This window comes from Veillonella sp. 3_1_44 (genome assembly GCF_000163715.1).
GTDB lineage: Bacteria > Bacillota > Negativicutes > Veillonellales > Veillonellaceae > Veillonella > Veillonella parvula_A.
The window spans coordinates 230,687-288,357 of record NZ_GG770200.1 but is presented as its reverse complement, the minus strand read 5'-3'; the positions used below and the strand labels follow the sequence as shown (position 1 = coordinate 288,357).

Annotated in this window: 58 protein-coding genes and 1 pseudogene (2 of these 59 running past the window's edge); 8 read left to right on the top strand and 51 right to left on the bottom strand. The window is 39.9% G+C overall.

Annotation, left to right across the window (positions count from 1 at the left end; all coding sequences use genetic code 11):
* The 28 genes and pseudogenes from HMPREF0873_RS05000 to HMPREF0873_RS04870 form a co-directional block, all read right to left on the bottom strand.
* Nucleotides 1–392, bottom strand: the 5' end (the start) of a protein-coding gene (locus HMPREF0873_RS05000; protein WP_038125667.1) for a glycine betaine ABC transporter substrate-binding protein. Its footprint begins 1,141 nt before the window's first position; 392 of the gene's 1,533 nt are visible here — the first part of the coding sequence; it begins with the start codon at nt 390–392; its stop codon lies off the left edge, out of view.
* Between the two features lie 173 nt (nt 393–565).
* Nucleotides 566–892 (bottom strand): YolD-like family protein, encoded by a 327-nt coding sequence (locus HMPREF0873_RS04995; protein ID WP_004694706.1) that lies wholly within the window; start codon nt 890–892, stop codon nt 566–568.
* 56 nt (nt 893–948) lie between these two features.
* Entirely contained in the window at nt 949–2,232 is a 1,284-nt protein-coding gene (locus HMPREF0873_RS04990; RefSeq protein WP_004694705.1) for a DNA repair protein, read from the bottom strand.
* A 253-nt stretch (nt 2,233–2,485) separates the two neighbouring features.
* Nucleotides 2,486–3,844: a replicative DNA helicase gene (gene dnaB, locus HMPREF0873_RS04985; RefSeq protein WP_008714774.1), complete on the bottom strand. Its 1,359-nt coding sequence runs from the start codon at nt 3,842–3,844 to the stop codon at nt 2,486–2,488.
* Nucleotides 3,845–3,913: 69 nt separating this feature from the next.
* Complete coding sequence (gene rplI / locus HMPREF0873_RS04980) at nt 3,914–4,360, bottom strand: 50S ribosomal protein L9 (protein WP_004694699.1); 447 nt, start codon at nt 4,358–4,360, stop codon at nt 3,914–3,916.
* 2 nt (nt 4,361–4,362) lie between these two features.
* Complete coding sequence (locus tag HMPREF0873_RS04975; protein ID WP_008714773.1) at nt 4,363–6,384, bottom strand: DHH family phosphoesterase; 2,022 nt, start codon at nt 6,382–6,384, stop codon at nt 4,363–4,365.
* Between the two features lie 16 nt (nt 6,385–6,400).
* The gene (locus HMPREF0873_RS04970; RefSeq protein WP_008714772.1) at nt 6,401–7,360 is read right to left on the bottom strand and encodes a DUF2232 domain-containing protein; all 960 of its coding nucleotides are present in this window, start codon (nt 7,358–7,360) and stop codon (nt 6,401–6,403) included.
* 193 nt (nt 7,361–7,553) lie between these two features.
* Complete coding sequence (locus tag HMPREF0873_RS04965) at nt 7,554–9,722, bottom strand: ribonuclease J (protein WP_083788810.1); 2,169 nt, start codon at nt 9,720–9,722, stop codon at nt 7,554–7,556.
* 435 nt (nt 9,723–10,157) lie between these two features.
* Nucleotides 10,158–10,283: pseudogene (locus HMPREF0873_RS10140) on the bottom strand (DUF805 domain-containing protein); the annotation flags it as partial.
* Nucleotides 10,267–11,064 (bottom strand): uracil-DNA glycosylase, encoded by a 798-nt coding sequence (locus HMPREF0873_RS04960; protein WP_038125666.1) that lies wholly within the window; start codon nt 11,062–11,064, stop codon nt 10,267–10,269. The gene HMPREF0873_RS04960 and the pseudogene HMPREF0873_RS10140, both read right to left, overlap by 17 nt.
* A 266-nt stretch (nt 11,065–11,330) precedes the next feature.
* A complete protein-coding gene (locus tag HMPREF0873_RS04955; RefSeq protein ID WP_038125665.1) occupies nt 11,331–12,104 on the bottom strand; it encodes an ABC transporter ATP-binding protein in 774 nt (257 codons plus the stop codon).
* Between the two features lie 11 nt (nt 12,105–12,115).
* Nucleotides 12,116–12,868 carry an ABC transporter permease gene (locus HMPREF0873_RS04950; protein ID WP_038125664.1) on the bottom strand — a complete coding sequence of 251 codons (753 nt, stop codon included), beginning with the start codon at nt 12,866–12,868 and terminating at the stop codon, nt 12,116–12,118.
* A 10-nt stretch (nt 12,869–12,878) separates the two neighbouring features.
* Nucleotides 12,879–13,832 (bottom strand): ABC transporter substrate-binding protein, encoded by a 954-nt coding sequence (locus tag HMPREF0873_RS04945; RefSeq protein ID WP_008714768.1) that lies wholly within the window; start codon nt 13,830–13,832, stop codon nt 12,879–12,881.
* Nucleotides 13,833–14,270: 438 nt separating this feature from the next.
* Nucleotides 14,271–15,902, bottom strand: coding sequence for a glycosyltransferase family 39 protein (locus HMPREF0873_RS04940; protein WP_008714767.1), 1,632 nt, complete (start codon nt 15,900–15,902; stop codon nt 14,271–14,273).
* A gap of 10 nt (nt 15,903–15,912) precedes the next feature.
* Complete coding sequence (locus HMPREF0873_RS04935; protein ID WP_008602158.1) at nt 15,913–16,500, bottom strand: DedA family protein; 588 nt, start codon at nt 16,498–16,500, stop codon at nt 15,913–15,915.
* A 251-nt stretch (nt 16,501–16,751) separates the two neighbouring features.
* Nucleotides 16,752–17,540: an ABC transporter ATP-binding protein gene (locus tag HMPREF0873_RS04930; RefSeq protein ID WP_008714766.1), complete on the bottom strand. Its 789-nt coding sequence runs from the start codon at nt 17,538–17,540 to the stop codon at nt 16,752–16,754.
* Nucleotides 17,537–18,538 carry an iron ABC transporter permease gene (locus HMPREF0873_RS04925; protein ID WP_008714765.1) on the bottom strand — a complete coding sequence of 334 codons (1,002 nt, stop codon included), beginning with the start codon at nt 18,536–18,538 and terminating at the stop codon, nt 17,537–17,539. Before HMPREF0873_RS04925 ends, HMPREF0873_RS04930 begins: the two co-directional genes overlap by 4 nt.
* Nucleotides 18,522–19,505 carry an ABC transporter substrate-binding protein gene (locus HMPREF0873_RS04920; protein WP_008714764.1) on the bottom strand — a complete coding sequence of 328 codons (984 nt, stop codon included), beginning with the start codon at nt 19,503–19,505 and terminating at the stop codon, nt 18,522–18,524. Before HMPREF0873_RS04920 ends, HMPREF0873_RS04925 begins: the two co-directional genes overlap by 17 nt.
* Before the next feature lie 123 nt (nt 19,506–19,628).
* Nucleotides 19,629–21,692, bottom strand: a complete 2,064-nt coding sequence (locus tag HMPREF0873_RS04915; protein WP_008714763.1) for a TonB-dependent siderophore receptor — start codon at nt 21,690–21,692, stop codon at nt 19,629–19,631.
* Nucleotides 21,693–21,858: 166 nt separating this feature from the next.
* On the bottom strand, nt 21,859–22,662 hold the full coding sequence (locus HMPREF0873_RS04910) for a TonB family protein (RefSeq protein WP_008714762.1): 804 nt from the start codon (nt 22,660–22,662) through the stop codon (nt 21,859–21,861).
* An 8-nt stretch (nt 22,663–22,670) separates the two neighbouring features.
* Entirely contained in the window at nt 22,671–23,075 is a 405-nt protein-coding gene (locus HMPREF0873_RS04905) for a biopolymer transporter ExbD (RefSeq protein WP_008714760.1), read from the bottom strand.
* Nucleotides 23,072–23,683 (bottom strand): MotA/TolQ/ExbB proton channel family protein, encoded by a 612-nt coding sequence (locus HMPREF0873_RS04900; RefSeq protein ID WP_008714758.1) that lies wholly within the window; start codon nt 23,681–23,683, stop codon nt 23,072–23,074. The genes HMPREF0873_RS04905 and HMPREF0873_RS04900 overlap by 4 nt, the downstream gene beginning before the upstream one ends.
* Nucleotides 23,684–23,996: 313 nt before the next feature.
* Nucleotides 23,997–24,218, bottom strand: coding sequence for a DUF2922 domain-containing protein (locus HMPREF0873_RS04895; protein WP_004694662.1), 222 nt, complete (start codon nt 24,216–24,218; stop codon nt 23,997–23,999).
* A 221-nt stretch (nt 24,219–24,439) separates the two neighbouring features.
* The gene (locus HMPREF0873_RS04890) at nt 24,440–24,646 is read right to left on the bottom strand and encodes a DUF1659 domain-containing protein (protein ID WP_009352393.1); all 207 of its coding nucleotides are present in this window, start codon (nt 24,644–24,646) and stop codon (nt 24,440–24,442) included.
* A 225-nt stretch (nt 24,647–24,871) separates the two neighbouring features.
* On the bottom strand, nt 24,872–25,618 hold the full coding sequence (locus tag HMPREF0873_RS04885) for a hypothetical protein (RefSeq protein WP_008714755.1): 747 nt from the start codon (nt 25,616–25,618) through the stop codon (nt 24,872–24,874).
* Between the two features lie 461 nt (nt 25,619–26,079).
* Nucleotides 26,080–26,955 carry a CoB--CoM heterodisulfide reductase iron-sulfur subunit B family protein gene (locus HMPREF0873_RS04880; RefSeq protein ID WP_004698224.1) on the bottom strand — a complete coding sequence of 292 codons (876 nt, stop codon included), beginning with the start codon at nt 26,953–26,955 and terminating at the stop codon, nt 26,080–26,082.
* Nucleotides 26,955–27,917 (bottom strand): succinate dehydrogenase/fumarate reductase iron-sulfur subunit, encoded by a 963-nt coding sequence (locus HMPREF0873_RS04875; protein WP_008714753.1) that lies wholly within the window; start codon nt 27,915–27,917, stop codon nt 26,955–26,957. The genes HMPREF0873_RS04880 and HMPREF0873_RS04875 overlap by 1 nt, the downstream gene beginning before the upstream one ends.
* A gap of 1 nt (nt 27,918) precedes the next feature.
* Nucleotides 27,919–29,637 carry an FAD-binding protein gene (locus tag HMPREF0873_RS04870; RefSeq protein ID WP_008714751.1) on the bottom strand — a complete coding sequence of 573 codons (1,719 nt, stop codon included), beginning with the start codon at nt 29,635–29,637 and terminating at the stop codon, nt 27,919–27,921.
* A gap of 884 nt (nt 29,638–30,521) precedes the next feature.
* Here HMPREF0873_RS04870 and HMPREF0873_RS04865 point away from each other — a divergent pair.
* Nucleotides 30,522–31,196, top strand: coding sequence for a response regulator transcription factor (locus HMPREF0873_RS04865; protein WP_004698139.1), 675 nt, complete (start codon nt 30,522–30,524; stop codon nt 31,194–31,196).
* The gene (locus HMPREF0873_RS04860; RefSeq protein ID WP_038125663.1) at nt 31,174–32,589 is read left to right on the top strand and encodes a HAMP domain-containing sensor histidine kinase; all 1,416 of its coding nucleotides are present in this window, start codon (nt 31,174–31,176) and stop codon (nt 32,587–32,589) included. The genes HMPREF0873_RS04865 and HMPREF0873_RS04860 overlap by 23 nt, the downstream gene beginning before the upstream one ends.
* A 168-nt stretch (nt 32,590–32,757) precedes the next feature.
* On the opposite strand, the gene HMPREF0873_RS04855 is transcribed toward HMPREF0873_RS04860, so the two are convergent.
* The 4 genes from HMPREF0873_RS04855 to HMPREF0873_RS04840 all read right to left on the bottom strand — a co-directional run bounded on the left by HMPREF0873_RS04855 (nt 32,758) and on the right by HMPREF0873_RS04840 (nt 36,712).
* On the bottom strand, nt 32,758–34,071 hold the full coding sequence (locus HMPREF0873_RS04855; RefSeq protein WP_008714748.1) for a DUF445 domain-containing protein: 1,314 nt from the start codon (nt 34,069–34,071) through the stop codon (nt 32,758–32,760).
* Nucleotides 34,068–35,303, bottom strand: a complete 1,236-nt coding sequence (locus HMPREF0873_RS04850; protein WP_038125662.1) for a DUF445 family protein — start codon at nt 35,301–35,303, stop codon at nt 34,068–34,070. Before HMPREF0873_RS04850 ends, HMPREF0873_RS04855 begins: the two co-directional genes overlap by 4 nt.
* A 95-nt stretch (nt 35,304–35,398) precedes the next feature.
* Complete coding sequence (locus HMPREF0873_RS04845; RefSeq protein ID WP_038125661.1) at nt 35,399–36,100, bottom strand: MBL fold metallo-hydrolase; 702 nt, start codon at nt 36,098–36,100, stop codon at nt 35,399–35,401.
* A gap of 255 nt (nt 36,101–36,355) precedes the next feature.
* Complete coding sequence (locus HMPREF0873_RS04840; protein ID WP_008714741.1) at nt 36,356–36,712, bottom strand: helix-turn-helix domain-containing protein; 357 nt, start codon at nt 36,710–36,712, stop codon at nt 36,356–36,358.
* Nucleotides 36,713–37,152: 440 nt separating this feature from the next.
* Between HMPREF0873_RS04840 and ygiD the strand changes: the two genes are divergently transcribed.
* Nucleotides 37,153–37,947, top strand: a complete 795-nt coding sequence (ygiD, locus tag HMPREF0873_RS04835; RefSeq protein WP_008714740.1) for a 4,5-DOPA dioxygenase extradiol — start codon at nt 37,153–37,155, stop codon at nt 37,945–37,947.
* A gap of 183 nt (nt 37,948–38,130) precedes the next feature.
* On the opposite strand, the gene HMPREF0873_RS04830 is transcribed toward ygiD, so the two are convergent.
* From HMPREF0873_RS04830 to pta, 4 genes are all read right to left on the bottom strand, one after another.
* The gene (locus HMPREF0873_RS04830; protein WP_008714738.1) at nt 38,131–38,673 is read right to left on the bottom strand and encodes a glutathione peroxidase; all 543 of its coding nucleotides are present in this window, start codon (nt 38,671–38,673) and stop codon (nt 38,131–38,133) included.
* An 18-nt stretch (nt 38,674–38,691) separates the two neighbouring features.
* Nucleotides 38,692–39,495: a hypothetical protein gene (locus HMPREF0873_RS04825; RefSeq protein WP_008714736.1), complete on the bottom strand. Its 804-nt coding sequence runs from the start codon at nt 39,493–39,495 to the stop codon at nt 38,692–38,694.
* Nucleotides 39,496–39,771: 276 nt separating this feature from the next.
* Nucleotides 39,772–40,431: a DUF542 domain-containing protein gene (locus HMPREF0873_RS04820; protein ID WP_038125660.1), complete on the bottom strand. Its 660-nt coding sequence runs from the start codon at nt 40,429–40,431 to the stop codon at nt 39,772–39,774.
* 263 nt (nt 40,432–40,694) lie between these two features.
* Nucleotides 40,695–41,693: a phosphate acetyltransferase gene (gene pta / locus HMPREF0873_RS04815; protein ID WP_008714731.1), complete on the bottom strand. Its 999-nt coding sequence runs from the start codon at nt 41,691–41,693 to the stop codon at nt 40,695–40,697.
* A 390-nt stretch (nt 41,694–42,083) separates the two neighbouring features.
* Here pta and HMPREF0873_RS04810 point away from each other — a divergent pair, with 390 nt between their 5' ends.
* Nucleotides 42,084–42,761, top strand: coding sequence for a lactate utilization protein (locus HMPREF0873_RS04810; protein WP_008714729.1), 678 nt, complete (start codon nt 42,084–42,086; stop codon nt 42,759–42,761).
* On the opposite strand, the gene HMPREF0873_RS04805 is transcribed toward HMPREF0873_RS04810, so the two are convergent.
* Complete coding sequence (locus HMPREF0873_RS04805; RefSeq protein ID WP_004698196.1) at nt 42,739–43,014, bottom strand: helix-turn-helix domain-containing protein; 276 nt, start codon at nt 43,012–43,014, stop codon at nt 42,739–42,741. The two genes, HMPREF0873_RS04810 and HMPREF0873_RS04805, sit on opposite strands and share 23 nt — an antisense overlap.
* Before the next feature lie 469 nt (nt 43,015–43,483).
* Nucleotides 43,484–44,836 (bottom strand): NAD(P)-dependent oxidoreductase, encoded by a 1,353-nt coding sequence (locus HMPREF0873_RS04800; protein ID WP_008714727.1) that lies wholly within the window; start codon nt 44,834–44,836, stop codon nt 43,484–43,486.
* 619 nt (nt 44,837–45,455) lie between these two features.
* On the opposite strand from HMPREF0873_RS04800, the gene HMPREF0873_RS04795 reads away from it, so the two are divergent.
* Nucleotides 45,456–46,643, top strand: a complete 1,188-nt coding sequence (locus HMPREF0873_RS04795; protein WP_008714725.1) for a MalY/PatB family protein — start codon at nt 45,456–45,458, stop codon at nt 46,641–46,643.
* Nucleotides 46,644–46,978: 335 nt separating this feature from the next.
* Here HMPREF0873_RS04795 and HMPREF0873_RS04790 read toward each other — a convergent pair whose 3' ends face one another.
* From HMPREF0873_RS04790 to HMPREF0873_RS04760, 7 genes are all read right to left on the bottom strand, one after another.
* On the bottom strand, nt 46,979–48,622 hold the full coding sequence (locus tag HMPREF0873_RS04790) for a DUF438 domain-containing protein (protein WP_008714724.1): 1,644 nt from the start codon (nt 48,620–48,622) through the stop codon (nt 46,979–46,981).
* A gap of 428 nt (nt 48,623–49,050) precedes the next feature.
* Nucleotides 49,051–49,680, bottom strand: coding sequence for a superoxide dismutase (locus tag HMPREF0873_RS04785; RefSeq protein ID WP_008714722.1), 630 nt, complete (start codon nt 49,678–49,680; stop codon nt 49,051–49,053).
* 359 nt (nt 49,681–50,039) lie between these two features.
* Nucleotides 50,040–50,579: a cysteine hydrolase family protein gene (locus tag HMPREF0873_RS04780; RefSeq protein WP_004698113.1), complete on the bottom strand. Its 540-nt coding sequence runs from the start codon at nt 50,577–50,579 to the stop codon at nt 50,040–50,042.
* A gap of 214 nt (nt 50,580–50,793) precedes the next feature.
* A complete protein-coding gene (locus HMPREF0873_RS04775; RefSeq protein WP_008714720.1) occupies nt 50,794–51,306 on the bottom strand; it encodes a phosphatidylglycerophosphatase A in 513 nt (170 codons plus the stop codon).
* A 10-nt stretch (nt 51,307–51,316) separates the two neighbouring features.
* Entirely contained in the window at nt 51,317–51,712 is a 396-nt protein-coding gene (locus HMPREF0873_RS04770) for a hypothetical protein (protein ID WP_008714718.1), read from the bottom strand.
* A 100-nt stretch (nt 51,713–51,812) separates the two neighbouring features.
* The gene (locus tag HMPREF0873_RS04765) at nt 51,813–52,157 is read right to left on the bottom strand and encodes a zinc ribbon domain-containing protein YjdM (RefSeq protein ID WP_004698208.1); all 345 of its coding nucleotides are present in this window, start codon (nt 52,155–52,157) and stop codon (nt 51,813–51,815) included.
* A gap of 126 nt (nt 52,158–52,283) precedes the next feature.
* Nucleotides 52,284–52,646 carry a MerR family transcriptional regulator gene (locus HMPREF0873_RS04760; protein WP_008714715.1) on the bottom strand — a complete coding sequence of 121 codons (363 nt, stop codon included), beginning with the start codon at nt 52,644–52,646 and terminating at the stop codon, nt 52,284–52,286.
* A gap of 66 nt (nt 52,647–52,712) precedes the next feature.
* On the opposite strand from HMPREF0873_RS04760, the gene HMPREF0873_RS04755 reads away from it, so the two are divergent.
* Both HMPREF0873_RS04755 and HMPREF0873_RS10135 read left to right on the top strand, forming a co-directional pair.
* A complete protein-coding gene (locus tag HMPREF0873_RS04755; RefSeq protein WP_008714713.1) occupies nt 52,713–53,090 on the top strand; it encodes a carboxymuconolactone decarboxylase family protein in 378 nt (125 codons plus the stop codon).
* A gap of 612 nt (nt 53,091–53,702) precedes the next feature.
* The gene (locus tag HMPREF0873_RS10135; RefSeq protein WP_219565824.1) at nt 53,703–53,774 is read left to right on the top strand and encodes a putative holin-like toxin; all 72 of its coding nucleotides are present in this window, start codon (nt 53,703–53,705) and stop codon (nt 53,772–53,774) included.
* Nucleotides 53,775–53,869: 95 nt separating this feature from the next.
* Here the strand turns inward: HMPREF0873_RS10135 and HMPREF0873_RS04750 are convergent, their stop codons facing one another.
* Both HMPREF0873_RS04750 and HMPREF0873_RS04745 read right to left on the bottom strand, forming a co-directional pair.
* Nucleotides 53,870–54,256, bottom strand: coding sequence for a hypothetical protein (locus HMPREF0873_RS04750; protein ID WP_008714711.1), 387 nt, complete (start codon nt 54,254–54,256; stop codon nt 53,870–53,872).
* 238 nt (nt 54,257–54,494) lie between these two features.
* A complete protein-coding gene (locus HMPREF0873_RS04745; protein WP_008714709.1) occupies nt 54,495–54,992 on the bottom strand; it encodes an ECF transporter S component in 498 nt (165 codons plus the stop codon).
* Nucleotides 54,993–55,227: 235 nt separating this feature from the next.
* Between HMPREF0873_RS04745 and HMPREF0873_RS04740 the strand changes: the two genes are divergently transcribed.
* On the top strand, nt 55,228–55,794 hold the full coding sequence (locus HMPREF0873_RS04740; protein WP_008714707.1) for an NAD(P)H-dependent oxidoreductase: 567 nt from the start codon (nt 55,228–55,230) through the stop codon (nt 55,792–55,794).
* Between the two features lie 136 nt (nt 55,795–55,930).
* Here HMPREF0873_RS04740 and HMPREF0873_RS04735 read toward each other — a convergent pair whose 3' ends face one another.
* From HMPREF0873_RS04735 to HMPREF0873_RS04720, 4 genes are all read right to left on the bottom strand, one after another.
* Nucleotides 55,931–56,218 (bottom strand): DUF2695 domain-containing protein, encoded by a 288-nt coding sequence (locus HMPREF0873_RS04735; protein WP_004698173.1) that lies wholly within the window; start codon nt 56,216–56,218, stop codon nt 55,931–55,933.
* A 23-nt stretch (nt 56,219–56,241) separates the two neighbouring features.
* A complete protein-coding gene (locus HMPREF0873_RS04730; protein WP_008714705.1) occupies nt 56,242–56,748 on the bottom strand; it encodes a YfbM family protein in 507 nt (168 codons plus the stop codon).
* An 84-nt stretch (nt 56,749–56,832) separates the two neighbouring features.
* Nucleotides 56,833–57,426, bottom strand: a complete 594-nt coding sequence (locus HMPREF0873_RS04725; RefSeq protein ID WP_038125659.1) for a hypothetical protein — start codon at nt 57,424–57,426, stop codon at nt 56,833–56,835.
* 58 nt (nt 57,427–57,484) lie between these two features.
* Nucleotides 57,485–57,671, bottom strand: partial view of a hypothetical protein gene (locus HMPREF0873_RS04720; RefSeq protein WP_008714701.1) — the end only. Its footprint extends 620 nt past the window's final position; only the last 187 of its 807 coding nucleotides appear in the window; the start codon falls outside the window, past its right edge — the gene reads right to left on this strand; it ends in the stop codon at nt 57,485–57,487.

Here is a 57,671-nt window from a genome sequence, read left to right as displayed (position 1 = left end):
ATCTCTATATTCCACAAACGTTGAATCCGCGTGAGCCCTAATGCAATCCCCGCTTCACACATGGCTTGATCAATCTGGTTAAGACCAGTAAATGTATTTCGTACCATCGGTAATAAAGCATATATAACCAATGCAATGATAGCCGTCGTATTACCAACACCTGATACGTACAACAAAAGGCCTAACATCGATATAGATGGAATTGTATATAGGAAATTAACCACTACCATAACTGGCGCAGCTAGCCGTTTATATTCGTATATAAACACACCCAATAAGCCACCGATGATGGTAGCAATAACAGAAGCTAATACTGAAATTTCTATATGCTCCCATAATAGCTGGAGGAAAAAATCATAGCGATTTATAAGTAATGATATGACATCATGCATTACATACACCGCCTTTCTAAGTCAAAAAACACGAAAAATTATATAGGTATATTAGAGTCAACAAAACTAAAGAAATCTTTATAAAGCTATATTTACCCATGATACTATTGTATACCTAATTATTTCTTAACTCTAGTCTATTTACCATACACAGTAAAAGCCATCATTTATATTTATATATCATACAAGTTTAGCTCTTTAATATATCTGAAAGGAATAACAGTTCCTTGTACAGATAGAATTTGTAATTGCTCACTAATCATATCAACAGCTCCTATAAGTTCCGTATATTTTCGTTTGTTGTAGTAAACGATTCGTACCCACTCCCCACAACGTACAGATTGTAAAACTGTATTTAACTCGTCTATTTGATCCTCTGATAACTCTGCCCGATTTTCTTTTGGCTTTGCTACAGCGGCTAATAACGCTTCAAATCCCCTCAATGCCGCAAAGGGCATAAATTGTTTTGCTCGCTGTAACCGAGACATGCGATGTTTCATTAATGTATACCTCCCCTTACGCGACTAATGTATTTCCAATGTATCCATTATAATATCTATTCCCCATTATGACCGCCTACCAAGGTATTTCTAAAGCGCATGGTTCCTTCCTCTTGTAAGCTCGATGCACGCAAAATAGAATTCTTACCAAACTGTTTCTTAATGGATAGCATAGCCTCTTGTACCTGTCGCTCTTTTTCCTCTTCATTTGTAGTAAGAGTGCTAAATAGGTCCACCTCTTGAGGTATGGCGGATCGATTGACTAAATCCTCAAAGCTGATTCCTATGCGACGGATGAGCTCATTTTTACGGCAATGCTGCTCGTATAATTTAATAACTGCCGCCGTTAACACCTGCAAAGAGTCAGTGTACTGCTTAAGCTTTTTAGAACCTCCTGTAGAGCGCATCATTTCATCAGCATAGCCGATATGAACGTGAATATGGTTCGTAACCCCTTTGATTTGTAAAAGCTCTAATACCAAGGACTCTACCATTTCGCGCATAGGCACGTATGCCTCTTCATAGGTATAATTACGCAACAAAATCTGACTGTGCGAGATAGAGTGCTTAATAGGTCGATACGCATGGATATCCGCAATCGTACAAGGCTCACGGCCCCAAGCATGGTCAATGATGAGCTCTGCATTAATGCCAAACTCCTTGTACAACTTCGTCTCTGGAATCATAGTAATACCATGTAAGTCATAAGCACCATACTTATGCAAACGATTAGCTATGCCCTTACCAATCTGCCATATATCGGTCAAAGGCTGATGATACCAGATTGTCTCTTTAAAAAGGCTTTCATCAAGATAGCCTATAAAATCAGACGCATGTTTCGCCAAAATATCAAGGGCAATCTTAGCAAGAAACAAATTTGTTCCGATTCCAACGGTGGCATAAATCTTCGTTGCCACTAGCACCGCATCAAGCAACATCTGCGCCAACTGACGAGGCGTCTTTTTATATAGTGGTAAATAGGGCGTAATATCGATGAAATACTCGTCGATAGAGTACACATGCACATCTTCGGGCGCCACATACTTGAGCAAGGTTCCATAAATCTCAGCAGACACCTGCATATACCGCTTCATATGTGGCTTCACCGTCAAATACTCAATATACGGTGGAATCTGAAATAATCGGCTGCGATTTTTAACACCTAACTTTTTTAAGGCAGGAGAAATAGCCAACGTAATAGCCCCCTTGCCACGAGAACCATCGGCCACCACCAGAGGCGTCATAAACGGATCCAGTCCTAAATCGGCGCATTCTACAGACGCGTAAAAACACTTCAAATCAATACACATATACAGCCGATCCGTATCAGCTGAACCCATACAAACACCTCCCTAAACCGCTAAACAAGTAGCTTTTACAAAAATTAAGAACACAAGAATTTGTATGACTAGTATAACAAAAAAACAAAGTATTTTCAAACATATGTTTGTTTTTATATTTAAAAAGAAAGGACTATACTTATGCAGCGACATCAGGTCACGAGGAGCAAAGAAGTATAGTCCTTTCTTTTTAATTAAAATGTAGCTATGTCACGGGGCCCCATCAATATAGGCCCCCCCACAATAGCTTTCATTATTGTTCCGGCCCTAGGTCTCGGAATTCTACGTCTCTAAATTGTGTTAATTCCCCAACGAATTGGAGTTCCACGGTACCGATGGATCCATTACGGTGTTTACGAATGAGGACTTCTGCATTGTCCCCTTTTTCAGAGTTTTCATCGTAATATTTATCGCGGTACAAGAAGATAACAATATCCGCATCCTGCTCAAGGGAGCCAGATTCACGAAGGTCCGAAAGCACAGGCCGTTTATCTGGTCTGCTTTCAACACTACGAGACAACTGCGATAAAGCGATAACCGGCACGTTAAATTCACGAGCAATCAATTTAAGATTACGAGAGATTTCGGACACCTCTTGTTGACGGTTTTCGCTACCCTTACCAGCATTTCGACCTTGCATCAACTGAATATAATCGACGATAACGAGATCGAGGCCATGTTCAACCTTGAGACGGCGCAACTTAGAGCGCATATCTTGTACGGTAAGGCCCGGCGTATCATCGATAAATAGCTTGGATTTGCTCATGCGGTCCGCTGCGGCAATGACCTTTTCCCAGTCAGCAGGATCCATATTCGCACGGCGCAGTTTTTCAGAGCTCACACCTGCCACGGAGGACAAAATACGACCAACGAGCTGTTCCTTACCCATTTCCAAGGAGAAGAACGCCACCGTCTTGTCATACAACATCGTTACGTTTTGAGCAATGTTCAAGGTGAAAGCTGTTTTCCCCATCGCAGGACGAGCTGCTACGAGGATGAGGTCAGATTTTTGTAAGCCATTAAAAATATGGTCTACATCTTTAAAGCCTGTTGGCACGCCTGTAATAGCGCCATCATGCTGTTGCAATGCATTAAGTTTATCTAAATTAGATAAAACCACTTCCCCAATGGCAGCAAAGGATGATTCAGACTGGGTTTGACCGCTTACGTCTAATACCATTTGCTCTGCCTTGTTAAGGATAGCCGTCGGCTCATCTTCGCCAGCATACGTCATGCCAACGATTTTATTTCCTGCATCGATGAGGCGCCGCAACTGAGCTTTCTCGCTGATGATTTTCGCATGTTCCTCAACATTGTAGGAAACAGATTCATTCGCAAGAGATGTAATATAAGCAAGACCACCTACCGCATCGAGGCGCTTACGACGATCTAGCTCTTCACCAACGGTAATAAAGTCAGCTGTCTTATTGGCATGCACGATTTCTAAAATGGCATCGTAAATAATACGATGTGCATCGCGGTAAAAATCTTCAGATTTAAGAATACTTGTCACCGTATCTACAACGGCGCCCATATTGGATCCATTAGTTAATAAAGCCCCCAAAACGGCCTTTTCCGCATCTAGATTATGCGGTGGAATGCGTACATCCATGATAATCCCCTTCACACAACCACTATGGATAAAAGAATTCACCATACTCCAAGAGCATGGTGAATACTATTATTCGGCTACTACATTAACCTTGATAGTACTTGTAATTTCAGGATGAACACGAACTAGTACGTCATGTACGCCCAATGTTTTCAATGGTTCTTTGATTTCGATTTTCTTTTTATCGATATCTACTTTATATTGAGCTTTAGCAGCATCGGAAATATCTTTAGCAGTAACAGAGCCGAATACGCGGCCTTCTTCGCCCATGCGAACTTTTACAGTTACTTCAACCTTAGTCAATTGAGCTGCCAAGATCTTAGCTTCGTCATTTGCAACGGCTTTATTATGAGCAATGGATTCTTGTTTTTGTTTCGCATTATTTACGTTAGTTGCTGTACCTTCAAGGCCGAGACCTTTCTTGATCAACACGTTACGGCCATATGCGTCACTAACTTCAACGATTTCGCCTTTTTTACCAACTTTTTTAACGTCTTCTAACAATACTACTTTCATTGTTATTCCTCCTCTTGTTCTGCGGAATGAAGCGCCTCAAGAGCATGCTCCAAAATGGCCTGCTTCGCTTCCTCTATGGTCATACCTTGTAATTGAGCACCAGCCACAGTTCTGTGACCGCCACCACCCAAGGCTTCCATTACAACTTGTACGTTTACCTTACCTTTGGATCGAGCACTAACGCCGATACCGCCATCATTTAGGGAATATAATACAAAGGCAGCTTCAATATCTTCATTACTGATGAGCATGTCCGCACTTTGTGCAGCCAACGCCATCATATCCTTCAAGCCTTCAGGCGCTACGGAAATAGCAATCCCTTCAGTACGACTTGCTTCAAATACCATTTTAGCACGCAATTGGATAGAATCGAAAGTTTCAATAAACAATTGTTTGACTCTGTCGATATCCGCCCCTGCACGACGCAAAAATGCTGCAGCCTCAAAGGTTCGTGCCCCAGTTTGTTGAACAAAGTTCTTCGTATCTAATACGATACCTGCATAAATACCTGTAGCTTCCGCTTTTGAAAGCTTCACAGGAACGCCTGCATATTGTACAAGCTCTGTTACGAGTTCAGATGTGGACGATGCAGTTGGTTCCAAATAGGTAAGCAATGGATTTTCCACAAAGTCCGCTGCGCGACGGTGATGGTCGATAACGATGCGTCGTTCAGAAATTTCAAGCGCCTCTTGAGCCGCTACCATTTCCTGACGATGCGTATCACACACGACAGTGAGCGTATTCGCATCTACCCATACTCTTGCAGCTTCTGCAGTAATAATATTCTCTTTCCAGAACTCTGACTTGTTAAGAACATTCACCATTTTATCGATGGCGCTAGTTTCTTTTGAAAGCGCAATGCGCACGTCTTTACCAAGTGCTCGAGCAATGGCGGCTACACCGATAATGCCACCTAAGGCATCATAATCTTCGCGCTGATGCCCCATGATAAGAATCTTATCAGAATCAATCATAAGCTCATGTATTGCTTGAGATACAACACGAGCACGAACGCGCGTATTCTTCTCAACGCCTGCCGTATTGCCACCAAAGAAACGTGTACTTTCACCATCCATAATGCACACTTGGTCACCACCGCGACCTAAGGCGATATCTAAGGCTGCACGAGCACGACCAGATACATCTTTCACAGAACCTACATTTTCACTAATACCAATAGAAATCGTAGCTGGAACTTGACGCGGAGATGGTACTTTACGAATTCGTTCGAGCACTTTAAAACCATCTTCCTCCATTTCATGAAGCGCACCACGAGAAATGGCAAAGGTATACATATCATCTTGGAAGTTACGAATAAAACCTTCGTAGCGGTCGATTTCATCCATAATGATATTATTTATATCTGTCCAAATACTAGTATACTCACGATCACTAAGACCTTTTGTCAATTCTTCGAGATTATCGATTTGAATCATACCCCATACAGGCTGTCCCTCTTCGGCTTTAATACGGGCTTTTTCTAGGTCAGTAATGTCCTTAAAGTACAATGCCATCACTGCATGTTCCGCCAGTTCATCTTCACTATCAATATCTGATCGCGTATCCCGAGGATCGATAAATTTATAAATAATTTGGAAGTATCGATTTTCATATTTTTCCGTCATATATCCGGACTTACCCCAGATTTTATCGATACGGAAACCAGGCAACAAAGCAGACATTTTTTGGAGCTTATTCCAGTCCACCTTAACCCAATCAGCAAAAACACTATTATTCCACACCAATGTGCCTTGTTTATTAACAAGAACAATCCCCATTGGCAAATTTTGTAAAGCAAAGTTAGAAGCTTGTGTGACGTTTTTCATCATCGCACTAAACTGTTCTCTTGCTAACCGACGCCGGTTATGAAGGGTATTATAATTAACCAAATACGCCGCTACTACAATGATTAATGCTAAAATCGCAATAGCCCAATTTAAATAGGCCAGCAATAATAACAATAATACGAGAACGGCAACAATGGTAATTTCTAAACCTTTCCATCTCCGTTGAAAGGATTTCATAACGGCCTCCTTTCTATTATGAGCTACGTTTTTCGAAACGTGCTCTCATATCTAAAAACATATCAAAAACACCATATATAACGAGTGCCAATGGACTCATTACATATAAAAAAGCTATAATAGCAAATTTAAAAATACCTGCTAAATTATAGGATTTCATGATGGATAATAAGCATGTAATGCCATTAAGTCCACAAATCATAGCACCAAATAAAGCGAGGTTAAGGCCTACATCAGCAAGAATACTTTCAGTATAGCCAAGATATGGCCCAGCATAAGCAAGGATTATACCAACCGCTAGTACACCAGCCCCCCAAAGTGGCATGCGCCACGTATCCATTGTTGGTAACGTACGCATCACACTATTTGTGCGGCGACCGATATACGATACAAGCTTAGCCAAGATATAAATCACTATTGCATTCGCTGCAAACCAATAGGCTAGAAGCATTCGTTTCACTTGCTGAAATGCAAAATCTAAACGGTTAATATATGCATCCATCTGTTCTTGTGTCATAGATTGCTGCTTTACAGACTCAATTATAGCATTCTTAAGATCTACATCGATCATTCGACTAATCTGAGATAAGTCAAAAGATGTGAGGCCTGCAGAAATTAAAATTCCTATAAGGCTCGTTAAAGTAAGTGCAATAGCAGGTATAACGATGAGCTTACCAAAGGACCAATTCGCTCTGAAAGCTTCTCCGAGGAAAATACTCGGCAAAGAATATGCCAAAATAGTAGCCATTGCCATTAATGGTCCTACTAAAAGCGAAACGAGGACAAAAGCTACCACTGACGCGGCACAACTATATCGGCTACCCCAGCGAATGCCAATCAGTGCAATCCCAGAAGGTGCAACCAAGGTGGCAAGCAAACTAAGGAAGGGCACTGTCGATCCTACTATAGTTAACATAACAACAATGGTCGATACAAAGGCAGTTTCCACCATCGCTCTTGTATTTGTTTTATTCATAAATCACCATTCTTACATAAGAAGATATATTAATTGGTATCTTTTAATTATAACAGTTTAAAAAGGTAACTTCAAATACCCCATGTGGTAGATAATTGCGATAGTAGTGCTATTAATGGTAGTTTTTATTGCTCTTTTAAAATGTCAAAAGTACCACACCATGAGGTGCGGTACTTTTCTGTATTATATAAGATTATACGTCTTGAATAATCGGCAAGATCATAGGACGACGACGGGTTTTATCATAGAAGAATTTACCCAATGCGTCACGTACGTTTTGCTTAATGGTTGTCCAGTCTTTGATGCGTTGCATTTCGCAATCTTCAAGAACTTGTTCTACACGGCGCTCCGCAGTAAGCATGAGTTCTTCTGCGTCACGAACGTATACGAAACCACGAGATACGAGATCTGGACCAGCTACGATAGTACCGGAAGCTTTGTCCATCGCCATAACAACGATAACCATACCTTCTTGTGCCAATTGTTGACGGTCGCGGATAACGATATTACCTACGTCACCAACGCCAAGGCCATCAACGAAGATAGCGCCAGCTTGTACGCGGCCACCTTTACGACCACCATCTTTATCGAATTCAAAGATTTGACCATTATCGCCGATAAGAACTTTCTTAGGATCTACGCCCATGGCCACACCAAGTTCACCATGACGACGCAACATACGGTACTCACCATGAACTGGGATAAAGTATTCTGGACGAACAAGGTTAAGCATTGTTTTAAGCTCTTCTTGGCTCGCATGACCAGATACGTGGATACCACGGTCTTTACCATATACCACATTACAACCTAAACGAAGCAAGTTATCGATAGTTCTACCTACAGCACCTTCGTTGCCTGGAATTGGTGTAGCAGAAATGATAACAGTATCATTCGGTGCCAATTCTACAGTACGATGATTGCTTGTAGCCATACGGGACAAGCCTGCCATCGGTTCACCTTGAGAACCAGTCGTTAAGATCATGATTTGGTCATCTGTGTAGTTGTGCATTACATCTACGTCGATAATTGTATTTGGTGGAATATTCAAGTATCCGCGCTCTTGGGCAATCTCTGTAACATTGACCATGCTGCGGCCCATAACTACAACCTTACGGTTGAACATAACCGCCGCATCAATAGCTTGTTGGATACGGGATACGTTGGATGCGAATGTTGCCAAAACAACGCGACCTTTTGCTTCTCCAACAGCTTGTTTAATCGCAGGACCTACAGAACTTTCAGAACCAGTAGTACCTGGTTTTTCTACATTTGTAGAGTCCGATAATAGCGCTAATACGCCTTTGTTACCGAGCTCAGCAAATTTGTGCATATCCATCAAACGGCCATCAACTGGGGTTTGGTCAATTTTAAAGTCCCCTGTATGAAGAACCGTCCCGATTGGTGTATTAAAGTATACAGCGCAGGAGTCAGGAATGGAATGATTTGTTTGGATGAAACCAACAGTCACTTGACCAATTTGAACTTCATCGCCGGCAGCAATCGTACGCAGACATTTTGGAGATACCTTATGTTCTTTAAACTTGCCTTCGATTAATCCACAAACGAGGTTTGTTGCGTATACTGGGCAACTAATTTCTTTCATAAGGTACGCCAAAGAACCGATATGGTCCTCATGACCATGAGTAATTACGACAGCTTTCACGCGGTCTTTATTCTCGATGATATAGCTCATATCAGGAATAACGATATCTACGCCAAGCATATCTTCACTAGGGAATGCAAGCCCTGAATCAAGAACGATGATTTCGTCCTCGTATTGGAAGATGGTCATATTTTTACCAATTTCACCAAGACCACCTAGTGGGATGATTTGGAATTTGCCCTTGTTGGCGCCATTTGGCGTACGACCAACTAATTCCACTTGTTCCTCTTGATTATTCCAACCTGTAGAGCGGTTATTTGGGCGGTTATTGTTGCGGTTCTGACCATTTTGACCATTACGACCATTATTAGTACGCGTATTACGTGTATTTTCACCACGCGGTGCACGAGTTTGGCGAGTTTTGCGTTCTTGACCTTCACCTTGCTCAGCATTGCGACGTGTATTTGTACGGCGAGTCGTATTAGTACGGCCACCATTCGCACTTGTGCGAGTATTTGTAGAACGGCGTTGGCGTGTTGAACCTTCACCTTCACCAGCTGTTTGTTGGCGCGTACGACCTTCGCCAGCAGGGCGGCGTGTATTTGTACGGCGACGCGTTTGTTTTTGCTCGCCTTCAGCCACAGCTGTAAGAGTAGCGTTTTTTGCTACTGTCGGTTCTGCTTTCACTTGCGCAGTAACCTGATTATCTGTTGTATTCACAGTTCCTCCTAAAATTTTGTTCATTAATTTATTTAACATAGTTTTTCTCACCTATCACTTGAATTGATCTATGCCACGAGGAAATGTCACACAAAGAAAAAGGCGCTATTATACTAGCGTCTCGTCAAATGGGCGCAAAAATGCGCTATCAAATTTTGCCGTTCCTAGTTTGTGTGCCATTTGCCGTAGCAAATGAGTATAGTGCACTATCAGATGCTTCAACCGCAAGAGACTTCTGTTTTTATCTCAATCCAATACACAGTGCAATATAGTCCGATCTGTTTTGATGAAAGCCTCACTTTCATACGTTGTGCTCATTATAACATAAAAATAACATAAACAAAAGAGTTCTACGCTTGATTCATTAAAAGTAACATAAAATTTTACTGCTACTTAAAAGGGCGGCTCAAACCGAACCGCCCCAAAGCATTTCATTATTTATCATCTGGTATACTTTTATAAAAGCCTTCAATATGCATTCAGCAGCAATGCAACGAAAATTCGAGTAGTGAAAGCGCTGCTCGTAGGCGATACCTTCATAATAGATGCCAACCGTTTGTCAATGACGATGTTCCTCAACGCCTCACCATATTGATTGGCCTATAGCTTTAGCAAAACCTTCACGGTATAAATTAGCCCCACCGTTAGCCGGATGTCTAAGGCCGATGGCTGAAAGGCCGAATCGCCCCATCGTGTCCGCCGATTTTTGACCGACAGCGAGCACGAGCGGCTTCGGTCCACCTAATTCGGTATGCAATGCCAGCAGTCTTTTCGTATATTCCCAGCCCAGCTGCTGCTCCGACTCGGTCGGTGTCCGATTAGTGAGCGGTTCGTCCGCCTTATGAGGATGAAAGGGAAATATATTCCACAACAGTGCATCGTACGGATCGATTCCCTGTTCAATGATGGCACTCCATACTACTGTATCCGTAGGTTCGTTGAACCCTTGTTCCTGTTGAGTCCGTTTCAGCATTGGACTCATAGGGGAGCTAGTTCTTTGTAATGTAACAGGCGTTATCTGATGCGCCCGAATCGTTTTATGCTTATCCAACAACATGCGTTCACAAGTAATGGCAATGCCCGAAAAGCGCCCACCTTGATATCCGACAGCCTCTGCCACCACAAAGATTTTGGAGCGTCCCAACCGCGGCAACAAATACGCCATCAAATTATTACGACGCACCTGAGCCGCATCATAGCCAGGTCGAACAATTTCAAGGTCAGTATTCACCTCACCCCACGGATTGTGAACAAGCTCGCCCCTATATTGACCGAGCCAATCTACAAACTGCTGTACTTTTGCAATCTGATTCGTATCAAACGAGGCTATATATTCATCAAAAGACAGCGTTTTTTCTTCCTCTGGTGCAAATAAGGACATAGGATTTCCCCCAATTTATACTACCGAACCATATAATTAATAATGCTGTATATCATGATTATCAAGCTTTTATATACTGTATTTATACACTAAAACCTATAGTAATACAATCCATATATTACGATGCCCAATCATGATATGTGATACTATATCCGATAATCACGCACTACATAAAATGTATACTGTTACTGTATTCATAATAGCACCTATTTCTGAAAGTTTGATGCAAAATTAATACTCAAATATATCTACATGCAACATCACAATTATATATAAAACTCGATTTTGTCTTCTTTGGCGAGTTGGAATTGTTCAAATATGTGGTTTCGAATATTGACGAAGGATGCGGAGGTCCGGTCCGTCCTATCGATGAGATTGACGGGAATAATGGTTTGCACCCGTCCCGGATTAGCAGCGAGCACTACGACGCGATCCGCAAGAACCACCGCCTCTTCGATATCATGCGTAACGAATACGACCGTTTTACCCTCTTCACGGCAGATACGGGAGATTTCATCCTGTAAATTGATGCGTGTCAACGCATCGAGGGCCCCTAGCGGTTCATCCATGAAGATAATATCCGGATCGACCGCCAGCGCCCGCGCAATGGATACACGTTGCTGCATCCCACCGGACAACTCCGCCGGATAGCGATTGCGCGCATGGTCGAGCCCCACCATTTTCACGTATTTGTCGATGATAGCAGGTCTCTCTTCCTTAGGCACATTCTTACTTTCAAGACCCAGTTCAATATTGCTTTCCACCGTTCGCCACGGCAACAGTCCGTAATTTTGAAAGACCGTTACATACCGCAGTTGAGGTGCTTTCACCTCCGCGCCGTCGATGATAACGGAGCCCGAAGTAACGAGCTCAAAGCCTGCCATAGCATTTAAAAGCGTACTTTTACCTGACCCAGAAGGACCTAAGAGACAAATAAATTCACCTCGTTCAATGTCCAGATTAATATTTTCAAGGATGGTGAGCGATTCTCCATCTTTCATAAATTCCTTGTGTGCATTGCGCACCGAAATATAACCCATGTGTCCACCTCCTATTTCTCAATGCCCCAACGTCTATAAATCCATTTTTCAATGAGGGACACGCCCCAATCGAGCAAAAGTCCCACAAAGCCAATTGTCAAAATCGCCACCATCAGAAGATCGTTACGCAAATTATTCCGCATATCGATGATGAGGAATCCAAGCCCCGTCTGGGAACCTACCATTTCCCCCGTCACCAGGAAGATCCACGCCGTTCCGAGCGCGATGTGAAGTCCCGATGCAATACCGGGAAACACGGCGGGCAATACAATTTTAAATAACAGTTCCGGCTGCTTGATACCAAAATTTCGAGCCACCTTGATGTATACGGGGTCGATATTCTGAATCGCGGACACCGTGGACAATAAAACCGGGAAAAATGCCGCGATAAAGATGATGACGATGGCCGGCGCCTGTCCGATACCAAAGAACAGTACGATAAACGGCAACCATGCCACCGGTGAAATGGGACGAATCACCTGAACGATGGGATTGATATAATTCCAAATGCCCTTATACCAGCCTAAAATAAGTCCTAAAAACACGCCGGCTACGACGGAAATGATATAGCCTATGAAAAAGCGCACCAAACTGTCCGCAATATCCTTGAACAATACGCCGTCCCCGATGAGTTCTCCGAAGCCGAGCAGCACCTTGTACGGCGTCGGCAACAAGGCTTCGTTAAATCCGCCGATGCGGACAACCAGCTCCCAAATCAGCCAGACCGCGATGAACGCGCCCGGCACATATGTGTATTTCTTCATGGTCTACCCCCTATGGCAATAGCGATGTATCTACAAACTCCGAATAACTCGGCACCTTTTTAATCAAATCGACATGGGTCATGTGATGCACGAGCGCCTTATAACGATCCTCGGTGAGGGCCAAATCTCCAAACCCAATTACTTGCAAGGAACGCTCGATAACAGGATCCTTAAATTTCATATATTTCAAGGCAATCTCCTTTTGCGCCTCCGGATGCTCGTCTAAATATGTACCTGCATCGAGATAAGCTTTTGTGAAAGCCTTCGCCAAATCGTGGTGTTCATCGACGAATTGACCGTTGAACACGAGGGCGCAACAGATATTGTCATGCCATAAGTGATCAGGGTCTTCAAAGACCTTCCCAGCTCCCATTTCTATAGCAAGAGAACCAAATGGCTCCGCCACGCTATAGCCAGCGATTTGACCGACCGACAATGCGGACGGCATTTCAGGAGGGCTCATCTCCACTATCTGTACGTCCTTCTCGCTAAGACCTGCCCGTTCAAGCATGAGGTCTACGAGGATTTTTTGAGTTGATTGCTTATGAGGGATAGCAAAGGATTTACCTTTCAAATCCTGTACAGAGTTAATATCGTTATTTACAACGATAATGTTGCCTTCCGTATGACCTAATGCCGCCGCGCGCACATCTATGCCCTGTTCACGAGCCTTTACGCCGAGCTCAACGAGAACGGCTGCAGCGTCTACTTTACCGGTGTTGAGCGCATCCATGAGTTCCGGCCAGGAACCGTATTTAACAAGCTCTACATGAACGGGACCATCTGCTGTCTCCAGTTCCTTCATAGCAAATACGGGTAGCGCATGCGTAATCGGTAAATACGCAACGCGCACGGTTTTTAATTCTTGGGCGGTCTTTGGTTTACTGTGTTCATGATAACCATACGCTAGCCCACTTACTATCAACAGCACGATAGCAATGAATAGATACCAAAATTTCTTCATAATGTCCCCTCTTTCTACCTCACAACAAGGGGCGTTTATGACTCATATCATTTTCCGCATTTTTCTATACCTTAGATGAAATCAGGCTTTAGAACACCTCGTCTTCTAAACTTAATATAACCTACTATATCAATATGTATTAATTATGTCAATAAATCATATTAATATTATAGGTATTATTATTTAGGTGTGAAAAACATCAATATAAAAAAAAAGATAACACCCATTCAAATAGGCATTTCACTAAGAAGGCAAGAATAGATAATATGTAGTGAGTCAACGCCAGTAAACTCTCAGATACCATAAAGCTACAAGTATCTAATTAACAAAAAACAGGTAGTATTCGTTGTGATATATACCTCTTTTACTAGGCAACCAGTAAATGGGGTACATATCATTGGATACTACCTGTTTGTAATATTTATTAAGTTTTCACTATTATTTGAATAGAGTCTTTTTATTTAATACGTAAACTTCTGATGTACCCGCTTCACTAGATTCAGATACATATGGATAAATAGAAGACTGACGGAAATGCTTAATTTCCCCTTTAGGAACGATTAACATAAGTGGCTTACCAGATTCGATAGTCTTGTTAAATTCCTCTTCACTTACTTGTTCCATAAGATATTTCTTCTGCCATTCAGCGCTACGTTTTTTTAATTTATCTCGATCATCCCAGCGACTTTCATCACCATTAATTTTAATAACCTTATGACCTGTATAGTACACAACAGCCGTACTATAGCCGTTATAGTAATAGACATCCCCTTCATAGGAGTCTACCACTGGTACAACGTCAATATTACTACGCTGCTTAACGAATGGCTCTAAGCCTTCCATAACAACTACAGAAGATATAACCATCGTGCCAAGAACAATGATCGTTACTAAACGATATCCTCTTCTCGTATACCACGCATAAAGCATGAGCAATGCCGCAGTAGCAACCACTACATAAAGCAAGAAATAGAAGCCCCATGGCGCGAAGAAAGAACCTGCTACATAAGCAATCCACAAAAGTAACGTCGGCCCCATAATAATCCATTTTAAGGCTCTAGATTTGCCTTTGCGAATAAGCTTCATAACGCCCAAAGCACCGATAGCACTAAATGGGACTAAGCTAACAAAGGTATATAGAGGGTATTTTGTTGCCATCAAGGTGTAGAATAGCACAATTCCAACACCCCAAGTCATATTATAGATAAACCCTGTATGACGTTGTTTAAAGCCATCGATTATACCGTAAATAACAGCACCCGTCCACGGCATAGAAGCACCAAGGAAGATAGCGAGATAATACCACCACACATTATCTTCCGGATGTTCCGACTGAGTAGCACGAGTCACATTGTGAAGTCCTAAGAAGCCATTGATAAAGTCTTGACCATGAACGCTATACATGTACACATACCACGGCAAACAAACTACACAAAAAGCTAAAATGCCACGCCAATCGAAGATGGCTTTCACCATAGACCAAGAACGATTAATACCTGCAAAAACAAGCAGAATCATACCAGGCAACACAATGGCTACCGGGCCTTTAGTGAGTACGCCTAACGCAGCAAATACATAGGCTACAATCATGGCATACGGTTTCTGTTCCACCAGTCCCTTGTAGGAGTAAATCATGACCATCAATGTCGTATAAAGGAGCACCATATCCGTAATAACGCCATGAGCTACGGTCCAGAACATAAGAGATGTGCCCAGAACGGATGCCCCAATGAGACCAAGCGCCCACTTACCGCTCATGGTACGCGTAGATTGATACATGGTCGCCACCGACAAAGCACCGAAAATAGCACTCGGTAGGCGCACCACCCAATCAGCAATTCCAAAAATTTTAAAGCCAAGAGCAATGAGCCAATAAATCATGATGGGTTTATCGTACCAATAAGTACCATAAATCTGCGGAGATAGCCAATCACCTGAAAGAACCATTTCCTTTGCCGTTAACGCATAATTAGATTCAACGGGATCTGTAACAGGCAACATATTATTGCCAAACATATAAAACACTAGCCACACAATAAATACGACTGGTGTTAATCGAGAGAGTTTCATAAGGGCCTCCTTATCGACGATTACGATAGTATCTAAAGCCCAGTACTACAGCTATAATGACAAATACAACGATCATAACAATCAAGAACTCATGATTGTACTCGATAAGGTCTTGCCAATTTTCACCAAGTACCTTACCTAAGTAAACGAGCAAAATCGTCCAAGGAATCGTACCGAGTACCGTCCAGATGATGAAATGCCACATGGGATAGCGTGCCATTCCTGCAGGGAAGGAGATAAAGGTACGAACACCAGGTAAAAGTCGACCAAAAAATACAGCTACACCGCCATATTTATTAAACATCTTTTCTGCCAGTTCAAATTTATGTTCATTAAAGAATATATATTTACCATATTTCAATAATAAAGGGCGCCCACCATGCTCACCCATCCAGTAGGATACTATAGAACCAACAATACCTGCTAAGATACCTACCACCATTGTTGTATGCATATCAAATATGCCTTGAGCTATTAAATACCCCGCAAAACCAAGTACGATTTCACTTGGAATAGGCACATTAGCATTTTCTAGAACCATTGCAATAAACATGGCCGTATAGCCATATGTTTCCATAAACGAAATAATATATTCCACTATTTTACCTCATTAAAAATCCCCATCCGGGTTCTATAATGTACTTATGCTTGTACATCATTTCGTGAAAATTTCACCCAACCATTTGGTACACCATATATTTTACCATAATAAAGAGACCCTCACCACAGGTGGGGCCTCTTTAAGGTATAAACAGTATGCAATTTTCGCAATAGCTTTTTTGCTATTGTGTACCTCTCAGTAAAAACAGCTAACAATTAACTGGCTATACGATACCTAATCTTCTCTGTTTAAGCAAGACCATATGGTACACATATAGGACATGTTTCTTCACTGCGAGGGCTTTGTAAAATATCCGCTTTAATACCGAACCACTCTGCTAAATTCTCTGGGGTCATCATCATATGCGGAGTTCCATCACCTACAATAGCTCCCTCTTTAATAGCAATAATGCGGTCACTATAGCGCAAAGCTAGATTCAAATCATGGAGCACCATAACGACCATAATATTTCGTTCCCGCTGTGTGCGTTTAACTAGCTCCATCAACTCAATTTGATGTCGACTATCGAGATAGGTAGTCGGTTCATCGAGGAGTAAAATATTCGGTTCTTGCGCCAAACTTAATGAAAGCCATACGCGCTGCCGTTCACCGCCGGATAGTTCCCCTATTTGCCGATACCGATATTTCCATACATCTGTGCATTTCATCGCCTTCTCCACAGCAGCTAAATCCGCATCAGATAGTTCCTTAAAAATCGATACATACGGATTTCGTCCGGATCGAACCAACTGCTCAACTAACATTCCTTCAGGGGCGGTCGTAATTTGCGGTAACAAAGCTATATGACGCGCTAATTCCTTTGTATTCCACGAATGTAAAGATTTTCCATCTAACGATATAGTCCCTTGTTTTATCTTGATAAGCCGCGCCAAAGCTTTCAAAAACGTTGATTTTCCCGAACCATTTGGACCAATGATAGATATTATTTCCGGTTTATCAAAGACGATAGATTGATTCTCCAGTATCAATCGTTTCCCATAGCCTACCGTTATATTATCGACTGTTAACACACTCATCTTCGCCCCACCCCTTTCAATAGATACAAGAAGAATGGAGCACCCAAGAAGCTCATCAGTACGCCTACAGGGATTTCACCAGGCGCAATCATCATGCGCGCCAAAGTATCGGCATAAACAATTAATATGCCACCAAAAACCATAGACGTAGGAATCAAATAACGATAATCCACACCTACAATGAGACGCGCCACATGAGGCACGATAAGGCCTACAAAGCCCAACATTCCCGACACGCTCACCGCTGATGCGGCTAGCAAAGAGGCTAATACGAGCAACGAGAGTCGACATCTTTCAACATGCACACCTAAAGTGCGCGCCGTATCATCGCCTAAACTAAGCAATGTAAGCCATCTGATAGATATCATAGATCCAATAATTCCTATAGCCGTATAAGGCCAGATCATCATTACATCGTCCCAGCTACGCCCTACAAAACCACCTGCCATCCAGCTCACCGTTCCTTGAACACGATCCGGATAAAACACAGACAGAATCGTATTAAATCCGCCGAAAAAAGCAGCTACTGCCACACCGGCCAAGATAAGGCGCAACGGATTGAGCCCACCTTGCCAAGAAATCCCATAAACCAAAAACGATGCCACTAACGCACCAACAAAAGCGCCAATAGGAACAAGCATAACGTAAGTAGGCATGAGAATCATGATAATCATAGCCGCCAAAGCACCGCCAGAGGTAATGCCGATAATTCCGGGATCCGCCAAAGGATTTCGCAAGATACCTTGTAAAATTACACCGGCTAAGGCAAGATTCATGCCTGCTAAAAAGCCCACTACAACACGTGGTAAGCGTATAGTCATGATAATTTGACCAATTTTCGATGTGTCGCCACCCGTTATGATTTGGTATAATTCGCCCCAAGTTAATGGAACGGCGCCCAGTTTCATACTCAGCAACACCCCTGCTATTAACAGAATCAGCGCAGCCACAAAAACGCGTAAGCCACGAAGTTCCTGCACATTAATGAGATTGTCCATATAACACCTTTTCCGCATATAATAACACTTGATCCATTCGAGCGGTCGGCACCGACGCAAACAAAGGACCCGGCAAGACCTCTATATTCCCATTAGCAACAGCAGGTACATTCTGCCATGCCGGCGTTTTAAAAGCCTTTTTAAAAGCTGCTATATCTTTCTCACCGCTACTGCCATGATTAATCAAGATAACCTTGTCACAATCAAGAACGGCCATCGTCTCCAGATTAAGCGGAATATATCCATCCAAAGCATTCTCCGATACATCCTGCGGCAAATATACATCAGCCACATTTTTTGCCCCTAATCTTTGGAGAATATCTCCCACATATGTTTTACTGGAGGCTAGTTGGTAACTCGTAGGTGTCCCAAAAACGATGAGGACACGCGGTGCAGACTCATCTTTATGACGCTGTATGATTTCCGTTAGGATATCATTATATTTCTGGACCAACGCAGCCGCCTCCCTATCATGACCAGTCATGGTACCCACATGTCGAATATGGTCCATGATGTCATCATAATTGGAGGATAAGTGGTAAAAGCTAGGAATATGATTCGCATTAAAAGCTTTGCGCAACGCCGTTTGAAACGGCATGGCAATGCCGATAACGAGATTCGGGTCGGACATAATAATTCGTTCAATACTTGGAGATACAGCACTATTCATATTCGGATACTGTGCAATTTTAGCCTGCACCTCTGTCGGTAACTCCCTTGAATTTACTACGCCTACGGGGCTAACACCTAAAGTGATAAGCAATTCACTATCCGCCGAAGAAATAGATACTACACGACTTGCTATGTTTGGCAACGACACAATTTGCTTCGTATCATCTTCAATCTGAATAGCACCTGCCTCACTGAATACCTCTCGCTTGCCTTCAAAACTTATACCCGTAGTGAAAGCCCCCACAACGGCAACAATACCCAATAAACATAATAATGGCTTATTGATAATGATCACCTCGCAGATAACTTATGCAAGCTAAACCTCATAGATTATAATTTCAAATTAATGCCACTATATTATGTATGAAATACATGCATTAAAGCCTCAGCATTTCATACATACATTAATATCTCACTATTACATACGCAAGTTAAGGCCCATGCGATAAGTAGCGCCATGAATATCCCGTAAGTCTTGTTTTTCGCCAAATATATTTTCAACCCCTACATACATGGATGCATTATCATTCAACTGACGAGTCACCATAACGTTCCAAGTTTGAATATTTTTCTTCTTCGGAATGCTGAGACGTGGGTTAACAACGATAGCATCAATGCCATCAAGGTAGTTAATGTAATAATTACCCCAGAACGCACCAGTCCAACGACCTTGATGATAATTAACACCACCACTGAATACATGGCGACCACGATTTAACAAACGATCGTGAGTCACGTCATTTTTCGCATCCAAATATGTATAGTTGCCGAATACATCCCATTTATTATTGAGTCTATGATTTACAGATAATTCCACACCTTGCAATACAGCACGAGGTAAATTGGAATACGAAACATAAATTCGGCGATTTGCCATATCAATACGATTGGCACCACTTTCAATATAATTTTTAATAACATTGTGGAAATAGGACGCCTTAACATTTGTCCGTTTCCAATCTTTTTCTACGGAGAAATCAAAGTTATATGAGCTTTCAGGTTTCAAATTAGGATTACCTTGCAAATATATATCGAAAGCTCCTAATCGCCCTCTCGGCACATTAGATGCCATAAGCCAATGATGATACATTTCCGTCATACCAGGTGTGGAATAGCCTGCACCGTAATTCATTTTAAAACGGAGACTATCATTTGCTTTATAGGTAACACCAATCTTAGGCGACCAATGGCTATCAAATGCATTTGACGTATCGTAACGTACTGCAGGAATAATTACCCATTTACGACTAGGTTTCCATTGATGTTGTACAAAGTAACTACCGTAATTAATGGTTGCCTTACCTGCGGTATCTGTAATGCCTTCTCGAGTTCTTGACCATGCTATGGAGCCATTATTAATACGCGTACTAATCGCTTCTTGACGGCGGAATTGAACGCCATACGTCAAGAGATTCTTCTTATCAATTGCCGTGTTAACCTGTGCGTCTGTAATCCACTCTTTATTATAATATTCATCCCAAATGGATAGTTTTTTTATGCCACCCGTGCGCTTATATTGATCATAGGTGTCTTTGTAATGATTGTAGTAAGACTGCACCATAAGCGATGACCGGCCGCGACGGCCATTCCAACGAAGACCTGTGCTTGTAGTAGTCGTATTTTTATCAACCGATTGAGTCAATGCGCTACCCTTTTTCGTATTCATGTCCAAATCTTCAGTTTCTCGATCTATAAAGAAGGAAAATTTATCCCTTTTTCCCGCTTGATAAGATACGTCAAAATGAAGCGGTATTCGGTCACCATGATAGTTATTATCCGATCCAGAGTCATTATTTCCCGCTATATTCCTGCGAATACCGGCACCAATCGATCCGTTCCACTTTCCTTGTTGTCCACTACGAGCCAATACATTGAAGTTATATCCTGTTGCACTCGATGCATCACGCCGGGAAATTTCAGTATTAACCTCTACACTTGGCTTTCTGGATTGTTTTGTAATAATATTAATAACCCCACCGTTCGCTTCGGAACCATAAAGGGCACTCGACGGACCACGCGTTATTTCGATGCGCTCCACATTATCCATGCCTTGACGAAGCCAACCCATGGCATTAGCTCTCGTTTTCGTCAACTCTCCAGTAACACGTCGTCCATCAATAAGAATTAATGTATGACGAGATTCGGCACCACGCATTGTAATATTTTGTCCACCGTGAGCATCAGTGCTGAAAGCAACGCCTGGCACACTTTGTAAGGCTTGCTCTAAATTACGATATTGACGATCTTTAATTTCTTCTTGTGAAATAATCGTTGTCGCAATTGGCACATCCCGAACTAAAGCCTCCGTACGAGTAGCAGTAACCGTAATATCTTTCATGCGTCTCGACTGCTCATCACTCGCATTATTTTGAGATTCATTCATACTAACTACACTTGTAGAACTATTATTTTCTGCACCTACCACACCTGCAGCAGATGTTAGATACACAACACACAATAGTGCTGCCCATGATTTTTTCATCACACACCTCCAGAAAATATATTAGGGCTCTAATAGCATAAAACGATATCTAATCTCAATTATATATTCATTAAGAATAACTATCAATATTATTTTATGTTATCAAAGTAATATATATACATATAAAAAAACTAGTATCTATAAAGATACTAGTTTTTCATTATACTTATAAATTATAGTGAATTGTGATATCTGCATATTGCTGTGTACCTGTAGAATTTTCAGCGCCACCCACACTATAAGCATATTCCCTAGCATGTTCTGATAACATAGGGTCATCAGAGTTAAGAACTTCCACACTGGCAACACTGCCACCTGGGGCAAAATAAATTCTTAGTGTTACATCACCTTGAATTCCCATAGTGTATGCATCTGTAGGGTAATTACTATTAATTGCACTTTGTAAATTACTCCAATACCCATCATAACTAAATGTGCCGCCACCACCGACATCAACTTCAGTACCTCCGGTACCTTCACGATCGCTAAGCCCTTCTCCGCTACCTGTTGATGCATACCCGATCCCAGAACCTTCAGCTCCGACAAGTCCACTCCCCGTATTGCTACCAACAGAAGATTGTTTAACCGTTCCTATTTCACCAGCACTCGCTTGTTGACTAGACGGACTTACATCACTTTTTGTAGGAACAGCAGAGTTGCCATTTTGTCCTCCATGACCGGCTCCTCCGTTATCAAGTTGAACATTATTATTTTCCAATTCTTTTGAGTGTTGGATCTCATGAGCTTTTTCTTCTTTAATTTGCTCTTTAATTTCCTCTACTTGTTTCTCTGCTTCCTGTTCCGTTAGAAAATTAATTTGTAACGATCCAGTCATTTGAGATTCGATATAATCAGAAAAAGAAACAAAGGCAACACCAACCGTAATAATACTTATAACTGTAGCAATAACAAAGGCTTTTTTATAGGTCATATGTGGATATTTCCACACATCTACATATTTTTTCGCCATAGCATCACCTATTTATTAACAGTGGCAATACTAATACTTGCAGCGCCGGCTAATTTCATCTCATCCATTAATTCCACAACCTTGCCATAACTCAAATCCTTGTCAGCACGAATAAGGAAGTTTTGATTTTTATTCTCTCCAATTTTGGCTTTCACAGAGCTAATAAGCTGTTCTTTCGTCACATATCCATCATCAATCATCAGCTGTCCAGATTTTTCAAAATCAATTAAAACCGGGCGCAACTCTGCGGACTGTTGTGTTTTTGTTTTTGGTAGCATAATAGACAAGGATTGTTGTGGAATCGTATATATGGTGCTAATCATAAAAAATACGAGCAAGAAAAAGATGATATCAATCATAGGGATAATCATCAAAGTAGGCTTTTCTCCCTCCATACGGCTCATTCGTTTCATGCAGCATGCCCCCGATCATAAGAATCTAAGACACGAGAAAATGAATCTTCTAAACGAGATATTGTCATACGTACATGATGAGTAAACCCGGCATGAAAACACAATGCTACAATAGCCACGCAAAGACCAGAAGCAGTTGCGACAAGGGCTTCCCCCACACCACCGGTAATAGCAGTAGGTACTGCACCGTCAGCACCGAACACTTGAAAGGCACCGATCATCCCCGTTACAGTACCAAGCAAGCCTAATAATGGTGCTATCGTAACAATAGTAGAGAGCCAATCAAGGCCACGGGAAGCGTGCGTATAAACATGGGCCACCATATCCTCCATTTTGGATTGCAATACATTGCGATCCTGACACTGTCCAAGCACGCGAGGCAGATTATACGAAATATTAGCTGTATATTTAGATTCTAAGCTAATTAGTAAGGATTGCCAGTTTATTTCGCTCTCTTCTAATGCATCATTCAGAGCAAACATTTCCCGCTTCAATTGTCGATAATAAGCTATACGTTCTATCGCTATAGCTACGGTTATGATAAGTGCCACTAGTAGCGGCCACATAACAAATCCACCATGTAAGAATAATTCCCACGCCTCTTTCATCGTAAACCTCCTTTATAAGTAGCTTAATTCTATATACTAATTTCCTACACTAACAAACTGATTGCAAACAGACTATTCTATTATAAATTGATAAATAAAATCACTTAATAAGTCTATCATATCATACTACATTTTCCAATCTTATATGTATAACAAGCACTTTATAGAACATTATAATCTGTGAATCTGAAATAATTTTGAATTTATATCTCAATTAATGCACAAAAAAAGCGACCAGGATTTCTCCATGATCGCTTTTATACTACCTTTAGATTATATTTGTACCTTTCTAGACTACATCATAGAAGCAGTACTATTGCAATTCAGTAGTTTGTGTCTTTACTTCACGAGCCGTAGTAAATGCTGCTAATTCTGCATCACCAGCGCCAAGAATTACTTTATTAGCTACTAACGCATTAGCCGCTGTTTTAGCATCTTGTAAAGTAATTCCAGCACGAGGAGCACTAATTGTGACTGATGTGCTTTTACCACCGACCGTAGAAAATGTAAGATATACAACGCGTTTTTCCGCCATGTGGGCGCCTCCTTTCACGTTTCATAAACAAGTTCATCGAATCTAGATAGGCTGTAAACATGTTAGATTACAAATATACGTATCTTCGATTCATATCAATAAGGATGGGAATGTGTGGACTTGCTATTTCTACACCTCTTTACGACTATCTGAGAATGTACGAATCTAGCAATAAAATGTGTTTGGATCACCTAAAACAAGAATGAATAGGAACTCTACCCTTAATGCCCTAAGGATACTTCATTGACGCGGACCACGTCGGACAAGCTGTGGTCATACAAGGCTGCCAGCGCATTACCAACGGTTTTCACATTATCGTCAGACGCTTCTTCCGCAACACGAGTATAGGTTACGTCTTTGTACTTCGGCGCATCTTCGGTACCGATGTTAAAACGCAACACCAATTTAGTGCGTTTAATATTGGCCATCGTATCACCTCCTTTCACCCTCTTATATTCCTGAGGCCCTCATTCGACAACCCTCTTACCGTTATTTAAGGTACTTATGGTGAAAGTAGCTGAACTCTGACTGTAATACTATAAATTGAAATAGAAAAAGACCTCTACCTAATGTTATCTAGAAGTTTATCAATCTAGATAACACCGGTAAAGGTCTATAAAGTGCTCTTACTACGAGTACTATCCATATACATATTATTCGGTTTTCAAAGCCAACATAAAGTCATATGCTTTAACAGCGGCTTCAGTGTCCACAAAATGTAGAGGATTTAACATACGACAGAATTTAAAAAGATACTCATGTTTACGTAAAATTTCTTTTATATGTAGCACTGTCTCACGGGCTGTACAAGCTGAGCTATAGCCATTCATCATAGCATATAGATACGAAATGGATAAATTATCCTCCCGAAGGAAGCTGTGAACGAAGACGAGTAAATCCCAGCCTTGCGGTGTTAACTCAGGCCAACGACGGCTATTCTCCCAATCGAGCAATGTGATCTTATCTAGTTCAGGCTCATAGGTAATGTCGCGCATGGCAGGACGGCCATGACTCAAGCCATAATCATGCAACTGACCTAATGTCTTGCCAAACATATAAAAAATATGACTTAACATATCCTGCAAACTATCATCCTCTGGATGTTGAGCGGGCAATTGGCTATAATATGTTAACGTTTTACCACAAGCTTCTGTAACAAAATAATGTTCTCTAAAACCAGCAATAACAGGAGCTACTGGCAATTGCGTATTCACAAAAGAAATCTTGTAAAACTCATAATCAAAAGAAGCTCTAGGTGCGGGCTTAATCCAACTAGAGCGATGGTTACTTATATCCTGTTTTACAAAGTACTGTTTGTTGTTAAAATCCACAGAAAAAACACGATGTTCTGTCTCTTGATCAATCATTCGATCGATATATTCTAATAGCATATCATTCATTATTTTCCCCCCGTATATACACTCTATAATGCTAATCACCCTCTCAAAGCATAATAACCAGTATTTCCAATATAATATCTCCCAAATTTATATTGTATAGTCTAGTATATATAGCATTATAATAATTTATGAATTACAACATATTAGCTATTACTCATATAAGTGTATACAATTTGTGTACTTATTATACTACAATTATCAATCGATATCAAAATCAAATTTATTTATAAAGTTAGTATTTTACTGTATTTATTTTACATTTATCGGTTTATATATATTTCACGATTAATATTTCAGTACACTTAAATCCAAATCTATTACCATTAACATTACTGGAGCTCTATTTATAAAAAAGAAAAATCCCCTAGCCTAAGCTAGGGGATTCTTCTGGTAATTATGATAATAGGTTTAGATTCAGACTACTATATAGACCAACTCTGATCATGTCTAAATCAAACGAATTAACCTACAAATTTTGTCACTGCCGCAGTATCAGTTAAGTGACGTTTAGGCATACCCATTTCAGCAGGAGAAATGCCAAGAGCAAGACCTACTAATTGGGACATGTGCAAGATTGGCATATCTTTGCCACCGCCAACAACTTCTTTAGCTTCTTTTTGGAACATATCAAGTTGCATTTGGCAAAGTGGGCAAGGAGTAACTACGCAATCTGCACCTTCTGTTGCCGCATCTTTATTGATAGAGCCAGTCATTTGCATTACGGAATCATGCGCAGGGTATACAGCATGGAAACCGCAGCAATCAAGTTTACGGGAGAAGTCGATTGGTGTAGCACCGATAGCAGAGATCAAATCTGCTAAGGATGTAGGCATTTGATAATCTTCGAAGCCCAATTCAGTTTGAGGGCGAAGAATATGGCAGCCATAGTATTCAGCTACACGTAAACCAGTTAACGGTTTAACAACTTTAGCTTTCAATTTGTCCAAACCGTAGTCGCGGATCAATACCCATAAGAAATGAGTAATATCAGTTGTACCGCGGTATTGTTTACCGATTTGAGCTAATTTTTTGTTAACTTCGTTCTTTTCTTTTTCGTTTGCATCAAGTTCATTTTTAGCTTCACGAAGCATCAAAGTACAAGTATTACATACAGTTAAAAGGTTTAAACCCTTTTCTTCTGCTAATGCAATGTTACGTGCATTTGTAGCGAGTGTAACTTCTGGAGCGATATCTTGAACGTGGGAAGCGCCGCAGCAAGTCCAGCCGTCAAGTTCTTCCAACTCAATACCTAATTTTTTAGCTACAGCAACTGTTGCTAAGTAATCTTCTTTGGCAGCGCTTTCAAGAACGCAACCTGGGAAAAATGCGTATTTCATTATTTGCTTACCTCCTCAGCTGCTTTCATAAGTCTGCGAACACCATCAATACCGTTTACAGGTTTTTGAGGTACTACAAGTTCAAATGGGTTGATTTTGCTGTGTTTCCACAAACGCAATGCATAGAATGCTTGTTTAGCGGAATCTACAACACCATCAGATTTCAAGCTCATAGAAACTTCTTTCAAGCGACCAGTTTTGTAAAGGTCCTCTTTGAAAGCAACTGCATGGCGAACGCCTTTGCTGTTAGTAAGACCAGCTTTTGTAGCTTCTTTACGCAAGTTGGAAATGTCTTGAGCAGGTTTTAAGTGTTTAGGGCAACGGGAGATACAGTTCATGCAGTGAACGCATTTCCAAAGGCCATTGTCGAATGCAGGTTGAATGTGAGCCATAGGTGCATCATCACGGCTATCCAATACGAAACGGTTAGCTTTTGTGAATACATATGGTTCCAAGAAGTCGTCTTCGCGAGCAGTCAATTTGTTACATTCAGACGCACAGCAACCGCAAAGGATACATTCTGTACCAGCAACGAATTTTTTGAAGTCAGCTGGAGTTTGGCGAACGATTTTGTCCCCTTCGTTGAATTCAGCTTTAAGGAAAATCCAAGGAGCAACTGTTTTCAAACGATCAACTTTGGATTCCCAATCAACAACTAGGTCACGGATAACACGGAAGTTGCCGATTGGAGCGATTGTCAATTCGTCTGTGCCATAACGTTCTGTTAATTCATCGATTTTAGATTCACAGCCGAGCATCGCTTCGCCATTTACACGAATGGAGCAAGCGCCGCAAACTGCGGAACGGCAAGCTGCCAAGAATGTCAATGTTGGATCTTGAGTATCTTTAATTTTTTGAAGGCCCCAGAGGATTGTACGGTCAGGTTCGTAATCGAATTTGAAAGTCTGTACAAACGCGCGACCTTGTTGGTAACGGTGAATATGGTAGGTGATTTGTCTCATCTTAGTACTTCCTTTCTTGTGGTTCGTATTTAGTGAACACTACGTCGCGTTCTGTTAATTCGTATTGACCGTCAGCACCTAATTTGATCAAGGAATGTTTTAAGTATCTTTCATCATTACGTTTAGGATGGTCTTCACGAATATGAGCACCACGAGATTCACGGCGGTGTAAAGCGCCCATAGCAATAGCTTTTGCTACTGTTAACATGGAGCCAATTTCACAATAGTTTACGAATGCCATGTTGTAAGTACGTTCAGGGTCACCTACATAACAAGTTTTATAATCTTCAATCAATTGTTCGATTTCTTTTAATGCTTCAGTAATACCTTCTTCATTACGGAAGATACCTACTTTATTCCACATTGCATCAGCCAATGCATCGCGGATTTCTACAACCGGACGACCGCCTTCACGAGTTGTTACTTCAGTGAATTTAGCTTCCCAAGCTTTTGCAGCTGCAGCAAGTTCCGCATCTACGTTAGGTTGTTCATGTGTTTCAGCATAATCAGCTGCGCCAGCACCGGATACTTTACCGAATACTACGCCATCTGCCAAGGAGTTACCACCCAAACGGTTAGCACCGTGGATGGAGATACAGGATGCTTCGCCAGAAGCGAACAAACCAGGCAATTCACATGCACAAGTTTTGTAATCCACTACGTCGATACCGCCCATTGTATAGTGACATGTTGGACGAATAGGTACCGGTTGAGTCAATGGATCGCAATGTTCGAAAGTCATAGCCAAGTCACGAATACCATGAAGTTTTTCGATGATAACTTCAGGACCTAAGTGACGAAGGTCAGCTACTACGTATGCGTTAAGACCGGAACCGAAACCACGACCTGCAGCGATTTCATCTTCGATCGCTTTCGCTACAACGTCACGGGATGCCAATTCCATTTTGTTAGGCGCATATTTTTTCATGAAACGTTCGCCTTCAGAATTAAGAAGATAACCACCTTCACCACGAACCGCTTCAGACATCAAGATACCAGTACGACCAAGACCTGTTGGATGGAATTGGATCATTTCCATATCTTTTAAGCCATTACCAGCGCGGAATGCTGCTGCCATGCCATCACCTGTGGAAAGGAATGGGTTTGTAGTACGAGTCCAGAAAATACGACCTGCACCACCAGTAGACAAGATAATTGCTTTTGCTTTAATTTGCTCTACTTTACCTTCTTTCATGTTCCACACAACTGCGCCACCAACGTGACCATTTGCGTCTTTAACAAGATCTAAAAGATACCATTCTTGTAAGAAGTGTACGCCTTCTTTCAAGCATTGTTCGTAAGTTGTGTGCAAAATAACGTGACCAGTTTTATCCGCAGAGTAGCAAGTACGTGGATAGGATTGACCACCAAAGTTACGTTGCGCAATTTTATTCTCTTCAGTACGGGAGAATGGAGCACCCATGTGGTCCATTTCAAGTACGCCTTCTGGACAACGAGAGCAGAAGAATTCGATTGCATCTTGGTCGCCAAGATAGTCAGAACCTTTTACAGTATCGAAAGTATGAGTTTCAACTGTATCTTCAGCTGCAACGTTGTTCAAACATGCATTTACACCGCCTTGCGCCATTGCTGTTGCAGAGCGAGTTGGGAAAATTTTAGTAATAAGAGCTACTTTTAAGCCTTTGCGACGACCTACTTCAAGAGCCGCACGCATGCCGGCGCCACCGCTACCTACTACTAGAACATCAAACTGTTCCATAATGACCTCCTCATAACTACCTATTAATAAGAAACCTGTTAGACTATCTCATTTCAAAAACTTATAAAAATTTTTGATAACCTAATCATTTTTCTTTCAAGAAAAACCCCATACTTATGCGATTTTTCTTATTTCTTTACCTATAATTATAGAGAGCATTTCAGGTCATGTCTAAACCCTATTATGCATAATTAATTTTGATTAATCTAATTGATAATTTATTTCACTTAGCATTTTTAAGGTAAAAAGAGGAGTCAAAAAATTACCTATATGAATAATTTTTACAAGAAGTTAAGGATTTTACGAAAGTAGTTCGGTTCCGAAATTTTTCTATGTTTTTATTTCCTTTGGTATCTATAGAATTCGCATAAACACTAGCTTTTTAATTGTCGCTAACCGTTCATAATAATTAATATCCATTAAATTCCTACTAAATTTACCTCGAATTTAATCATCGAAAATTATCGTATTTCTCCGTTCATAACAAGCATTTATTTCTGTGATAATAATTATCATAAGTTTTTTTAGTGATTTATCGCACATCATCTAAAATCGATAAAATCACCCTCATCTATGCGCATACGGCAATCTTCGATATAGTTAGATTTTATTCATTAGCAGAATTCATTAAGTTTCAGTCTTTCACCATTTTTAAGGCTTTCAAAAATGAAGAAAAGTCTTGTAAACTCGCATGTACATTCATCTTTTGCTCATTACTATTGTATAAGGTATGATAATAGATAAATAAGTTATATAATATTATATATATAGTCACCTTATATGGTGTTGTGGCTTTCAAAAAAGAAAGTTTATATATATATAATGACTATAATTAATGTAGTTGGAGAGCTATATTTTTAAATCATACATAAGGAGAACAGAGAATGAAAATTTTACTTGTAGAAGACGAAGAAATGCTGAATGGTATCACGGCTAAATATTTACGTGCAGAAAATATGACAGTTGATACATGCTTCAATGGGCAACAAGCGATCGATTACGTTAACACATCTAGCTATGACGTTATCGTAATGGATATTATGATGCCAATCCTTGATGGTATCAGTGCTCTTGCACAAATGCGTAACGACGGTAATACAACACCTGTATTGCTTTTAACAGCAAAGGATTCCTTACAAGATAAAGTTACAGGCCTTAACACTGGTGCAGATGATTATCTTGTAAAGCCTTTCGATCTTGAAGAGTTAACCGCTCGTATTTATGCATTGGCTCGTCGTAATGCGCGTCATGCACAAAACGATATCCATGTAGGTCCACTTACCATCAATGTTCCTCAACGTACTGTTAAACGCGACGGCGAAACAATTACATTGACTGCAAAAGAATTCGACCTATTATTCTATTTAGCAAGTAACGAAAATATCGTATTATCTCGTCAACAAATCCTTGACCATGTTTGGGAATACGATTATGAAAGCTACTCTAACCTTATCGACGTATACATTAAAGATTTGCGCAAGAAAATTGATACTGATGAGAATGTAAAACTCATTCAAACGGTTCGTGGAGTAGGGTATGTCCTCAAAACAGAAAACTAATGATCCTCACCGAGATCTAGATACCATGTCCGGGGCAGCCACCGATTTATTTAATCGGCTGCCCCTAACCTTTAAAATTATGTCGTGGTATACCATCTTTTTGCTTATCATTTTGATGGTTGCATCCGCATGGATTTACGCATATACACATGAATCCGATAACAAAGAAGTGCGCGAGCGTTTACAGCAGCAAGCGATGATTATGGCTACGGATATCCGCAAGTTTAAACCGTACCAAGATAATACATTCTTCTTTGTATCAACTCAAGACGGCTATATTATTAAAGGCGCCTTGCCAGATGGGTTTCCAAACCAAACAATCCTTTCCTTAGGCCAAGTTGGTGAAATTGCTGCTGGTGATGATACCTTCTACTACTACGATACACCGGTTAACGAACCAAACTATCGTGGTATTTTGCGTGCTGTTACAAAAGTAAAAACGGCCTCTAAAAAGACGGAAAACCTTTTATACAGCTTACTGTTAGGGAATATCATTTTCTTACTAATTTCCTCCCTAGGCGGTTATCTTTTCATCAAAAAAGGACTTAAACCGGTCCGAACTTTGACAAAAACAGCTAAAGTCATCGGTAAAAACAACGACTTGAGCCGTCGTATCGACATTCCTGCTCGCACAGCGAGAGATGAAATCTACGAACTGACCACAACATTTAACCGTATGATTTCAGGTCTTGAGGATTCTTCCAATCGTGAAAGACAGTTTAGTTCTGATGTATCTCACGAGCTACGTACACCAATTGCCGTTATTAAAGCAGAAAGTGAATTTGCTTTAAAATACGGTCGTACGGAAGCAGATTTACGGGAAGGTTTAACACATATCTTAGAGCAAGCTAAGTTCATGACTAACCTCGTAAGCCAACTGCTTGATGTAGCCCGCCTTGAAAATGCACAAGGTCTAAGCTTTGCACCTGTCAATGTATCATTGATATTATCCAATATGGTCCACGACTATACAAGACTTTGTACAGAAAATACAGATAAACAGATTACGATTACATCTCATATTGAGCCTAATTTACATATGAATGCTCACGAAGTATCATTACGTCGAGCTATCACAAACCTAGTGGACAATGCCATTAAGTTTACAAACTCTACTATTGATATTTCGGCTAAACTCGTAGGCAGAGACTTAGTCATTACCGTAACAGATAATGGTATTGGCATCGAACCTGAAGCTCTGGATCATATTTGGGATCGTATGTATCAGACGGAACAATCGCGAAACAAAAAATCTAATCACGGTATAGGTTTAGGCCTCTACTTTGTAAATAAAGTTATTAACTTACACCATGGTACAGTAACGGCCACGAGTGAACCACAAGTAAAAACTACATTTACAGTGCGATTGCCGTACAACACAACTGAAGAATAACACAAAAGGGACTGACCATTTGGTCAGTCCCTTTTCTATATTGATTTTAATCTTAAAAGCCCATAATGTAGAATTAATTAAACCATAATAAACTAGCATATAGAAGCTTTTTCTATATACTAGTTTTATGTATTTAGTTTTAAAGCAACTTATTATAGATAATTAACTTTAGCCTACAAATTGTTGCCAGAACGGCATATATACATATTCGAGAAATGTCCACACGAGTAGTCCCGCTACAGCACCAACGACGGCACCATTAATACGAATCCAACTGAGATCATCCTCCACCTTAGATTCGATAAAGTAAATAAATTTATCTGTACTAAGGCCGCCTAATACTTGACGTATGATAGTTTCAATGAGGTCATACCCTTGTTCAAGGACGTAATCCCCAATATCGTGTAAGGTTTTTTCAATACGATTTCTAAGATCGTCCGATTGACCGTATACATTCCATAATTCAAGAGCAATATTAACTAAAACCTGAGCCGGAGTTTCTCCGTTTTCATCCCCTACGAGCAATAGTTCTTCTATATAAGGGCATAAATGGTTTTCAATAACAGATTCCCAATCTTGTTCGCGAATCCAACGTTCCCACGCTTCATCAAGAGCATCGCAGACTTCATGGTTCTCTTCAATATTACGAATTGGTTCTACCCATTGTCGCAACCAAGCAGTTCGTTCGGGGCTATTGGGTCGCTTCCAGCTTTCCAGCATCGCATAGGCCTCTTGGACAATAGCCTCTGCCATTTCTTGATAGTTTACTACATCGGTAGCTTCGGACATAGAAATAAGGAAATCAGACCAGAACCCTTTTCGCTTTTTCTTATGTGCCTCTTCTGCTACGACAGCGGTAAGCCAGGTAACCATAGCTGGATGATTAATCCGTTCTTGAATCACGTTTAAAACTTGTACTACCATGCTTTCATAGCGATTATGCTCACATAAATCGAGTAATACATGTTTCAAAACGGGTACGAGAGAATGTTGTTGAAGCAATCCACGAATGCGTTTTGCCCCCCATTGTGCCCATTCTTCATTAGTTTGAGATTTCCATAAAAGGTGTAGTCCTTGATGAATCACAAGGCGTGCTGCTCGCTGTCCCTCAGGAGACAACAAGAACTTTTCAAACAATGGCACAAATTGCACATTTTTCAATAATACTTTACAACGCTCCTTGGTAAGCATCTTCGTCTCTACAAGTTTAATAACGCCATTAATGAGACGATCTTTATTGCGAGGAATTAGCGCTGTATGATATGGGAAACCTAGTGGCTTACGGAATAATGCTGTTACAGCAAACCAGTCAGCCACACTACCGATGAGGGCAGATTGGACAGCCCAGTACAACGGTTGATACCAACTTTCATAGCCAAAGAAAAATTGTCCTACAAAAGCAAAACAATACAATACGGCAGTCAAGCCTAAAATGCGATTAGCACGCTGTTTCAAGGTAAGGGATTTCAAATAACTAATCATTTGAGCACCCCCTCTACAATGATGGTCAAACCGTATAAGATGCCCCCAAGGACAGCCCCTATGAGGGAACCATTAATACGCACCATTTGAAGGTCATAGTACATTTTGCCACGAACAATTTGAGTGATTTCATCAGGCGAGTAACGAGATAACTCCTGACCTACCACACTGTCGATGAGGGGGTTCAATTTCTGCAACCACGGAATACTACGCAACAAGAAGAACCGCTCAAACGGCGCCTGCTTATCTGGATTCAACAAAATTTCGGTGCCGAGAACATTAAAGCGCTCCATAACGATGTCCATGAGGCGTTTCCAATCCAATGTATCCCCATCGATAAGTTTGCCTTCCCATTCTTCAAGAACCATTCTAATCCACTGATTTTTATGTTCTTCGATGAAAGCTTGCCACTCTGTATTAGTTTCCAAATTATTAAAAAAGCGAATTGCTTGGCCCCATACATAGCGTCCCAATGCAGAGTCAATAGATTCATTTTCCTTCAAGAATTGAACGGCTTTTTTCTGTACCGTTTCTACCAATCGTTCTGGTGAAAGTCCATCTCCACCAAAGGCGATAGCCAATTCGCGAAAGAAAGAATCCTTTGTATAAGTTTTCATAATGTCTAGCATGACGCGATACAAATACGGATATACTTGATTTGATGCGATAACACGCTGACATGTGCGGTTAAAATAAAGCCAAAACACGCTTGCTGTGTGACGTTCTAGCATACAACGGCCAAAGAGAATAACGAGGGGTGTTGCTTTCCAGTTTGTAACCCCCTTATAAATGGCCTTATTAATCTCTTGGCGCATCGGTTCAATATCCATATGAGATAAAACTTGATTGCCCACACCGTACAAGAGATTTCGAATTTGAACTTGTCCCACATCGCTCATGCCGTATTCAACGATACGGACCATAACGCGTTCTTTTTTGATAGCATAATACATCTGTGGCACGCGCAACAGCTCTTCGCTGAGCATAGTGCGGCCTATTTGAATTAATCGTTCCTTACTGCGCGGCAAGATTGCCGTTTTGAAAGGAATGCCTAAAGGCTTCGTAAAGAGAGCCGTTACTGCATACCAGTCCGCAAGGCCGCCTATCATAGCTGCCCCAGAGATATGCATGATAAAGGCCCAAAATATATCATGTCGCTGCGGATATGAAATTAAAAATATAATAGCCATGACAACCAACAGGGTGGTTGCCACTGGTTTGGTTTTCATCATCACTTGATCCTAACTTACTCAATTACGCATATAGACTGTTCCTATATAACGTAGTGACCTCGAGGTCTACGGACTTTCACACTTATATCTACAATCTAAAATGTAGCCTCATCGCCATCTTTTTGAGGTTCCCAAATCGGCACCTCCCCAAAGAGAGCTTTAAAGTACACAGACGGTGTCCATAATGGACCATTCAAATGCATTGGAATAAAGGCTTTATTCACCTGTACACGGCGCAAAAATTCAATACTACCCCACTCCATAGCGTCTTCCAAACGATTGTCGACAGGGAACATCGCTACATCTACGGACAAACCATCTAATTCCTTGAACTCACGCCAAGCCATACGCTTTGCATCCGCATTGTTTTCTGGCGTATCGCCAAGCCAATGCCACCAATTAAGGTCGCCTGCATGGAAGATAGAGTCAGAGTCGATATTCGCCGTATTTGTCTTTACGTAAAAAGAACCGCCTTCATCGGTGCTGCCATACATATGGATGCCTACATCATCTAATATCGCATCTTGGCCAGGACGCATGGTAATACATTTTTTTACCTTGCCCTCTAACGGCACATCTTGATGACAAATATAGCGCGTTTGAGGACCATCAAACTCCGTAATGGATGGGTTAAAGTGATCTCCATGAGTGTGGCTCACGAAGAACCAAAGTTCACGACCTCGTTTAGCCAACTGCCAAACAATATTATTAGGATCCTTATAATAATCAAACACATAGCAACGCTTACCATCCTCTACGAGGAATCCGCTATGCGCTAAAAAAGTAACATGTAACATTATTATCAATACCTCTAATTTATTGAGAATTTATATCATTCGTGTTTTTTATTATACCATATTTTTCTTAATACATGGCATAAACAAAAGACCTTTCATACTTCGTACAAAGAACTCTATATAACACATGTAACGGATTATGAATACCTATATAAGATTATCATGATATGTATAGAGGACTTTTAACTCCTTCTTAAATCTATATAGTGCCACATATGTTTAATCGTAATAGGGCAGAAATGCCGCTGGCATTTCTTACATGCGGCCAGCGGCTTTCATATAGTCGATATATTGGTTGCCCCAATTTTCAAGGGATGCGAGAACTGTTTTAAAACCGGCCCCCACTTCGGTAAGACTATATTCAACCTTAGGTGGAATTGTACCATATACTTCACGATGTACAAGGCCATCATCCTCCATTTGACGCAACGCTCTTGTAAGAGTTGCTTGCGTGATTGGATATAATCTTCGCTCTAGTTCACGGAACCGCACAGGACCTTCAGATAATTCATGCATGATCAACAAAGACCATTTGCCGGCTAATAACTTTTGACTCGTTGCAAAAGGACAGCGGCCCACTAAATCATGAACATTTACGAGTTGCTCTGCCATTGTAATTCTCCTTATATATCTAACTTAAGTAGCTTGTTATAACAAAATTAATATCTATAGCTATGCTACTCTTTATCGCTATACTACAATTTCTATTTCGGTATTAGAAATATTTCCACTTAATGTAGTTCAAATCTTATCATAATTTTTTAGAATTGCAAGCACTTTATAGTATCTTTTTTTAGGGTACAAAAATTTTTGAAAAAATTTTAATCAGTAAACATCACAATTCTATCATTTTTGATAGTACCTATCTCAAATAATTCTACTATTCAAAATATTTGCACCAATATATAATAAACTGACTAACTAAATACAATTATCGGTTGGTAAATCAATAACTATTAGATTTAGTCATCAACATTTATAGCTAAACAATTGTATCAATTTTACAACATTAAACAGATTACACATTATCAATTGAAGGATTAGGTGATATTATGAAACGCATGCCAACATTATTCGTAGGCCATGGCAGTCCCATGATGGCCTTAGAACATACAGAAACAACAACTACTTTCAAAAATGTAGGACAAAATATAATCAACAACTATGGCAAACCAAAAGCCATACTTGCCATCTCCGCTCATTGGTATGCAGATGGCACTTACATTCAAAGCACAGAGAATCCAAAACAAATTTACGATATGTATGGCTTTCCTCAGGAGCTTTACGAGGTTGTCTATCCTGCAAAAGGAGACAGCAATTTAACGAAAGAAGTACAAAAATTACTGGGTAACTTCGTTTCTATAAATGATACTTGGGGCATCGACCACGGCATGTGGACCGTATTAGTTCACATGTTCCCTGATGCATCAATTCCAGTTGTCCAACTATCTATCAACAAACACCTAAGCCCAAAAGAAGCCTATCAACTAGGCGTAAAGCTTCAGTCATTACGCGATGAAGGCTATCTTATCATGGGCAGCGGTAATATCGTTCATAATCTAAGACGCATAGAATGGGATAGTCCATCCGGAACCTCTGCCACAATTGAGTTTGACCAATACATTTCTAAGGCAGTCTTAGAAAATGATATAAATGCTATTGTTAATTACACTCGACATCCTCAAGCAAGCTACGCAGCACCTACACCAGATCACTATCTGCCATTAATCTATATTATGGGTGCTAGTGAAAGTGCAAAACCGACTGTATTTAATCAAACCTATAGTTTGGGTTCCCTATCAATGACAGGATTTATCTTTGAGGATGAGCCTCAAAACATATTTTAAGCCCATAATGATACAAAAAATCTCCTAGGAAATTTATTTCCTATTCACATAAAACCTTACATTACTATGTATAAACAAAAATAAATATATATATATATATATGTATTTATTTATTTATTTACGCAAAAGAACCGCTAGTTACAAAAACTAGCGGTTCTTTTCTTTACCATATTAATGACTCTACTAAACGAGTTTTTTAATGAAAGCTTCCATTTCCATCGGTTTTACAACAGGCTCAAAGCGCCCTACCACATTACCTTTACGATCTATAACAAACTTAGTGAAGTTCCACTTTACCTCATCATCTCTTAAATAATTAGGATCGATGCCATTGAGATAATTTGTAAGCATTTCGGTTTTATCACTAGGTGGGAAGCCTTGGAACGGTTGTTCTCGTATCATGTATTTAAAAAGGTCTAATGCACTTTCATCGCGTACATCTGCTTTCCCCATAACTGTAAAAGTGACACCGTAATTCAATTTGCAGAAGGATTGGATTTCGTTATTAGAACCAGGTTCTTCCTCTCCAAATTGATTGGAAGGAACCGCAATAATTTCTAATCCTTGCTCTTTATATTGCTTATAAAGAGCCTCTAGTCCCTCATATTGGTGAGTAAACCCACATTTACTCGCCGTATTAACAATGATAAGAACTTTGCCTTCAAATGTTTGTAATGATTGTAATTCACCAGACTTAGTAGGCAGGGAAAATTGATATACAGACATGGAATCTCCTAATTTAAATTAAAAATCTCTATTATATTTATAACGCACATCATAATCAAAGGCAGCTGTTCTATCAGCCGCAGTTTTCTGCCATTCTGTAGGTGCCGTACCATCCTTATCAAGGAAGAATCCCGAGTCAAGATAGCGAATAATAATATAGTTGGAATCCTTTTGATCAAACCCATTACCGCGGGAGAAGTCGATACCATGACCAGTATTGCGCGTTACGATAGCTTCCAACAAAGGCAACGTAATGGCATTCAACGTAATTTTCATATCACATTTGTCGAAAATCTTTTTAAAGAAAGAACTAGGTTTTTCTTCTTTATATACTAATAGTTTACTAATTGTACCATTAGATGCACATACTACGCGACGAATTTCATTAATAGGAATATCTACCTTACCATTCGAGATAACACCGTTTTTAATGGTAATTTCTCGTTTCCCCATATAGGAGTAATCTAGTGGCAATTGAAGGGTGTCTAAATTTGTAGGGAAGTCCGCTGTCAATTTATGGCGAGCAAAGGCAGCAATGATTGCTTTGGTTTCACGAATATTATGACCAGTATTATAATCTGTACGGTCAGTATCTAAATCTTGACCTTCTATATTTTTCCAATTATGGTCTCTAAATATAATCGAATAGTTACTATTTGAATTTAAATATCTTGTAAGATGAAGCTCATTTACATCATCAAAATCAATGTCAGTTATAACTTGTCCATTCGAATCTTTACAGAGTACACCATTGTAACTAACCGTCAATATACGATCCGTACTTTCAAAAACAACAGGATTTGTGTCGAATACAGAAATCATAGCCCTCTCCTTTTCACGACTTCAAACATAACTACACCTGTATATATCAAGTGCATTTACTCAATATATTGATTAAAGATATTAATCAAATATAGTTAACTTAATCATACACCTTCTATATGAATTTACGCAAATGATGTATTTCCCCCATACTATAGCTACAAACTCATGATTCTCAAGATAACAAAAGACACCAACCATTCGATTGGTGTCTTTACTACATACAAGGAGCCATTTTGTAATAGCTTCTTGTCATTATACAGATGATATTATAATCTATTTCATGTCAAACAAAACAGAATTTTCTAAGAAAATATGTTCATGCAGGCCTTCTTCTAAGGCTTTCATGGTCTTAAATACATAGACATAAGTAGCACAGCCATCTGCTGGTGCTGTGTACTGGTTGGTCAATGCACTTAAGGATTCCAAAAGTACACCTGCAGCTTCGTGTTCAGCCCGAAGTTCATCAAAGTCTATTGGTTTACCCGATTTAAACTCAGGAAAGTCTACATGTTCTTCATGCCGGAAATGAGGTACAAGAGCGGATTTGAGTTGCAAAAAGGTTTGATAAATCTTTGTCAATTCCTCACCATGATGGTCATAATGTACATTTAGTAGTTTTGCCAGTCCTTGGTCAATTTCATCAATCATATTCAATTGTTCTCGATGATAGGTATGAACGATGTAGTCAATCAATTGGTCTTTAGAATAACTAAGCACCTCTGCACGAGAAGATTTCTGAGCAACTTGTACATCATTTAACATAGCAATGTATGCATCCACATCTTTACCTATTTCTGCAATAGCCTCCGCTAAAGGATGTCCACCACCACAGCAAAAATCAATTCCATCTTTTGCTAATACATCCATTAACTCTGGATTTACTTTAACCGCATCAGCTACGGTCATGGATTTATTAATAGTTTCAAAACTCATAAGATACACCTCCAATGGTTTACGCCGATCTATATTCTTATAGTTATACTATACGATCAACCATGGATTCTGTCTGTCGCAGTGGCTACGAATTTGAAAGTAACATGACAACAATGGTAATGCTGTAGAAAATAACATAAAGTAATGAATATAAAAATACATAGATATATATTGAACATACAAAAAGCTGGCCCCATAGAGCCAGCTTTCAGCATATCAAAATATATATGACATATGTTTATATATAATTGTGTGAGTAACTATTAGATGCTTTCAATAGCAGCGATAGCGGCAACGTCTACAACGTCTTGAGCGGAGCAACCACGGGAAAGGTCATGAACTGGTTTAGCCAAACCTTGAATCAATGGGCCAAGAGCATCAGCGCCGGAGAAGCGTTGTACCAATTTGTAACCAATGTTAGCAGCTTGAAGATCAGGGAAAATCAAGATATTAGCTTTACCAGCTACGTTGGAGCCAGGAGCTTTCTTTTCTGCTACAGAAGGAACGATGGAAGCGTCCAATTGTAATTCGCCGTCGAATTTGAAGTCAACGTTGCGTTCTTTCAAGATGTTAACAGCTTCAACCACTTTATCTACTTCAGGAGTGGAAGCAGAACCTTTTGTGGAGAAGGACAACATGGATACGCGAGGATCAGCCATGCCAACAACTTTGCGAGCTTTTTCTACAGTGGATTCTGCAATATCAGCCAATTGTTCGCTAGTTGGGTTAGGCAATACGCCGCAATCGGAGAATACAAGCATACCGTCGTCGCCATATTCTTTTTTGCTTGTGAACATGAACATGGAAGAAGATACAGTTTTAAGACCTGGTTTAGTACCTACAACTTGTAATGCAGCGCGCAATACGTTTGCAGTTGGGCAAGCAGAGCCAGCAACCATGCCGTCTACTGCACCAAGACGAACAAGCATAGCACCGAAGAACAAGCAATCACCTTTCATAGTTGCATCAGCCTTTTCAGGAGTCATACCTTTTTTAGCGCGCAATTCTACGAATGTATCAACCATTTCTTGGTAACGATCGTAGTTAGCAGGATCGATGATTTCAGCACCTTCAATGGATACACCAACAGCTTTAGCCGCTTCAGCGATTTCAGCAGGGCTACCAACGAGTACAGGTGTTACGAAACCTTCTTTCAAAATAATTTCAGTTGCTTTCAATACGCGTTCATCTTTGTATTCTGGCAACACGATTTTTTTACCTAATGGTTTTACTTGGTCTTTTAATTTTTGAATTAAATCCACGATTTTTGCCTCCTTAACATTGGCTTTACGCCATATCAATACTATTATTATAGCAAATTCAACCTATTGGTAAAAGTAAAAATTATTTCTTAACATATCATTCCTAGTATTATACTCTTTTTGTGAAAGTTGGAACTCATTCCAACTTTTCTCAATTTTAACTATCAACTTGGATTTCATTCCAACTTTTTATCATTTTTAATGTAAAGTTGGATTAGATTTCTAGTGTTTTAATTTAAAAATTTAAAACACAACTTCTCAATTAATTTTTATTTACGAACTACATACCAATAATTGAACTCTTTACACATACACGCTACAATAATAGAAATAAAATACGGATAGCAAAATGCCAATTTATATTCCTTATACACCCATTTAGGAGGGCTTATGGCAAATACTGAGACAACAATCAACGCCGTTATAAATCCAGAAATTAACGAAACGCCTATAGACATAGAGAAAACGATTAAAGCCTTGGAGCGAAATAAATTTGTAGTTCATTATTTTGAAACAGGCGCAGAAGCTATTTCCTATTTAAAAGGTCGTATTCAAAATAAACGTGTAGCCATCGGTGATTCTCACACCTTATTGGAGCTCAAGGTTCATGATGTCTTAGCCCAGGTCAACGATGATATAACAGATATTCAACGTCCGCTTCCCGGTGAAAGTTTCCGCGACACCGCATTGCGTACCATGGGGCGTGATGTATTCCTTACCTCTGTAAACGCTCTTGCTCAAACGGGAGAGATGGTTAATATTGATGGTACGGGTAATCGTGTTGCAGCCTCTTTATTCGGCTCTCAAGAGGTATTCTTTGTGCTAGGCATCAACAAAATCACGCCAGATTTAGCTTCCGCCATCTATCGCGCACGCAATGTAGCCGCTCCACTCAACAGTAAAAAGAATAAAAAGAGCTCTCTCAATCCATGTGCTACATTAGAAGAAAAATGCTATGACTGTGGCTCTCCTGACCGCATATGTAACGCATTAACCATTTACTATAAAAAGATGCGCAATATGCAAACCATGGAAGTCATCATCATTAATGAATCTTTAGGCTTCTAATAGCTTGAGGTCCATTCAAAAAATCTTGTACACTCATTTCTCCGAGTCCGTATACAACCCGATAAATTGTAGACCACCTCGGATCGATAGAACCACTTTCAAGATCACTAATATAAGATTGGGCTAGACCAGATTTATCTGCTAATTGATACTGGGTCATTCCCAATTGTCTGCGCCAAAGTAAAATCAATACGCCAAGTTTATGAATTTCTTGTCGAACTTGTAAGTCTTGACAACATACGATAGGATTCATGCCAACCTCTATCTACTTTCTCCCTCAACACATACTTATGCCTTTACTATACGGCTAGGCTCAGTCAGTGCCTAGTAGTAGTTGAAATGCAATAACACAAAAGCCTTAACAAAAACTAATGTCTAAATCAGTTTAGTTAAGGCTTTTTACTATGTAGATTACGTTGCGTAGGATTTCATCATTTCGTGGAATTTTAGTATATATAAAAATTATTATCATTAAAAATACAGTGAATAAATTAAAAAATACAGGTATTATCTATATATTACCATTTCTATACAGCATTCATACATTATGCATACACTTGATTTATAAAATCACCTAGTTCTATTAATACTACAAGAAGACTATACGATGTATAGTAAATACGCAATATTGTTAACATACATTGAGAAATAATAAGTCTATTAACAATACAAAAGGACTATACGGTTCAACTGTATAGTCCTTTCTATGTATTTATATAAGATTATTGAGTAATGCTTTCTTGTGCTTTTTTGATTTCCATGTATTTAACCATGCCATCAACAGCTTTTTTAGCTTCACGCATCGCTAATACTACAGTAGCTGGTTTATGTACAACGTCACCGCCTGCAAATACGCCTTTACGGTTAGTCATGCCATAAGGATCTTCAGATGTAATAATATAACCTTTTTCATCTACTTTTAAGTTATTACCTTCACCTACAAGACGAGCATTTGGTTTATGACCTGCGGCGATAATGATTTTATCAACAGGCATTACTTGGAAGTTACCAGTGCCGTGGATACCTGCACCATCTTCGTTAAGTGCCATCACTTCGTATTTGAAGCCTTCTACCTTATCTGTACCTTCTACGCCTACTGGAGAAGCGAACCATTGGAATTGAACGCCTTCAGCACGAGCTTCTTCGTATTCAGACAACAAGGCTGGCATTTGTTCTTGACTACGACGATATGCTACAGTTACCGCTTCGCAGCCTAAACGGACGCATGTACGAGCCGCATCCATCGCTACGTTGCCACCACCGATGATGATAACACGATCGCCTTTTTTAACAGGGATTTGAGCTTCATCAAGCTCGCCATTTTCTACCAATTGTACATTCGTCAACAAGTACATCGCTTGGAATACACCATGCACTTCATCGTTTTCCATGCGCACTTCTTGAGGAATATGTGTACCAGTACCGATAAAAATAGAGTCAAAACCTTCAGCAAAAAGATCATCCAAAGTTTTATCTTGACCAATAAATGTATTACATACGAATTTAACACCTAAACCTTCAAGACGAGCGATTTCACGACGTACAACGGCTTTGGACAAGCGGAATTCTGGAATACCGAATAAGAGTACGCCACCTGGTTCAGATTGGCCTTCAAATACAGTTACCTCATAACCGAGTTTAGCCACATCACCAGCTACGGACAAACCTGCAGGCCCAGAACCTACTACAGCTACCTTACCGAGATCTTGTTTGATTTTCTTAGGCTTGCGAAGTTCATTGATGCTTTCAAAGTCAGCCGCGAAGCGTTCCAATTTACCAATGTTAATAGGCGGTTTTTTCGCCTTATTCATGATACAGTTGCCTTCGCATTGATTTTCTCGTGGGCATACGCGACCGCAGATAGACGGTAAATTTGTTCGTTCCGCCAAGATATCATTAGCTTCACCAAAATTACCACGTGCGATAGCTTGGATGAAACGAGGTATTTCGTTTTCAATAGGACAGCCCATACGGCACAAAGGCTTTGGACAATTTAAACAACGTTTTGCCTCTGCGAGCGCTTCCTCCATCGTATAATCCGCATCAAAATGTAGTGGTTTTAATTCGTTACTCATGGCACATGCCTCCTAACAAGGATCCAGTACTATACTTACAGCGTTGCATGCACCTAAGCATTCCGATGAGCCCTCTCACATAGGGACGCCGCCACATGCTGCTAACATTTATCTTTTGTAACCATTTGATAGACGTGTGGTCACTGGTCAGACTCACACTATTCTATAGTATATTCTAAATTGTGAAAGTCCCAACAGTCAAGCAATTATCACACCTTTGGTATGCCAATATAGCCCCTATACTTGCAAGGATTGCATAGAAAAAGAGGCACCAGTAGGCCTCCCCCCCTTTCATAGCGATATATAGCTCAAGGTTTGGTTTAGGATTGTTTTTTAAGATTAAATATGTGTGCGAATAAAACCTTCTGTGTGTTTTGTTTGAGATTTAAGAAAATGATTATGACATCGCTAATGTAATACTGATTTAGCACTACCTTAGCAAAACAATTATGTAATTAATAACATAATTGCTTTAGTACTATATGCAAGATTAAACTATGTTAATATTTACATATAACTTGATACATATATATTGATATAATATAAACAGAGATTTACGACTTTTGTACGCTAATCACAGCCAAATCTATCCTGAATTTTGACCAATGTGAGGCTCCCTATGAACACAGCAGAGTTTACCAAAAAATACTATATTGATCGCCGAGGATCTCATTCCAGAAAATGGAACGGACAACAGTTAAAATTCAATCGAACTGACCTATTACCACTATGGGTTGCGGATATGGATTTTATGCCGCCTCAGTGCATCCAAGAGGCGATTTGCAACTATGTAAAAGCCAATCCTTTAGGTTATACCATGACAAATCCCGATTACCTAAAGGCTGTCATTAGTTGGTATAAGCGCCGCCATCGTTGCATAATTGATGGTAGTTGGCTCACCAGCGCACCTAATGTCATTACGGGCATTATGTGGTGCATAGCAGCTTTCACAAAAACAAATGATGCCATCGCAGTGTTAAGCCCTGTGTACGGCGCATTCGACAGTAGCACCAGCGATGCGAAGCGGCAAATCATCGCCGTTCCCATGACGCGCAACGAAGATAATCGCTATGCCGTTGATTATGAAGCCTTTGAGGCCGCTATCATTAAACACGATGTAAAATTGTTTATTCACTGTAATCCACACAATCCAGTAGGCCACGTATGGACTGCAGAAGAAATGGATCGACTATTTAGTATCTGCCAGCAACATAAGGTCCTTATCATTAGTGATGAAATCCATCAGGACCTCATCACGGGACTTACACCATTTACATCTGCATTAACTGTGTCTAAAGGAGCGTATACAGACAGGCTCATCGCCATGTCCTCGTTGTCAAAATCGTTCAATATAGCTAGCCTGCACCACGCAGAGGTCATTATCCCTGACGAAGAACTGCGGAATCATTACAACGCCTTTAAAGCCCTTGTATACCATACAGATTCGGACGTTCTTGCCGAGGCAGCCATCACAGCTGCCTACACGCATCCAGAAGCAGAAGCATGGCTAACGGACCTACTCAATGTAGTGAAAGAAAACTATGATTATATGTGCAATAAACTACTTGCCAACTTGCCTGAACTTCGCATTAGCCCTATGGACGGCACCTATTTGGCTTGGATCGATTTTAGCGCTTATCTTAAACCAGAGGAAATGCATGATTTCTTTGAAAATAAATGCGGTATTGCACCAAGCTTTGGTGAATGGTTTGGTGGTGAAAGCTACGCAACCTTTGTGCGCTTGAACTTGGCCACAAGCCTTGAGAACATCAAAATTGCTACGGATGCTATCCTACAAAATATTTAAATATTTCAAACCTAAAATAATAGTTAACTTTCAATATCACTATATAATCAAAAGAGGCAGTCACAGCTGTTTATAAAACGTCTGTGACTGCCTCTTATTATATTTAAACCTACTTTTAGCTAATCATACGTTACTATTACCGACATCTAAAGCCTTTATTAGGAGTATTAAAGCAATTATTTATCAGGAGTATTTGAAATAATCGATTATTCGGAACGTTTGAAAAGCCTTTTAGCAGGGATATTTAAATAGCTTTTACTAAGAATGTTAAAAATCGTTTTTTACTAAGAATGTTTAAAATGGCCTTTTAGTAAAGATATTTAAAATAAAATTTACTAAGAACGTTTGAAATGGTCTTTTGCAAATTGCATGTCTTGCACTAACTCTAATGTACCAAGGTAATTATTGTTTTGGTCGCGCACCGCCATATAGTTTACATAGAATGGACGACCTACCTTTTCAAGCCATACCGCCACATTATCGCGTTCCCCTTTGCGGAAGGATTCAATAATACCGCGTACGATAGGCTCTATCTTTGGAGGATGGCAAGAGTATACATCGCGACCGATAGCTGTAGTAGGGCGTTTAAAGACCTTTTCACCATCGTTGAAGTAACGGTTAATGTCTTCGTGGTCAACGAAGGTTACTTCCATTGGCATTGTATTAAGCATGGCATTTAATTGATCCACAGTTAAGCTACCACCTATTAGAGCAATAGTATTATCATCGCCACTTGCTTTTGTTATTTGTGTAGCTAATGCGGCTTCAGCCTCTGTCCAAATAGTGCGTTTTACCCCAAGAATTTCTTCATACTGCGCTGTATCTTTGTAAATTTGATACCACTCTTCAGTACTAAAGTTCTCTGCACAGATTGGGAACAAAATATTTTGCTCTTTGTAGATCATCTCTTGAGCACGTGTGAGAAGACCATCAAACTCTTCGTACCAAGCATCATCAATAGACTTAGCACGAGCTAGACGACCAAAGCCATCGCGAATATCGTCATCAACAGTCCACATAACCATGGATGGACCAGAAATATCATAGGCTACTTTCAAATGAGGATATAAAAGGTCTCCCTTCTTAGCGTAGTGAATAGACACTTGGCGCACTTCGTTCACATCATCTACCGTAGCAGTCTTATCGGCCACCTTAACCTTTGTAGCTTCAATCAATGCATCGAGAGCCTTGTTTTCTTCTGTTAATCGATTGAGTGGATGACCTACTGTTTCGACTAGCGTTACTACGCTTTGACTTTTTTCTTGTGCTTCTAGTACAGCCTCAACCTTAGCGTGTTCAGACTCCATTTGTTCATGGATAGTGGAGCCGTGGAACAAGGCAGAGTGAAGGTCACATAATTGTTGAACCTCTGCTAGTGGTGTGCCTTCACGCATAAGGCCTTGTTCAGCTTTCATGATTTCACTAGCCTCAACATGGGCGAATTGACTAGCAAAGTCTTCACGAACCGCACCAAGGTCTTCACCTGTGCCTAAACGTTTCAAGAAGCCTTTGAGCTGCTCTACTCGTTCGCTATCTTGAACTGTATCTTCAGCCTTAGTTTCGGAATCTTCATCAGTATTAGCTGTCGCTGTAGTAGATACTGGTTCACTGTTTTCTACTGCATTTGCTACAACTGTACTAGATGCTACGTTAGCAGATGTATCCGTAACATTAGACTTTGTAGCCGTTGCAGTAGGCGCTACGCCAGGATGACCCGCAGTTTCCGCATCATCACCAGATAGATTTGGCATTTCACCTTCTAAGGTAAAGCCAGCTTTCATGAAAGCGCCCACGATATCGATCATGGATACGCCTTTCATCTTAGCCCCTTTCGGGATGGTCATGATTTTACCAACAGAGTTCAACATCACCTTGTTTGTGATTTCGCTGAACCCTAATTCTTTCATAATATCTGCTACTTCAGGATATTCTTTTACCAAATCATATACAGATTTGGATAGATCTAATTTCTTTTCCATTTTGAGCCCCTCATGTCAAAATCTTTATAAAATACTTACTAATATTAATGAGCCCCTATACGTAAAAATCTCGCATATAAGGCTATCTATTTACTGTAAAAGGTCTATATATAATGACCTATGAATCTATGATAAACGATATCGATTAGAAAATCTGTATCCGTGGCAATACTTTTGAAAGTAATTCAAAAATTTTCAAAATATTATGTAACTCTTTACCAAGAAAATAAATTATACGTTCAAAAACAGTAAAAAAAGATAAAAATAACGGATAGATGATTATCTATCCCGGCTCATACATGAAGGGAGACACATCAACTATCCGTTATATATTTAAATTACTTGTCTATTACTATTACTGTTTCTGTTTCTGTTTCTGTTTCTGTTTCTGTTTCTGTTTCTGTTTCTGTTTCTAACAAGTGTACCACTTAATCATGATGTGGTTTCAATGCTTTTTCGTAATTTTCAGAAACTTTGTCCCAGTTAATAACTCGGAAGAATTCCTTGATATAGTCTGGGCGACGGTTTTGGTAGTGCAAATAGTATGCATGTTCCCAAACGTCCAAACATAAAATTGCTTTTTTACCTTCCAATAGAGGGTTGTCTTGGTTCGCAGAGGATGTCACTTCTAGCTTGCCATCTTTGTTAACTACAAGCCAAGCCCACCCGGAGCCAAAGCGTGTAGCTGCCGCAGTAGAGAAGCTTTCAACAAAAGCATCGTAGCCGCCAAGTTCAGCGTCGATAGCCTCTTTCAAAGGACCTTGCAATTTAGAAGTATCTGGTTTTGTCATGATTTCCCAGAACATGGTATGGTTCTTGTGACCGCCACCATTGTTGATAACTGCTTGACGGATATCTTTAGGCACATTAGCAATATCGCCGAGAATGCAGTCTACACAACCATACGGAAGATCAGGATATTTCGCGATGGCAGCGTTCAAATTATTAACATATGCTTGATGATGCTTATCATGATGCAATTTCATTGTTTCTGTATCGATAACAGGTTCAAGGTAATCATACGCATACGGTAATGGTGCGAGTTCGAAAGGTTTCATAGTAGTCCTCCTTAAATTTAGGGCATAGAACAATGCTAACTGTTTCGTATCATCGTTCTTGTGAAAGCGATTCGATGCACCTGCATCGGTAATATAGAATCAATCTACTAGCATAGCATATATACTTCAAGAAGAGACTGATTATCCTAACGTAACCAGAAGTTAGGATATAATATTTCAGCTAACAAATTGATATGAATTATCATTCTTTATCTAATTGTACACATTATATAGAAAAACGTCAATATAAAAGACGAACATAAAAGGCCATAGGAACTCCTACAGCCTTTAATTAGTTAATTATTATGTGACTTTTGATCAGCAATATCACATAACTTTATATAAATTTGATCCACAAGTTAGTCAATGATGCACTGACACATTTTCATCGTTGTTAATGCCGCTTGATGAGACTCTTCTGTTACGCCAGCACAACAGCTCGAATCAATGTGAATAGGAATCTCTGGCAAGCCTGCTTTCAGCATAATCGCATTGGAAACAACGCAAATATCTGTGCATAATCCGATGAGCGTAATAGACTCAATAGGATTTACCCTATCCATGCCCTCTAACCGAGTGAGCAGCTCAAAAGAAGCAAAGTTTGGTTTATCTACAAATGATACAGGGCTCATAATTGATCGACCTTCTGCAGCCTCAATCAAGCCATCCACAATATGCCAGCCCTCGGTATTTTTAACGCAATGTGGCACTGGTAAAAGCTTTCCTTCTTGGTGTTCCAAGTAATCTCTATCATGCGTGTCACGCGTAAAGATGATAGGACCATCAAAGCTTTCAATTTTCTTACGTACATTATCTACGATTAACTGTGCTTGCGATGAACCAAGGGCACCATCTACAAAATCATTTTGCATATCGATAACTACTAGAACCTTTTGCATAGCTCCTCCTGTATATAGGCTACAAAACAAAGTACTTATTTCCAATCAATATTATTTATACTCTTTATTATTTATACCATCAATAGTATCTAGCAACTCTATACATTGTTATCATGTTGTTGTGAAAGTGTCATCAAGTTATTGTGAAAGTGTTATCAATGAGTCATCGAAGCCCACCTCATACTTTATCGACAAGTAGATATATGACGGACTTCTATTCTTCTGCTATAGCATGTTGCACGCGATTTGGTTCATTATGTGCCAATTTTCCTGCCGCTGCTGCCGCTACAGCACCTACTAAATCATCGAGGAATGTATTACAGCGTCCCCCTTCTTCGCTATCTAGTTTTTTGATGATACCTGGCTTCACCTTGTCTAAATAGCCATAGTTTGTAAAGCCAATGGACCCATATAAATTAACGATGGAAAAGGCTAAAATTTCATCAATCCCATACAGGCTTTCATCATTAGCAACAATGCGTTGCAATGGCTGAGATAGTTTATTCTGCTCCGTTAACTTATCAAGCTCTATACCCGTAATAATCGCATTATGCACCTCCCGTTTAGATAGTACAGAAGCCACACTTGTGCGACACTCTTCCAGTTTTAAATTCGGCATATACGGTTTTTGTACGTAAAAAACAAGCTCTGCAATGTCATCTAATGTGACACCACGCTCAGCGAGAAGATCATAAGTATATTTCTCTAAATCTTTCGTAGTTTCCATAAGCCCTCCTTTATCGTTTCTTAGAATTAGTATCAGGTAGCATGACAATACTAACGGGAATCGTTACAACAAGCGCTTCATCAGTATCAACATGTTTAGTATTCCAAGCCGCTTCTTTTGCAGCCTCCTCAAAGATAGGGTACGCTTCACGATCTAGTTTCCAATTATTAGGACCTGCTTCAACAGCTACAATATTACCCTTATCATCCGTCTTAACCTCTATAGGAACGATTAATGTTCCATCTGCACTCGTTTCAAAAGCCTCTGGTGGAATGATCACATTATAAGAAATCTGTTGTTGCAATTCATAATTACGCTTGTCCGCAGGCTTTATATCTGCAGCTATAGAACTAATAGGACTCATCGCAGACACTAATAAAGCCAACAATATAACACGATTAAACATAGTTTCCTCTCATCTAAATACTCTCATACTATATGCATTATAAGTTGATTATACCACGAAAAAATCCCTACCGAATTTTTATCGGTAGGGATTTCTTAGATTAGATTTTCTTAACCATTTCGGATTTCAATGCCATCGCACCGAAGCCATCAATTTTACAATCGATATCGTGACCATCGCTTGCATCGGTAATGAGGCGAATATTTTTTACACGCGTACCTTGTTTCAATACGCCCGCACCTTTTACTTTGAGGTCTTTTACAACAACCACTGTATCGCCATCAGCAAGCTCGTTGCCATTAGCATCGCGAATGATACCCGCTTCAGCTGCAGCTTGTGCATCAGCCGCTGTCCATTCGTTGCCACACATAGGGCAGATAAACATATGGCCGTCTTCGTATGTGTACTCATCGCCACACTTAGGGCAGTTAGGTAAATTTGCCATTTAGATCTCCTTTTTCACTACATAATGAAAGTATTATACCATACCTTGGAAACCGAGCTCTATATTGATATGATGACCACTGGCTTCATATTAATACAATGGCTATATAATATCTACAATACAAAACTACTCAATCTCATTTTTCTTTACTAAAGTTTCATATAACTTCAATTTATCTTCAAGATTGTTCTTATAGCCTTCCAATCGTTTGATTTCAGCCTCAATAAACCGATAGTGTTCCTGCAACAGTATCATTCTTTCACGGGCCGTATGAGCTCCGGCATACCGCAAGTCCGCATATCGCTTGATGTTCACAAGCGGCATCCCCATGTCTTTCAAGCGTTTAACAAACTGTACAAAACCCACGTCCTCCGCATGGTAATTGCGAATGCCGTTCTGTCGCTCGATGTGAAGGAACCCCTGATCCTCATAATATCGCAATGTAGAAATAGACAGTCCTACCAATTTTGAAAATTCACCGATTTTCATACTTTCACCACCTTGACCTCAAGTATACTCGAGCATATATCATACGTCTAGACGGAGGTAATAATTATGAAAGAAACACGTTTTAACATCGGTATGAACACATTGAAACAAATTGACGGACTGCACGGCGAGGAGGTGTATAACACAATTCAAGAGATTTCACCGGCCATAGCCGCTTTATTGGTCGAGCTATTCGGCGACATCTACACGCGCCCCAACTTGAATTTCAAGGAACGGGAACTGATTACACTCGCATCCCTCTTAACGCTGGGTGGTTGCGAGGCTCAACTGAAAGTACACACTAATGCGGCACTCAACGTCGGTATTGCGCCCGAGCAAATCGTAGAGGTCTGCACCCACTGCATCCCCTATGCAGGATTTCCACGCGTACTGAATGCACTATTTACGGTGAAAGCAGTCTTTGAAGAACGAAACGTACTATAATTAAGGAACGACGGCAACAAAAATAGAGGATCCCGACGGACCCTCTCAACAGCATTATTATATTATGTACATTACACGACGCATCCAGATTGACGATATACGACAATCTCATTATAATGTAATAAAGAGATAGTCGACGAGTGGTTCCGTCAGGCTCATCCCAAAACATTATAAGACATGCAGAAATGGCCTTTCGTTTTCAGCTACCAGTTGGTAACGAAGGGCTATTTGTCGTTATTACGACAAATCAGCACTATCAATGCGCCAAAGGAAATAACGACAGTTAAAATCCCGAGGACAATCATAATGACTTCATAAGCATTCATAGGCTTTCACCCCCTTCAAAGAAAAAGGGTGTCCCAACCTCGTTCGACTATCTTACGTTTATTATAAACCGAACTTATGTTCTATGCAATAAAAATCTATTAATAAATATTAGTCTATTTATAACTAATAAAAGGGAGACTCTTGATAGAGTCTCCCTTTTATTTGTGTACAAGTTGTACGAAATTAATCCATATTTTTCAATCAATATTTTCTGCTATATACTAATAACGAAAGAGCCATTAACGTGAGTTGGGTTCATCTCCGTCTTTTGAGGGAGGTGACATTATGACTGTATACGAAGCATTATCATTAATGATTTTATTCGCTACCCTCGTAGTGTTAATTCTTAAGAAATAATCAATATATTGATTATAAAATAAGATGAGCCTAACGCCTAGAACACGTTAATTGGCTCTTTTGTACTTATAGTATAGTCTGAATTCTAAAGACTGTCAATTTACATCGTCATTAGAGGATATTATAAAATTAATGGGAACATGAAAAACAAGTTCTGCTTTAACATCAATATACCCTATATTCCAAACGGTATCCTTTGCGGACTGTACTAACTCTAAATATATCTCATCATTAGAGGTACTCTCATTTGGATCTAACTCAACAGAAGTAATACGACCTTGAGTATCCGTTTTTATCTGTAAGGCAAAACTATAATCTCTATTAAGCTTCGTTTTAAGGACTTTTGCCGGAATCTTTAACTGAGACTGTATCTGCTCATTAAGAGAGCGTTGTATATCAAGCGTGTCCCTCTGATAATCAGCAAAAGCATTAATAGGACTCAAAACAACTAGCAATAAAAATAAATATAAAACTCTAACCATAAAATTTCACCAATCATAACACACAACATAAAATTATTATTGAGTTTTATATTAACAAAACAAATATGTCCATTTATCTAAGCATCAATACTTTAAGGAAAATAATGACAATTAAAAGTTCATGGATAATTATAATAAAAACAAAGAAAGCACAGCGCTACTAGCGCTGTACTTTCTTGAGTGTCATCATTAACTATACTAACATCTTTTTCTACATCGTATACCAATAAGTATACTATTACGCAAGTCGTCTCCGTAATATAGCATATAAAATCATGCTAATAATAACGCTCATAACAGCTTGAATAGTATTAGTTAAAATACTTGCAATGGCTACGCCTGAGTCAAATACAAAGTATTCGGCGATAAAGTAGCCGGCTACGATAACAATACCGCCTACGATAGTTGCTACCAAGGCAGAGGTAGTTGTCTTATTCTTATAGACAGTACCGACAAGATAGCCTTCAAGTCCTTTCACCACGAAGGTGATGGGTACAAAGACTACATAGCCGAGAAATAAATCAGCTAGCGCCGGGCCGATAGCACCAATATAGGCGCCATATTTTCGACCTAATAATAGAGCTGACGTCATAATAACGACATCTCCTACATTGAAATAGCCGCGAATGCCAGGTACTGGAATTTTCGTGTACATGGTAAACAATGTTGCGAGGGCAATCAATACGGCTGTGAGTACTAACGCGGACGTAGTACTGCGGGTTTGAACGTGTTGCATAGCGTCCTCCTTATAAAGAAAAATAGATATGCGATAAAATACACCACATATCTATACTATATACCTTTATAACAACACCCGCAAACAAAAGGAATTAACAATACACTCTTCCCAACATTTATCGTTATTTACGTTTAGAATAGGTGCTCTTCACTAGACTTTAACTTAATATAGATACCATTTTACTATACAGATTCTTTCAACCTGACGATGATTAAATAGAAAGGAACTAGCCATGAATATTTTAATCATTTACACCTATCCTAATCATCAAAGTTTTAATGACGCTATTCTGAAAGTAGTGCAACAGAATCTTTCAAAAGACCACAATGTGAACACCTTGGATTTATATGAGGAGCAGTTCGATCCCATAATGCGATTTGATGATACGCACAAACGTCGAGATTTAAGCACTGTGCCGGACATGGAAAAGTATCGCAACTTAATTACTTGGGCAGACCAAATCATCTTTATCTACCCAATTTGGTGGAGTGGTATGCCGGCAATGCTCAAAGGCTTTATCGATCGCGTATTTACAGCGGGCTTTGCCTATTCATATGGAAAAAGAGGGCTTATAGGTCATTTACAGGGAAAATCCGCCTGGATCATCACCACCCACAATACTCCCGCCTTTTTGACGCCGTTTATTCAGGACTATGGCAAGGTGTTAAAAAATCAAGTTCTGAAATCCTGTGGCATTAAACCGGTTACACATACCCAGTTGGCTGGCACAGAAAATAGCTCAGACGAAAAACGCCGGCGCTTCTTAGACAAAATCGCTAATATCGCCGGCAGTATTTAACATTTCTAGTATACTATGATTTTTACCAAAGATTACTTGGTTACCAAAATCACAAATAAATTTACATTAGACTGCTTACAGTTTGCTCTAAGTCAAAAACAAGCTGTATACGAAAACCTTCCCAATTACATAGATATTACTCTTCAAATCTCTCTTCTACATTGTAGAGAACCTCGCAGTCACAACCGCCACCTTCGTTGACGATCCAGTCTAATACGATTTCTACATCTACCTTTTGTTTTTCCAAGAATTCTCTAGTGAAAGTCAAACTATGATCGCAACCGTCATTTTCCTCTAATTTCTCGTCTACATAATCAAAGAGATTCCAAAACAACTCTTCATCCATAGGTAAACTATCTTTAAACGATTGTCTCTGCTTATCTGCATATGCTTTTAACAATTCCTTTTTACGTGCTTTATCCATGATAATAATTTCCTTTTATGAACTTAACAAATCGATACAAGCACATGCCTATTAGCTTCAAGCACTTGTTTATAAAAGCGTTTCATTTGCTCGAAATCATGAATAAGTTCGTCTCTGATTTCTTCCTCTTCCTCATCGTAGTCCCAGATATTTGGATATAATTCTGCCTCTTTGCAGGCTTTCATATCAAAAGATTCCAGAGCATTTTCAATATCAAACTTCTCTAAGGCCACCACGATATTGGCTAAATGATTGTGTTCTGTATATGCTACATAGTCTGATACATCCTCCACAGCCGTTACGCTTAATACCGCTTGGCTAAGAGAGTTATTATCGTCCTTATGGTCAGTTCCTACTCCGGTAAGCACGAAATGGAGTACATCCCACATCTTGTCGATATCAAGCAATAACTCATCATTTTCTCCCCACTCTTCAACGCTATCAAGGATTCCCTCTTCTTCTGAGCCCATCGCCTTAAGTTCTTTTAAATTCGCATCGCTTAAACAGCTATAATTTGCAATTAATCCCATAGCCCATAACCTCCTAATCCTGTAATCTCAGTAGATATGTAATAATCTGCTATCCCCTTAGATATTTAGTACTCTATCTCTCATTTAGTACTCTATCTCTGTCAGTAAGTCTAGTAAATTAGCTTCTCCTTCATGAGATTTATCTAATAACGGAATAGCTAATAAAAGCACTTCCAGGGAGTAGTAATAGAAGCTAAAGAATAAATCATCAGGAAATACGTCTTCTTCCTCATATCTAAGAACATCTTCGTCTTCATCGTATTCTTCAGACCAAAGGTATTCTTCGTTAAGCATATCCACAAAATGAGGTAATGGATCTGCATGCTCTAGCACGAGACCATCTCGGATGCACTCAGCAATCACAGTAAATAGGTCTACCAATTGTTCTGCTAAATAATGAGCTACTTCATTCTGAGTTCTCTCTTCTAGGGCTTTCTTAAAAATACGAAGCAAGAAAATCATAGCAAATGGTGTAGCATGCCACAATGTCGATTGGTGCTCAATATTCATTGCTAACGCCTCACCAGCCGCATCAACAGCATCAATACTTTTCATGCTCCACAACACATCAAGCTCTGTAGGAAAATCTGTGGCACGACCGTAAGTTGTGGTTAACCGATGCCACGGTATATCACTGACTTTCACAGTTTCTATATATTGTTTCGTCACAGTATCCATTATAGTTATACCTTTAGCATTATATATACGCCCACCTATTAATGCGTTTACCCCATAATTATTTCTGAATAACCTTTTTCACCAGTTCATAGGTGTCTATGAGACGCAGTTTTCCTATCCTAGGATTATCTGTAATCTCCTCATAAATATCTTCCAACGTGCCTGCTGGTGCTAGTTTCCATAGTTTGCACGGATATAGTTCAACGGTCCCAATAATTTCCAAATTATTCAGTAACAAACCTAAA

Bases quoted from the DNA above. Each gene is read 5' to 3' on its own strand.
- HMPREF0873_RS04995 (WP_004694706.1), bottom strand. From the start codon at position 892: ATGAAACATCGCATGTCTCGGTTACAGCGAGCAAAACAATTTATGCCC.
- HMPREF0873_RS04990 (WP_004694705.1), bottom strand. From the start codon at position 2,232: ATGGGTTCAGCTGATACGGATCGGCTGTATATGTGTATTGATTTGAAG.
- dnaB (WP_008714774.1), bottom strand. From the start codon at position 3,844: ATGGATGTACGCATTCCACCGCATAATCTAGATGCGGAAAAGGCCGTT.
- rplI (WP_004694699.1), bottom strand. From the start codon at position 4,360: ATGAAAGTAGTATTGTTAGAAGACGTTAAAAAAGTTGGTAAAAAAGGC.
- HMPREF0873_RS04975 (WP_008714773.1), bottom strand. From the start codon at position 6,384: ATGAAATCCTTTCAACGGAGATGGAAAGGTTTAGAAATTACCATTGTT.
- HMPREF0873_RS04970 (WP_008714772.1), bottom strand. From the start codon at position 7,360: ATGAATAAAACAAATACAAGAGCGATGGTGGAAACTGCCTTTGTATCG.
- HMPREF0873_RS04965 (WP_083788810.1), bottom strand. From the start codon at position 9,722: ATGTTAAATAAATTAATGAACAAAATTTTAGGAGGAACTGTGAATACA.
- HMPREF0873_RS04960 (WP_038125666.1), bottom strand. From the start codon at position 11,064: ATGTCCTTATTTGCACCAGAGGAAGAAAAAACGCTGTCTTTTGATGAA.
- HMPREF0873_RS04955 (WP_038125665.1), bottom strand. From the start codon at position 12,104: ATGGGTTATATTTCGGTGCGCAATGCACACAAGGAATTTATGAAAGAT.
- HMPREF0873_RS04950 (WP_038125664.1), bottom strand. From the start codon at position 12,868: ATGAAGAAATACACATATGTGCCGGGCGCGTTCATCGCGGTCTGGCTG.
- HMPREF0873_RS04945 (WP_008714768.1), bottom strand. From the start codon at position 13,832: ATGAAGAAATTTTGGTATCTATTCATTGCTATCGTGCTGTTGATAGTA.
- HMPREF0873_RS04940 (WP_008714767.1), bottom strand. From the start codon at position 15,902: ATGAAACTCTCTCGATTAACACCAGTCGTATTTATTGTGTGGCTAGTG.
- HMPREF0873_RS04930 (WP_008714766.1), bottom strand. From the start codon at position 17,540: ATGAGTGTGTTAACAGTCGATAATATAACGGTAGGCTATGGGAAACGA.
- HMPREF0873_RS04925 (WP_008714765.1), bottom strand. From the start codon at position 18,538: ATGGACAATCTCATTAATGTGCAGGAACTTCGTGGCTTACGCGTTTTT.
- HMPREF0873_RS04915 (WP_008714763.1), bottom strand. From the start codon at position 21,692: ATGAAAAAATCATGGGCAGCACTATTGTGTGTTGTGTATCTAACATCT.
- HMPREF0873_RS04910 (WP_008714762.1), bottom strand. From the start codon at position 22,662: ATGGCGAAAAAATATGTAGATGTGTGGAAATATCCACATATGACCTAT.
- HMPREF0873_RS04905 (WP_008714760.1), bottom strand. From the start codon at position 23,075: ATGAAACGAATGAGCCGTATGGAGGGAGAAAAGCCTACTTTGATGATT.
- HMPREF0873_RS04900 (WP_008714758.1), bottom strand. From the start codon at position 23,683: ATGAAAGAGGCGTGGGAATTATTCTTACATGGTGGATTTGTTATGTGG.
- HMPREF0873_RS04895 (WP_004694662.1), bottom strand. From the start codon at position 24,218: ATGGCGGAAAAACGCGTTGTATATCTTACATTTTCTACGGTCGGTGGT.
- HMPREF0873_RS04890 (WP_009352393.1), bottom strand. From the start codon at position 24,646: ATGGCCAATATTAAACGCACTAAATTGGTGTTGCGTTTTAACATCGGT.
- HMPREF0873_RS04885 (WP_008714755.1), bottom strand. From the start codon at position 25,618: ATGAATGATATGCTATTAGAATATATCGATCGAATGATTGATCAAGAG.
- HMPREF0873_RS04880 (WP_004698224.1), bottom strand. From the start codon at position 26,955: ATGAAATACGCATTTTTCCCAGGTTGCGTTCTTGAAAGCGCTGCCAAA.
- HMPREF0873_RS04875 (WP_008714753.1), bottom strand. From the start codon at position 27,917: ATGAGACAAATCACCTACCATATTCACCGTTACCAACAAGGTCGCGCG.
- HMPREF0873_RS04870 (WP_008714751.1), bottom strand. From the start codon at position 29,637: ATGGAACAGTTTGATGTTCTAGTAGTAGGTAGCGGTGGCGCCGGCATG.
- HMPREF0873_RS04865 (WP_004698139.1), top strand. From the start codon at position 30,522: ATGAAAATTTTACTTGTAGAAGACGAAGAAATGCTGAATGGTATCACG.
- HMPREF0873_RS04860 (WP_038125663.1), top strand. From the start codon at position 31,174: ATGTCCTCAAAACAGAAAACTAATGATCCTCACCGAGATCTAGATACC.
- HMPREF0873_RS04855 (WP_008714748.1), bottom strand. From the start codon at position 34,071: ATGATTAGTTATTTGAAATCCCTTACCTTGAAACAGCGTGCTAATCGC.
- HMPREF0873_RS04850 (WP_038125662.1), bottom strand. From the start codon at position 35,303: ATGATGAAAACCAAACCAGTGGCAACCACCCTGTTGGTTGTCATGGCT.
- HMPREF0873_RS04845 (WP_038125661.1), bottom strand. From the start codon at position 36,100: ATGTTACATGTTACTTTTTTAGCGCATAGCGGATTCCTCGTAGAGGAT.
- HMPREF0873_RS04840 (WP_008714741.1), bottom strand. From the start codon at position 36,712: ATGGCAGAGCAACTCGTAAATGTTCATGATTTAGTGGGCCGCTGTCCT.
- ygiD (WP_008714740.1), top strand. From the start codon at position 37,153: ATGAAACGCATGCCAACATTATTCGTAGGCCATGGCAGTCCCATGATG.
- HMPREF0873_RS04830 (WP_008714738.1), bottom strand. From the start codon at position 38,673: ATGTCTGTATATCAATTTTCCCTGCCTACTAAGTCTGGTGAATTACAA.
- HMPREF0873_RS04825 (WP_008714736.1), bottom strand. From the start codon at position 39,495: ATGATTTCTGTATTCGACACAAATCCTGTTGTTTTTGAAAGTACGGAT.
- HMPREF0873_RS04820 (WP_038125660.1), bottom strand. From the start codon at position 40,431: ATGAGTTTTGAAACTATTAATAAATCCATGACCGTAGCTGATGCGGTT.
- HMPREF0873_RS04810 (WP_008714729.1), top strand. From the start codon at position 42,084: ATGGCAAATACTGAGACAACAATCAACGCCGTTATAAATCCAGAAATT.
- HMPREF0873_RS04805 (WP_004698196.1), bottom strand. From the start codon at position 43,014: ATGAATCCTATCGTATGTTGTCAAGACTTACAAGTTCGACAAGAAATT.
- HMPREF0873_RS04800 (WP_008714727.1), bottom strand. From the start codon at position 44,836: ATGAGTAACGAATTAAAACCACTACATTTTGATGCGGATTATACGATG.
- HMPREF0873_RS04795 (WP_008714725.1), top strand. From the start codon at position 45,456: ATGAACACAGCAGAGTTTACCAAAAAATACTATATTGATCGCCGAGGA.
- HMPREF0873_RS04790 (WP_008714724.1), bottom strand. From the start codon at position 48,622: ATGGAAAAGAAATTAGATCTATCCAAATCTGTATATGATTTGGTAAAA.
- HMPREF0873_RS04785 (WP_008714722.1), bottom strand. From the start codon at position 49,680: ATGAAACCTTTCGAACTCGCACCATTACCGTATGCGTATGATTACCTT.
- HMPREF0873_RS04780 (WP_004698113.1), bottom strand. From the start codon at position 50,579: ATGCAAAAGGTTCTAGTAGTTATCGATATGCAAAATGATTTTGTAGAT.
- HMPREF0873_RS04775 (WP_008714720.1), bottom strand. From the start codon at position 51,306: ATGGAAACTACGAAAGATTTAGAGAAATATACTTATGATCTTCTCGCT.
- HMPREF0873_RS04770 (WP_008714718.1), bottom strand. From the start codon at position 51,712: ATGTTTAATCGTGTTATATTGTTGGCTTTATTAGTGTCTGCGATGAGT.
- HMPREF0873_RS04765 (WP_004698208.1), bottom strand. From the start codon at position 52,157: ATGGCAAATTTACCTAACTGCCCTAAGTGTGGCGATGAGTACACATAC.
- HMPREF0873_RS04760 (WP_008714715.1), bottom strand. From the start codon at position 52,646: ATGAAAATCGGTGAATTTTCAAAATTGGTAGGACTGTCTATTTCTACA.
- HMPREF0873_RS04755 (WP_008714713.1), top strand. From the start codon at position 52,713: ATGAAAGAAACACGTTTTAACATCGGTATGAACACATTGAAACAAATT.
- HMPREF0873_RS04750 (WP_008714711.1), bottom strand. From the start codon at position 54,256: ATGGTTAGAGTTTTATATTTATTTTTATTGCTAGTTGTTTTGAGTCCT.
- HMPREF0873_RS04745 (WP_008714709.1), bottom strand. From the start codon at position 54,992: ATGCAACACGTTCAAACCCGCAGTACTACGTCCGCGTTAGTACTCACA.
- HMPREF0873_RS04740 (WP_008714707.1), top strand. From the start codon at position 55,228: ATGAATATTTTAATCATTTACACCTATCCTAATCATCAAAGTTTTAAT.
- HMPREF0873_RS04735 (WP_004698173.1), bottom strand. From the start codon at position 56,218: ATGGATAAAGCACGTAAAAAGGAATTGTTAAAAGCATATGCAGATAAG.
- HMPREF0873_RS04730 (WP_008714705.1), bottom strand. From the start codon at position 56,748: ATGGGATTAATTGCAAATTATAGCTGTTTAAGCGATGCGAATTTAAAA.
- HMPREF0873_RS04725 (WP_038125659.1), bottom strand. From the start codon at position 57,426: ATGGATACTGTGACGAAACAATATATAGAAACTGTGAAAGTCAGTGAT.